Annotated in this window: 42 protein-coding genes, 1 tRNA gene, 2 rRNA genes, 1 other RNA gene and 1 riboswitch (2 of these 47 cut by a window edge); of the genes, 11 read left to right on the top strand and 35 right to left on the bottom strand. The window is 45.9% G+C overall.

The window, feature by feature from the left end:
• The 9 genes from dnaX to rpoE form a co-directional block, all read right to left on the bottom strand.
• Window positions 1-1560, bottom strand: the 5' portion of a protein-coding gene (gene dnaX, locus PUW25_RS00610) for a DNA polymerase III subunit gamma/tau (RefSeq protein ID WP_047914324.1). Its footprint begins 186 nt before the window's first position; 1560 of the gene's 1746 nt are visible here — the first part of the coding sequence; its start codon is at window positions 1558-1560; its stop codon lies off the left edge, out of view.
• Window positions 1561-1857: 297 nt separating this feature from the next.
• An RNA gene (ffs, locus tag PUW25_RS00605) (signal recognition particle sRNA large type) lies at window positions 1858-2124 on the bottom strand.
• 153 nt (window positions 2125-2277) lie between these two features.
• Window positions 2278-2475, bottom strand: coding sequence for a 50S ribosomal protein L31 (rpmE, locus tag PUW25_RS00600; protein WP_047914325.1), 198 nt, complete (start codon window positions 2473-2475; stop codon window positions 2278-2280).
• A gap of 194 nt (window positions 2476-2669) precedes the next feature.
• Window positions 2670-4019 carry a transcription termination factor Rho gene (gene rho / locus PUW25_RS00595; protein ID WP_047914326.1) on the bottom strand — a complete coding sequence of 450 codons (1350 nt, stop codon included), beginning with the start codon at window positions 4017-4019 and terminating at the stop codon, window positions 2670-2672.
• Window positions 4020-4322: 303 nt separating this feature from the next.
• Window positions 4323-5576, bottom strand: a complete 1254-nt coding sequence (locus tag PUW25_RS00590; RefSeq protein WP_047914327.1) for a UDP-N-acetylglucosamine 1-carboxyvinyltransferase — start codon at window positions 5574-5576, stop codon at window positions 4323-4325.
• A 190-nt stretch (window positions 5577-5766) separates the two neighbouring features.
• Complete coding sequence (gene fba, locus PUW25_RS00585; RefSeq protein WP_047914328.1) at window positions 5767-6621, bottom strand: class II fructose-1,6-bisphosphate aldolase; 855 nt, start codon at window positions 6619-6621, stop codon at window positions 5767-5769.
• A 234-nt stretch (window positions 6622-6855) separates the two neighbouring features.
• Window positions 6856-7236 (bottom strand): response regulator, encoded by a 381-nt coding sequence (locus PUW25_RS00580; RefSeq protein WP_047914329.1) that lies wholly within the window; start codon window positions 7234-7236, stop codon window positions 6856-6858.
• 204 nt (window positions 7237-7440) lie between these two features.
• Window positions 7441-9051: a CTP synthase gene (locus PUW25_RS00575; protein WP_047914330.1), complete on the bottom strand. Its 1611-nt coding sequence runs from the start codon at window positions 9049-9051 to the stop codon at window positions 7441-7443.
• Window positions 9052-9384: 333 nt separating this feature from the next.
• On the bottom strand, window positions 9385-9927 hold the full coding sequence (rpoE, locus tag PUW25_RS00570; protein WP_274337883.1) for a DNA-directed RNA polymerase subunit delta: 543 nt from the start codon (window positions 9925-9927) through the stop codon (window positions 9385-9387).
• A gap of 538 nt (window positions 9928-10465) precedes the next feature.
• On the opposite strand from rpoE, the gene PUW25_RS00565 reads away from it, so the two are divergent.
• Window positions 10466-11629: a S8 family peptidase gene (locus PUW25_RS00565; protein WP_274337882.1), complete on the top strand. Its 1164-nt coding sequence runs from the start codon at window positions 10466-10468 to the stop codon at window positions 11627-11629.
• A gap of 150 nt (window positions 11630-11779) precedes the next feature.
• On the opposite strand, the gene argS is transcribed toward PUW25_RS00565, so the two are convergent.
• The 10 genes from argS to PUW25_RS00515 all read right to left on the bottom strand — a co-directional run bounded on the left by argS (window position 11780) and on the right by PUW25_RS00515 (window position 21951).
• Window positions 11780-13459, bottom strand: a complete 1680-nt coding sequence (gene argS / locus PUW25_RS00560) for an arginine--tRNA ligase (RefSeq protein WP_274337881.1) — start codon at window positions 13457-13459, stop codon at window positions 11780-11782.
• Between the two features lie 3 nt (window positions 13460-13462).
• Entirely contained in the window at window positions 13463-13882 is a 420-nt protein-coding gene (locus tag PUW25_RS00555; protein WP_076315732.1) for a YwiB family protein, read from the bottom strand.
• 233 nt (window positions 13883-14115) lie between these two features.
• Window positions 14116-14985: an agmatinase gene (gene speB, locus PUW25_RS00550; RefSeq protein WP_274337880.1), complete on the bottom strand. Its 870-nt coding sequence runs from the start codon at window positions 14983-14985 to the stop codon at window positions 14116-14118.
• Between the two features lie 16 nt (window positions 14986-15001).
• Complete coding sequence (speE, locus tag PUW25_RS00545) at window positions 15002-15829, bottom strand: polyamine aminopropyltransferase (protein ID WP_274337879.1); 828 nt, start codon at window positions 15827-15829, stop codon at window positions 15002-15004.
• A 211-nt stretch (window positions 15830-16040) separates the two neighbouring features.
• Window positions 16041-16469 carry a monovalent cation/H(+) antiporter subunit G gene (gene mnhG / locus PUW25_RS00540; protein WP_274337878.1) on the bottom strand — a complete coding sequence of 143 codons (429 nt, stop codon included), beginning with the start codon at window positions 16467-16469 and terminating at the stop codon, window positions 16041-16043.
• Window positions 16453-16737 (bottom strand): Na(+)/H(+) antiporter subunit F1, encoded by a 285-nt coding sequence (locus PUW25_RS00535; RefSeq protein ID WP_274337877.1) that lies wholly within the window; start codon window positions 16735-16737, stop codon window positions 16453-16455. Before PUW25_RS00535 ends, mnhG begins: the two co-directional genes overlap by 17 nt.
• Window positions 16737-17213, bottom strand: coding sequence for a Na+/H+ antiporter subunit E (locus PUW25_RS00530; protein WP_274337876.1), 477 nt, complete (start codon window positions 17211-17213; stop codon window positions 16737-16739). Before PUW25_RS00530 ends, PUW25_RS00535 begins: the two co-directional genes overlap by 1 nt.
• Before the next feature lie 4 nt (window positions 17214-17217).
• On the bottom strand, window positions 17218-18702 hold the full coding sequence (locus PUW25_RS00525; RefSeq protein ID WP_274337875.1) for a Na+/H+ antiporter subunit D: 1485 nt from the start codon (window positions 18700-18702) through the stop codon (window positions 17218-17220).
• Complete coding sequence (locus PUW25_RS00520) at window positions 18695-19033, bottom strand: Na(+)/H(+) antiporter subunit C (protein WP_047914341.1); 339 nt, start codon at window positions 19031-19033, stop codon at window positions 18695-18697. The genes PUW25_RS00525 and PUW25_RS00520 overlap by 8 nt, the downstream gene beginning before the upstream one ends.
• A 2-nt stretch (window positions 19034-19035) precedes the next feature.
• Window positions 19036-21951 (bottom strand): Na+/H+ antiporter subunit A, encoded by a 2916-nt coding sequence (locus PUW25_RS00515; RefSeq protein ID WP_274337874.1) that lies wholly within the window; start codon window positions 21949-21951, stop codon window positions 19036-19038.
• Between the two features lie 151 nt (window positions 21952-22102).
• Between PUW25_RS00515 and PUW25_RS00510 the strand changes: the two genes are divergently transcribed.
• Window positions 22103-24160 (top strand): transglycosylase domain-containing protein, encoded by a 2058-nt coding sequence (locus PUW25_RS00510; RefSeq protein WP_420799964.1) that lies wholly within the window; start codon window positions 22103-22105, stop codon window positions 24158-24160.
• A gap of 127 nt (window positions 24161-24287) precedes the next feature.
• Here PUW25_RS00510 and PUW25_RS00505 read toward each other — a convergent pair whose 3' ends face one another.
• Window positions 24288-24794, bottom strand: a complete 507-nt coding sequence (locus tag PUW25_RS00505) for a YwhD family protein (RefSeq protein WP_274337873.1) — start codon at window positions 24792-24794, stop codon at window positions 24288-24290.
• Between the two features lie 103 nt (window positions 24795-24897).
• On the opposite strand from PUW25_RS00505, the gene PUW25_RS00500 reads away from it, so the two are divergent.
• The 5 genes from PUW25_RS00500 (at window position 24898) to PUW25_RS00480 (ending at window position 29711) form a co-directional block, all read left to right on the top strand.
• On the top strand, window positions 24898-26880 hold the full coding sequence (locus tag PUW25_RS00500; protein ID WP_274337872.1) for a M1 family metallopeptidase: 1983 nt from the start codon (window positions 24898-24900) through the stop codon (window positions 26878-26880).
• A 12-nt stretch (window positions 26881-26892) separates the two neighbouring features.
• On the top strand, window positions 26893-27714 hold the full coding sequence (locus PUW25_RS00495; RefSeq protein WP_274337871.1) for a hypothetical protein: 822 nt from the start codon (window positions 26893-26895) through the stop codon (window positions 27712-27714).
• A gap of 283 nt (window positions 27715-27997) precedes the next feature.
• A riboswitch (cyclic di-AMP (ydaO/yuaA leader) is annotated at window positions 27998-28139 on the top strand.
• Between the two features lie 6 nt (window positions 28140-28145).
• Window positions 28146-28613 (top strand): C40 family peptidase, encoded by a 468-nt coding sequence (locus PUW25_RS00490; RefSeq protein ID WP_274337870.1) that lies wholly within the window; start codon window positions 28146-28148, stop codon window positions 28611-28613.
• Window positions 28614-28737: 124 nt separating this feature from the next.
• Window positions 28738-29235 carry a GNAT family N-acetyltransferase gene (locus tag PUW25_RS00485; protein WP_274337869.1) on the top strand — a complete coding sequence of 166 codons (498 nt, stop codon included), beginning with the start codon at window positions 28738-28740 and terminating at the stop codon, window positions 29233-29235.
• A gap of 113 nt (window positions 29236-29348) precedes the next feature.
• On the top strand, window positions 29349-29711 hold the full coding sequence (locus PUW25_RS00480; RefSeq protein WP_047914349.1) for a c-type cytochrome: 363 nt from the start codon (window positions 29349-29351) through the stop codon (window positions 29709-29711).
• 94 nt (window positions 29712-29805) lie between these two features.
• On the opposite strand, the gene PUW25_RS00475 is transcribed toward PUW25_RS00480, so the two are convergent.
• Together PUW25_RS00475 and PUW25_RS00470 are read right to left on the bottom strand one after the other, a co-directional pair.
• A complete protein-coding gene (locus PUW25_RS00475; RefSeq protein ID WP_047914350.1) occupies window positions 29806-30102 on the bottom strand; it encodes a 4a-hydroxytetrahydrobiopterin dehydratase in 297 nt (98 codons plus the stop codon).
• Window positions 30103-30343: 241 nt separating this feature from the next.
• Entirely contained in the window at window positions 30344-30637 is a 294-nt protein-coding gene (locus PUW25_RS00470) for a hypothetical protein (RefSeq protein WP_047914351.1), read from the bottom strand.
• 147 nt (window positions 30638-30784) lie between these two features.
• Between PUW25_RS00470 and motA the strand changes: the two genes are divergently transcribed.
• Window positions 30785-31585, top strand: coding sequence for a flagellar motor stator protein MotA (motA, locus tag PUW25_RS00465; protein WP_047914352.1), 801 nt, complete (start codon window positions 30785-30787; stop codon window positions 31583-31585).
• Window positions 31572-32366: a flagellar motor protein MotB gene (gene motB / locus PUW25_RS00460; protein ID WP_047914353.1), complete on the top strand. Its 795-nt coding sequence runs from the start codon at window positions 31572-31574 to the stop codon at window positions 32364-32366. The genes motA and motB overlap by 14 nt, the downstream gene beginning before the upstream one ends.
• Before the next feature lie 111 nt (window positions 32367-32477).
• On the opposite strand, the gene PUW25_RS00455 is transcribed toward motB, so the two are convergent.
• Together PUW25_RS00455 and PUW25_RS00450 are read right to left on the bottom strand one after the other, a co-directional pair.
• On the bottom strand, window positions 32478-33179 hold the full coding sequence (locus tag PUW25_RS00455) for a pseudouridine synthase (RefSeq protein WP_274337868.1): 702 nt from the start codon (window positions 33177-33179) through the stop codon (window positions 32478-32480).
• A 35-nt stretch (window positions 33180-33214) separates the two neighbouring features.
• Window positions 33215-35521: a PAS domain S-box protein gene (locus PUW25_RS00450; protein ID WP_274337867.1), complete on the bottom strand. Its 2307-nt coding sequence runs from the start codon at window positions 35519-35521 to the stop codon at window positions 33215-33217.
• A 387-nt stretch (window positions 35522-35908) separates the two neighbouring features.
• Between PUW25_RS00450 and tadA the strand changes: the two genes are divergently transcribed.
• Window positions 35909-36424, top strand: coding sequence for a tRNA adenosine(34) deaminase TadA (gene tadA / locus PUW25_RS00445; protein WP_274337866.1), 516 nt, complete (start codon window positions 35909-35911; stop codon window positions 36422-36424).
• Window positions 36425-36427: 3 nt separating this feature from the next.
• Entirely contained in the window at window positions 36428-36991 is a 564-nt protein-coding gene (locus PUW25_RS00440) for a GNAT family N-acetyltransferase (protein WP_274337865.1), read from the top strand.
• Between the two features lie 192 nt (window positions 36992-37183).
• Here the strand turns inward: PUW25_RS00440 and PUW25_RS00435 are convergent, their stop codons facing one another.
• From PUW25_RS00435 to PUW25_RS00385, 11 genes are all read right to left on the bottom strand, one after another.
• Window positions 37184-38266: a hypothetical protein gene (locus PUW25_RS00435; RefSeq protein ID WP_274337864.1), complete on the bottom strand. Its 1083-nt coding sequence runs from the start codon at window positions 38264-38266 to the stop codon at window positions 37184-37186.
• A 306-nt stretch (window positions 38267-38572) separates the two neighbouring features.
• Entirely contained in the window at window positions 38573-38725 is a 153-nt protein-coding gene (locus PUW25_RS00430; protein ID WP_205055247.1) for a small acid-soluble spore protein P, read from the bottom strand.
• Window positions 38726-38738: 13 nt separating this feature from the next.
• Window positions 38739-39080 carry a hypothetical protein gene (locus PUW25_RS00425; protein ID WP_205055248.1) on the bottom strand — a complete coding sequence of 114 codons (342 nt, stop codon included), beginning with the start codon at window positions 39078-39080 and terminating at the stop codon, window positions 38739-38741.
• A gap of 130 nt (window positions 39081-39210) precedes the next feature.
• Window positions 39211-39299, bottom strand: a tRNA-Ser gene (locus PUW25_RS00420).
• Window positions 39300-39429: 130 nt separating this feature from the next.
• Window positions 39430-40713, bottom strand: coding sequence for a serine--tRNA ligase (gene serS / locus PUW25_RS00415; protein WP_205055249.1), 1284 nt, complete (start codon window positions 40711-40713; stop codon window positions 39430-39432).
• Window positions 40714-40850: 137 nt separating this feature from the next.
• Entirely contained in the window at window positions 40851-41423 is a 573-nt protein-coding gene (pdxT, locus tag PUW25_RS00410) for a pyridoxal 5'-phosphate synthase glutaminase subunit PdxT (protein ID WP_274337863.1), read from the bottom strand.
• A gap of 17 nt (window positions 41424-41440) precedes the next feature.
• Window positions 41441-42322 (bottom strand): pyridoxal 5'-phosphate synthase lyase subunit PdxS, encoded by an 882-nt coding sequence (gene pdxS / locus PUW25_RS00405; RefSeq protein ID WP_047914362.1) that lies wholly within the window; start codon window positions 42320-42322, stop codon window positions 41441-41443.
• Between the two features lie 309 nt (window positions 42323-42631).
• Complete coding sequence (locus tag PUW25_RS00400; RefSeq protein WP_274338616.1) at window positions 42632-44002, bottom strand: D-alanyl-D-alanine carboxypeptidase family protein; 1371 nt, start codon at window positions 44000-44002, stop codon at window positions 42632-42634.
• Window positions 44003-44404: 402 nt separating this feature from the next.
• Window positions 44405-45868 carry an IMP dehydrogenase gene (gene guaB, locus PUW25_RS00395; RefSeq protein WP_047914363.1) on the bottom strand — a complete coding sequence of 488 codons (1464 nt, stop codon included), beginning with the start codon at window positions 45866-45868 and terminating at the stop codon, window positions 44405-44407.
• Between the two features lie 348 nt (window positions 45869-46216).
• Window positions 46217-46333 (bottom strand): 5S ribosomal RNA (rrf, locus tag PUW25_RS00390).
• Between the two features lie 95 nt (window positions 46334-46428).
• A 23S ribosomal RNA gene (locus PUW25_RS00385) occupies window positions 46429-47500 on the bottom strand; it runs 1861 nt beyond the window's last position.

Raw genomic sequence — 47500 nt, 5'->3', positions numbered from 1 at the left:
CAGCTGCTGCTCTAGCACACCTTCAATTACTTCCCTATTCGCCGGCTTCTCTGTTGTTTCTCGGTGAATACTGTTCTTAAAGGCGACAAGCACAGCATCTTCTAAGGCAGAAACAGGTTCTCCATCAACAAACCAGGCATGTACCGTTACTTTCTCTTCCTTGACGCGCTGAAGGATCTGCCCCCATTTGCTCGCAATATCGGTGAATTCCTTGCCGCCTCTCTGGGCAACATATTGCTCCATGTTAGGAGGCAGCTTGGCAGGCCCTGATATTCTTGGCGCAGCTGTTCGCTGATTTGAGCGAGCAGTACCGCCACCTGCGCCCTGAGCTCCACTCGCAGCTCCTACGCCGCCACTCTTCATCGCCTTCTCCAGCTTCTTCTCAAGCTCAGCAATTTGACGTTTCATCGCGGCGATCTCAGAGGAGTCGACGCTGGATCCTTGCCCCTCGGAAGCTATTGCAGCAGTACCGCCCTGAGGAAGACTGCACAATTTGAGCAATGCGACTTCGAACAAGGTTTGGGGCTGAGCCGCATATTTCATTTCACTTTGATATCGATTGAGCGTATCAATTACGTAAAACAACTGCTCTTTGGAAAAGGCATCTGCAATCGGCTTAAATGACGCAGGATCAAGGACCCGATCCGTCATCCGATCTGCATTCGGCACCATCTTGATCAGAAGCAGATCACGGAAATAATATAGAAGGTTCTCCATACTCTTATCCGCGCTCTTGCCTTCCTGCATAAATTCTTCAACCGTCTGCAGGACCTCGCCCACGTCTCCTTTCAGAAGGAATCCAGCCAGCTTGCCAAACTTCTCTGATGGAAGTCCACCTGTCATATCCAATGTCTGCTGATAGGAGACATGTCCTCCTGTAAAGGAAGAGACTTGATCAAGAATGCTCAGCGCATCCCGCATCCCCCCATCAGACAAACGCGCAATATATTGAAGAGCCTCATCTTCTGCTGTAATACCTTCTTCTTTACAAATCGCTGCAAGCCGTCCTGTCTGCTCTTCCAGGGATACCCTGCGAAAATCAAAACGCTGACAGCGAGAAATAATCGTAGCAGGAAGCCGATGCGGCTCTGTTGTTGCGAGTATAAACATCACGTGCGGCGGCGGTTCTTCCAGTGTCTTCAGCAAGGCGTTAAACGCTTCTGTCGTCAGCATGTGTACTTCATCAATGATGTACACTTTATGACGGACCTCGGTAGGAGCATACTTCACTTTTTCGCGTAAATCACGAATCTCCTCTACCCCTCGATTGGATGCAGCATCAATCTCCTGGACATCCATTACCGAACCCGACGTTATACGCCGACATGCTTCACACTCGTTGCAAGGCTCTACCTGAGGACCCCGTTCACAGTTGACAGCCTTCGCAAGTATCTTGGCAGCGCTTGTCTTCCCTGTTCCACGCGGACCACTAAACAGATACGCATGCGAAATCCGCTCTTCACGTATGGCATTCTGCAAAGTCTGAATGATATGCTGTTGCCCAACCATGTCTTGAAACGACTGAGGCCGCCAAGCACGGTACAACGCAATATGTTCCACTGTGCTTTACCCTCTTTCCACATGTCTCATGACCTTTGTTTGTGGCTTCATTATACTATATTCCCTCTTGAATCAAAACTTTAAAAGTACATGAGCCGTATTTTCATTATTATTTATTACTTGTATTCAATATTGTGAGGTCAAAAGAAATACCCAGTTGAATTGAGCTATTTCTATTTAGATATAACCATGAATTATTGCATTTAAATTCACTAAAAACCTCTCATAAATACAAAAAAATCTTTGCATTCCTAATGCAAAGATATCTGTCATACCATCTATTTATTTAGATAAGAACCGTGCACCTGTTATTGATAATTGCGATCCAAGCGGCACCCCTGCATAACAACTCGGGTTAGGCCACCCTCCGGCACAAGAGTGATCTTGCTTATGGCTGCTTCCTTCCGGACCTGACCAGATTCACAAGTACTCATTGCGGAGGACCCAACCGTCAACATTGCATGCAGGGACCAGCCTCACATCGACAAAACCTCTAACAGGAATTCAACCTCGCTATAGCGGATTGCGAGTTACAGGGCACCGCTACCTCCCCATCTAGCACGGTGAAAATAAGTATATCGCATGCAGTATTAAAATGCAACCGGACTGCAACACTTTCCAGCTCCACCCGTCCTGCAAAAAAATAAAACCTTCTGCCACTCCGGCAGAAGGTCAAAAACAAATGAAGCTGACGCAAGCTCGTCAGCTTCATATAAATTACATTCCGTATTTTTTCTTAAATCTATCAACACGGCCACCAGCATCCAAGAATTTCTGTTTACCAGTGAAGAACGGGTGACATGCAGAGCATACCTCTACACGCAGAGATTCTTTAATAGAACCCGTTTCGAACGTGTTACCACATGCGCAAGTCGCTGTAGTTACGTGATATTTTGGTTGAATCGCTTCATTCATGACTTTCACCTCTTCTTGCCCTGAGCCGGCTAATGGACCCAGAGTTATTAAGAACACAAAGTTGATTATAACACGCTCTTCTGCTCTACGCAATGCCTATGCAAATAAATGGTATTTGCAGAAATGAGAAGGCTTGTTTTATTCAAAAAGTCTGCTTTTTTACACATTGGATACCTATTCACTACGTGCTGTGATTAGGTTGTCGTAGCGGATGCCGCCGAAGTTCTATTCGTTCGTCTTGCAGGCGCAGAGCTTGTGCCCGAACCAGAAGAGCTGCCGGATTGTGTCTGACCCGTATTACCTGCCATATCGAGCGAAGCCAGGAACTCCGCATTCGTCTTGGTATTGCGCAGCTTCTTAAGGAAGCCTTCCACAAAGTCATGACTTTCATTCATATTCTTACGCACAGCCCATATCGCATCCAGCTCATCCTTCGTAAGCAGTACTTCCTCACGACGTGTACCGGAACGGCGAATATCGATTGCCGGGAAGATCCGGCGTTCAGCAAGCTTGCGATCCAGATGCAATTCCATATTACCTGTTCCCTTGAACTCCTCGTATATGATGTCATCCATACGTGAGCCCGTGTCAATAAGTGCAGTAGCTAGAATCGTTAAGCTGCCTCCCTCTTCCACATTCCGAGCCGAGCCGAAGAAACGCTTCGGACGATGAAATGCAGCCGGGTCAATACCACCGCTGAGTGTCCGGCCAGATGGCGGAATTACCAGGTTATATGCACGCGCAAGACGCGTAATGCTGTCCAGCAAAATAACAACATCCTTCTTCGCCTCCACTAGACGAAGCGCACGCTCAAGAACAAGCTCAGCTACTTTAATGTGATTTTCCGGAAGCTCATCAAATGTTGAGGCAACAACTTCCCCTTTAACAGAACGCTGCATATCCGTCACTTCCTCAGGACGTTCGTCAATCAGCAGTACAAACAATTCAATCTCCGGATTGTTGGTTGAAATGCTATTTGCTATCTCTTTCAGAAGGAGTGTCTTGCCCGCCTTGGGAGGTGCAACAATGAGTCCGCGCTGTCCCAATCCTACGGGAGCAAGCACATCCATAATACGGGTTGATAAATGCGTTGGGGATGTTTCAAGTACTAGCTTTTTCTGTGGGTATAGAGGAGTTAAGGCTGGAAAATGGAGTCTTTCAGCTGCCATCTCAGGGCTTTGTCCATTAACGGCATTAACCTGAAGCAGTCCGAAATATCTTTCATTCTCTTTAGGAGTACGGCACTTGCCGGATACGAGATCCCCAGTCCTTAAATCAAACTTACGAATTTGTGAGGAAGATATATAAATATCTTCTTTGCTCGGCAAATAGTTGATGGGGCGGAGAAAACCATAACCCTCTGGGAGGATTTCAAGTACGCCTTCCATGAACATAAGGCCGCTTTGTTCTGCCTGTGCTCGAAGAATAGCAAAGATCAGTTCTTTCTTCTTCAGCTGGCCGTAATAAGGGATCTGGTACTTCTTCGCTAACTTGTATAAGTCAGTCAGCTTCATTTCTTCCAGATCGGAAATTTGTAGATCCATGCAATAACCACCTATTCAATTAATAAGTCCGTAAAAATGGGAAGACTGACGGTCCAGTCGTATGTGTGCAAACTAAGTAATGATTATCTTCAATAACACTGCTTAGCATCCATTGTACGGAATTTACCTGTCTGAATGCAAATATGCAGATTATTGGCGGTATGATTGCCATTGTTATGCAAGAAATCAGTATTAGAATAGGTTTACCCATTTTTCGAAGAGATATTCATATAAAATATAGATCGGATAAAAAGAACTATTCTTGAATATGTTTATCTCTTCGAATATAAAACAATGACTTCTCTACAGTGTTTGACGCCAAACATCGGCACCCAGCTCACGCAGATTGGTGACTAAGTTGTCGTATCCACGATCAATAAACTCTACACCGCCAACCTCAGTGACCCCTTCTTCCACCGTTAATCCAGCGATGACAAGAGCTGCGCCTGCTCGCAGGTCGGCCGCCTTTACCTTGGCCGCATTCAGCGAATGTCCCTCGATAATCGCCGATCTTCCTTCTACCCGAATCTTAGCACCCATTCGGATAAGTTCAGGCACATGCTTAAAGCGGTTGCTATACACAAAATCGCTTAGTACACTCACTCCTTGTGCCTGGGTCAGCAAGCTGGTCATTGGAGACTGCAGGTCGGTGGCAAAGCCCGGATATACCAATGCTTTGACATCGACATGTTCATAGCTTGGTTTGCCGATCACTCGAATGCTCTCATCAAGCTCCTCAATACCAACACCCATTTCAATCAGCTTAGCTGTCAACGCCTCTAAATGCTTAGGGATGACATTATCAATGAGTACATTGCCACGAGTTGCAGCAGCTGCAATCATATATGTACCTGCTTGAATACGATCAGGAATAATGGAATGCCGGCAGCCATGAAGCTCCGATTTGCCCTCGATACGAATCGTTTCGGTTCCTGCACCTTTAATCGATGCTCCCATGGAATTCAAAAGTGTTGCTACATCTATAATCTCAGGCTCTTTGGCCGCATTTTCAATAATTGTAGAGCCCTTGGCTCTTGTCGCTGCCAGCATAATGTTTATGGTTGCTCCTACACTGACAACATCGAGATAAATTTTGGCGCCCTTAAGCTCTTTGGCATGAAGATGGATCGCACCATGCTCATTCGTCACCGTTGCTCCCAGAGCTTCAAAACCCTTGATATGCTGATCAATAGGTCGAGGTTCAAAGTTGCAGCCCCCTGGCAGTCCTATGGTCGCTTCTTTGAAGCGCCCTAGCAAAGCACCCATCATATAATAAGACGCGCGAAGCTTCTTCACCGGTCCGTTAGGCATAGGCAGTGAAATAATATGAGAAGGGTCAATCTTCATCGAATTTCCATCCCAAGATACCGTAGCTCCAAGCTCCTCTAGAATTTCGGAATAAACAGCAACATCACTGAGTAAAGGTAGATTATCAAGAATAACTTCCGACTCGGCAAGGATTGCCGCCGGAATGAGCGCTATGGCACTGTTCTTAGCTCCGCTAATGGTAACCGTGCCTTGGAGTGGCCTTCCACCACTGATCATTAATTTTTCCATAAGGTAAGAGGTCCTCCTAGAAATCACTTCTAGCCGAATTGAATAATTCTTATGGCATTGCGACACTGCGGATTATTATCATTTTAATACATTAAACTTTTAAGAAAATACTGATTATGAAATGGAAAAACACCGACTAAGCGGTGTGATTCCCATTTCATCTATTCAATTGAATTGTATGTCAAAGAACTTACGCTTGGTTGCTGGAACCAAACTCACGGATTTTGCCGATAACTGTTGCTTTGATCGCGTCACGACCTGGAACGATATATTTACGTGGATCGTATTCATTTGGTTTAGCTGCAAGCACTTCACGAACAGTCTTCGTGAACGAGATTTGGTTCTCTGTATTCACGTTGATCTTGGAAGTACCCAAAGAGATTGCTTTCTTGATGTCATGAGTCGGGATACCTGTACCGCCATGAAGAACAAGTGGAAGTGTCGTCGCGTTACGAATCTCTTCCATTTCTGCAAAACCAAGGTTAGGCTCGCCTTTGTAAGGACCATGAACAGAACCAAGAGCTGGAGCAAGTGTATCAATACCTGTTTCGTTAACGATACGAACACAGTCGTCAAGCTTAGCGTACATTACTTCACCGACAACATCATCCTCTTGTCCGCCTACGATACCAACTTCAGCTTCAACGGAAACGCCTTTGGAATGTGCATACTCAACCACTTTTTTAGTGATTTCGATATTCTCGTCGATTGCATGGTGGGAACCGTCGATCATAACGGAAGTGAAGCCTGCATCAATTGCTTCTTTACATTTATCAAAGCTGGAACCATGATCAAGATGGATGGCTACAGGCACGGTAATTTTCATATCGTGGATGAGGCCTTCAACCATTTTTACTACAGTGTAGAAGCCGCCCATGTGACGAGCTGCGCCTTCGGATACTCCAAGAATGACTGGAGATTTCTCTTCTTCTGCTGCAGCAAGAATAGCTTGAGTCCACTCAAGGTTGTTGATGTTGAATTGACCAACTGCATATTGACCTTTAAGCGCTTTGTTTAACATGTCTGTCATTGATACTAATGGCATGGTTTAAATCCTCCTAGTGTCTTTGTTTGTCTATGGTTATTAGCCGACATCACATACAGCCATTATTATACCACATCCGATGTTAAATACTAAACAAGGGTTTGAAAAATAAAATAAGCTGTGCTGACGTCCTGCCATTTCGAATTCTAGCAGAAGACAGGGCACTGGCAAAGTGATGTCATTTACAAAAAGGCTACAAAAAATCCTGCCCGTTAAGACAGGACCCTATACATCCTATATTTCGTTCTTTACCCCGCCAAGCTGCATATTAACCGCGATCCGCATCTCATCAATGTCAAAAGGTTTGGTGAAGTGCATTAGCGCTCCTAGCTCGGTAGCTTCTTTAATCATGTCAAGCTCACCATATGCGGTCATCATAATGACCTTGATTTCAGGGTTCATCTCTTTGATATGCTTCAGTATTTCCAGACCATCCATTCCTGGAATCTTCATATCCAGCAGGACAAGGTCAGGGGAATGCTTCTGAACAATTTCCAGTGCAATTTTGCCGTTAGCCGCCTGGTATGTTGTATACCCTTCACTGCTAAACACTTCCATAAGCAAAATACGTATTCCATTCTGATCATCAACTATAAGTACTTTTTTGTTATTCAAAGTCTTACCTCCCGCAAATCAATCTACGCAAGCCGCACATGATTGTACCTAATCCAGCGATTTTAGGTTGTTAGATATAAGATTCTACCTCGCTCAGTTAAATCCTGCTTACTTGAACTATATTGCATATAAATGGAACGGCATCCAATACCATGATAAAAAAGATCCCGAAAAACGGGATCTTTGGTTTATATCCATTCGTTATTACATGTTCTCTGAATGCGTAAGGGACGCCTTCACAAATTCACGGAACAATGGCTGCGGACGGTTCGGACGAGAAATGAATTCCGGATGGAACTGAACAGACAAGAACCAAGGATGTCCTGGAAGCTCAACAATTTCCACCAAACGTCCATCTGGAGACGTACCCGAGATAAGCAGACCTGCCTTCTCAATCACTTCACGGTACTCATTGTTAAATTCATACCGGTGGCGATGTCTCTCGTAGACCAATTCATCCTGATAGCAGGCAGCTGCAAGAGAGCCTTCCTGCAATTTACAAGGATACAGCCCGAGACGCATCGTACCGCCGAGATCCTCGATATCCTTTTGCTCTGGAAGCAGATCAATGACCGGATATTCAGTAGAAGGGTTAATCTCCGAGCTGTTAGCACCTGTGAGACCAACGACAGAACGAGCATACTCAATAACAGATACCTGCATACCCAAGCAAATGCCGAAGAACGGAATGTTCTTCTCACGCGCATAGCGAATAGCCGACACTTTACCTTCAATACCGCGATCGCCAAATCCGCCAGGTACCAGAATCCCGCCAATTCCGTGCAGCAACTCATCTACGTTCTCATCCGTAATCTCTTCCGCATTTACCCAGCGGAGCTTCACTTCTGCATTGGCAGCAAAGCCTGCATGAGACAGTGATTCAACCACACTAAGGTAAGCATCGTGAAGCGCAACATATTTACCAACAATGGCAATTTCCACTGTTCTCTCCAGCTTGCTGATCCGATCAACAAGACCCTCCCACTCGGTCATGTCCGGTGCAGGCGTTGTCAGCTTCAAATGATTTACTACAATCTCATCCAAGCCTTCATCACGAAGATTCAACGGGACCTCATACAGTGTGCTTGCATCACGGCATTCTACGACAGCATGCGGATCAATGTCGCAGAACAACGCCAGCTTAGCCTTCATATCCGCGGAGAGCTCCTGCTCTGTACGGCACACGATCACATTCGGCTGGATACCAATTCCGCGTAGTTCCTTAACACTGTGCTGCGTCGGCTTCGTTTTCACTTCACCCGCTGCTTTGATGTAAGGAATCAACGTAACGTGAATGTACATCACATTATCCCGGCCTACATCACTCTTGATCTGACGAATCGCTTCAAGATATGGCAGGCTCTCGATATCACCTACCGTACCACCAATCTCCGTAATAACAACATCAGACCCTGTTTCACGACCCGCACGGAATACGCGTTCTTTGATCTCGTTCGTAATATGAGGAATAACCTGAACCGTACCGCCCAGATATTCTCCGCGGCGCTCTTTGCTAATCACTGTAGAGTACACTTTACCCGTGGTCACATTACTGTTCTTGGAAAGATTTATATCAATAAAACGCTCATAATGCCCAAGGTCAAGGTCTGTTTCCGCTCCGTCATCTGTTACAAACACTTCACCATGCTGGTAAGGACTCATAGTTCCTGGATCCACGTTAATGTATGGATCGAATTTCTGAATCGTCACCTTAAGCCCTCTGTTCTTCAGCAGTCTTCCCAGAGATGCAGCCGTAATCCCTTTGCCCAGGGAAGACACAACCCCGCCCGTCACGAAAATATACTTTGTTGTCACTTTATAATACCCTCCTACATAAAAGTCCGTAAAATTCAGGCGACATTATGATGTTATCCTAACCCATTTTTCAGGTTATCATCGTCCAAAAAGGGAATAAGCAAAATTTGCTTGTCAAAAAAAACATCCCGCCTCACAGATCAAGGCGGTACATGTTATTTCTATCTATAGTTCCCTATAAAAAAGAAAAAAGCACACCCGAAAAAACGGGGCACTTTTTTATATAAAACACGTGTAATATTCATCGCTCAATCATAAGCCCAAGCAATAGTTTACCTGCTTGCATGATCTTTTGTCAAGGATGTTCAACGACTTTATCCAACCAGATTTGGACTAGTTTTCCTCGTCCTCATCTTCGTTGTCTGACTCATCATCATCGTCGTCTTCTGCGTCTTCTTCCTCATCGAGCTCTTCATCGCCAATAATCTCATCATCGACATCATCATCGTCATCATCCGAGTCATCATCGAAGAGATCGTCGTCTTCATCCTCATCACCAGAATGATCGAAATCTTCATCCTCGTGTTCTTCCTCAATGTACTCTTCATCCTCATCATCGTCGTCGTTGATGATTCTTGGACGCTTCGTACCCGTAACAGCATCTTCTGCTTTATCGATCGGATACCAGCGCTTGAGTCCCCACAGATTGGTTCCTACATAAGCAAACCGGCCGTCGATATTAATTTCAGTATATAGCTGTGCAATGACATCATTAATCTCTTCGTCGCCGAGGCCACGCAGCTTCGCTACTTCATTCATCAGGTCGCGATAGTAATAAGGCGTGTTGGCAACTTTAAGCACCATAAAAGCCAAATCGACCATCGGCATTTCGCGGATCCTTTCTGGATCCAATTTTAAATTGAGTGAGGTACTCACTAACGGACACTTCCTCTCACACATTAATTCGCATAACGGTTTATAGAATGATCTAAATACTCAGCTCCAGCTCAATCTATATAACGCTTTAACTATAACTAACATATCCATTAACAAACCTAAGTAAAACCTATTTAGCCTCAAAATGCAAGTTTTATGTGCATAAGTAACGAGATTTAAATCAAGCAGAAAAATTCCAATCTCTATCTATATAACTCACGATGATGTTCTCTTCAATATGTATATCCTCTTCGGCTATAACTCTTCAGTAGTGACTTCACTTACATCCAGCTGAAAAAATTTAAAAAAGACGGGGGTCCCTCCCCCGCCTTCTGACTGTATCCGCCCTGAAGGATTGCTCCTTCGATGGGTCCCCGCAAGAGCCATGGAGCTCTCTATGTATATTATGAATTTCCACACCATTTGACACGATTTATCGGGCCTATTTGCAATAAAAAAGGGCTGGTTTCTCATGCCGTATCACCTGCACGTACATACAATACCTCAAGCATGGCATCCAGAGGGGGACTGCCCAAAAATGGATTACTCCGTATTCTTATCCCTGCTGAATGATGAGATGAATCAAGCTTCCCAGACATCCAGCGGACACCAGATCATTCGTTTCGCAAAACCACAGCAGTATCATGAGTGTTTGCTTGCACTTGCCAAGCTCAAGCCAACCTTAAAAAATCTCCGGCATGTCAGAGCATCCCGCCTGATCAGGGCACTGATCGTTCCTCTAACTCCATCCGCCAGACTTCACAGTTTGAGTAGTCCATCCTTAACCATTGAGAACGACAGTAAAATAAAGGTTCACTCCACGATAAAAAACATCAAAACGCCCCCTTCAGGAGGCGGTCACGGCATCCCATGGGGGGTGAGAAAGATTCGTGCTCATAAGGCTTGGTCCAATTCTACAGGACATCGAATCAAAATTGCTGTCATTGACACAGGCGCCGATTATCAGCACCCCGACCTCCGTCATTCCCTCGCCAGAGGCATTAATCTTCTCAACCGAAACATGCTTCCCTTCGATGATAATGGTCATGGCACCCATATTGCAGGCACCATTGCCGCTGCAAACAGCACAGAAGGCATTATTGGCGTTGCCCCTAGATCCATCATATACCCTGTAAAAGCATTCGATCATCAAGGATCAGCCTATGTCTCAGATATCATCCTCGGCATTGACTGGTGTGTCCGGAACCGGGTTGATATCATCAACATGAGCTTCGGCATGCGCACCAAGAGTAAGGCTCTTCTTGATGTCGTCAATAAAGCAAGCAGGGAAGGCATCGTCATCGTCGCCTCATCAGGAAATGACGGCAAGCGGCGCAGCATTGATTTTCCGGCCAGATACGCACAGACCATCTCTGTGGGGGCAACCGACGAGAACAGACGCATCGCCGAGTTCAGCAATCGCGGCCCTTATGTAGATGTGTATGCTCCAGGCAAAAATATATACTCCTGCTGGACTCATGGGAAATATCATGAGATGAGCGGTACCTCTATGGCTACCTCTCATGTCAGTGGTGCGATTGCATTATTGCTGTCAGAACGCCCCGGTTTATCCCCTGAGGAGATCAAGACGCTAATCAAGAAAAGTGCAACCCCCCTTCGTTCCGGAAAGTCAGCCCGTTCCAGTGATCAAGGTGGGGAGCTCCATGCACAACGATTGCTTCAGGAGGGAACCAAGTCTTAGTTAAGCGTGTGGTGGTCTCTCTAGTCTCGAAAGATGTAGACCTTATTTGTTTTTCGGATCTTATCTGAGTAAAGAAGCCTCCCGAGATTATCTTGGGAGGCTTCTGCATTATTTAAGGACAGCCGATTATTCGGCAGCTGCTATGACAAATCACATTTTTTCGGGTGCACTCACGCCGACAAGTCTGAGGCTGGTAGCAATGACTGTGCGAACCGCGCCAAGCAGAGCCAGTCTCGCTTGAGTCTGCTCCGCATCATCAGTAATGACACGCTCAGCCTTATAGTAGCTGTGGAACAATGCCGACAGCTCATACACATAACGGATAATACGGTGCGGTGCGTATCCATTCGCTGAGGCTGCAACCTCTTCAGGGAACTCACCCAGCTTGCGCAGAATGTCATATTCATGCTCTGCTGTCAGCTTAGACAGGTTCACATCACGTACAGGATAGATGACAATCCCTTGCTCTTCTGCCTGACGGTATACACTGCATACCCGGGCATGTGCATACTGTACGTAGAACACCGGGTTCTCGTTGCTTGTAGAAATGGCAAGATCCATATCAAAATCAAGATGAGAATCCATGCTGCGCATCGTGAAGAAGTATCGAATCGCGTCTACGCCAACTTCGTCCATCAGATCTTCCATCGTAATGGCTTTGCCTGTACGCTTGGACATCTTCACCTTCTCGCCGTTCTGGAACAAGCTTACCATTTGGGCAATGAGAACAACCAGCTTGTCAGGATCGTTGCCGAGTGCTTCCATAGCAGCCTTCATTCTTGGAATGTAGCCATGGTGGTCTGCACCCCAAATATTGATCATCGTATCGTAGCCGCGGGCATACTTGTCGCGATGATATGCAATATCCGGTGTCAGATAGGTGTATGTGCCGTCATTTTTAATGAGAACACGGTCCTTATCGTCACCATATTTGGAAGTATGCAGCCAAGTCGCCCCGTCCTTCTCGAAGATCTCGTTTCTTTCCCGCAGCTCGTCAAGCGCGTTCAGAACCGCTCCGTTGTCATACAGTGAGGTTTCACTGAACCAATTATCGAATTCAACACGGAAGCGTCCAAGGTCACGTTTGATCTTATCAAGCTCTTTCTCAAGACCGTAATCTCTAAAAAAGGCTGCACGGTCACCCGGATTCAGCTCAAGCAGGGAGTTCCCCTTCTCAGCAACCAGTTCTCTGGCAAAGCCGCGGATATCCTCGCCATGATAGCCATCCTCCGGCATGTCTACTTCCTGTCCCAGCTCCTGAAGATAACGTGCCTCAATGGATTTGCTCAGGTTAAACACTTGATTGCCGGCATCATTAATATAGTACTCACGCGTCACTTCATACCCTGCAAAATCAAGCACGTTGCATAATGCATCGCCAACAGCTGCTCCACGGGCATGTCCAAGATGAAGGCTTCCGGTCGGGTTCGCACTGACAAACTCCATCTGGATTTTGCGTCCCTCACCCATATTCACACGTCCGTAGTCCTCACCCTGCTCGTGAATGAGTTCAATTACGGGGTACAGATAGCTCTTACTCAGACGGAAATTAATAAAGCCTGGGCCTGCGATCTCAGCGGACTCAATTCCAGCCTTCGATAAATCGAGATGTTCAATCATTTGTTCAGCGATCATGCGCGGATTCTTCTTAGCAATCCGAGTCAGCTGCATCGCAGCATTCGTCGCGAGATCCCCGTGACTCTTATCCTTCGGTACTTCTAGCACGATTGCCGGTATCTCTTCCTCAGCCACAATACCTGCTGATATTACAGCTTCTTTAATTGCTGCAGTAACTTGCTCATTAATAAGCTCTAATGGATTGCGTGTCATGAATTAATGTTCCTCCTGTATTTCCATACTGATATCAAAACGTCCTGATTTCTCTTCAAACATATATAGATCATAGCGAAAAGCAAGCTTGGCCGACATTCCTGCGGTGCTGATCTCAAGCTTCTTCGTGTCCGTAGACAAAGCAAACGAAGTGTAGGGTGATTTATAGAATCCGGGCAGCCGTTGGCCCAGCTCAAAATTCTGCTCTGATTCCACTCCGCCATGACGGATCAGCTTCAAGCTGTGCTCTGTGACCTTAATGGTATTTCGAATCCTGCTCCCCCCGGGAACCTGCTCTTCTTCTTCATATCGTACATAGAGGGCGCTGCCTTTCCTGATCGCCTCTCCGGTAAATGTCTGTATAACCTTCTCGCCGTCAGCCATACTGTAAATATGAACCTTGACGGGATTCCATCCTGACATGATTCTATCGTCCCCTATCTACCTTAAAAAAGCGTTCCTTTCGCTTCTTTCCTTAGTTCATTCTATAGATTTTGGTTCTATTGTTCAAATCAAAATCCTGCCTGTCTATCTAAATGATGCCGTAAAACGGCAGCTCGCATACAAAAGCACCCCAACAGCCCTGATCATATCTTCTTCAATCAGGGGATGAAAGGGTGCTTCACAAACCATAAGCTGTGTAATATTGTACAAATCTACTTGACGAAGCCAAGCAGCATTTCACGGATCAGCTTGGATGCAACGATTGGCGTCTGCTGCGTTGGGTCATAGATCGGCGCCACTTCAACGACGTCAAATCCCACGACATTCACACTCGATCTTGCAATCGCATGAACAGCCTCAAGCAATTCCTTGGATGTAATTCCGCCGGCTTCTGCAGTTCCTGTGCCTGGAGCTGCGGAAGGGTCAAGCACGTCGATATCAATCGTCACATAAACCGGACGACTGCCCATGGACGGCAATGCTTCCTTCATGGGAGCTGCCACTTCAAATGGATAGAAGTTAATGTTCTCACGTGCATAGGCGAACTCTTCTCTCGAACCGGAACGGATACCGAATTGATAGATGTTCTTGCCTCCCATCAATTCTGCCGCTTTGCGAATTGGAGTCGAGTGGGACAGAGGCTCACCTTCATACTGCTCACGAAGATCGGCATGGGCATCAATATGAATAATCGCAAGATCAGGATATTTCTTGTACATTGCTTCAAGTACTGGCCAAGTGACCAGATGCTCTCCGCCAAGACCAACCGGAATCTTACCGTCAGCCAAGAGACCTTCCACATACTCCCGGATGATATCCAGGCTGCGGCTTGCATTACCAAATGGAAGCAGCAAATCACCTGCATCGAAATACTTCAGATCTACGATGCTTCTATCCAGGTAAGGACTGTACTCTTCAAGTCCTACAGAAGCCTGGCGAATGTGTGCCGGACCAAAACGCGAGCCCGGGCGGAAGCTGACGGTGTAATCCATCGGCATGCCGTAGATCACGGCTTTGGAATTCTCATAATCCTCGGAACTGCAAATAAACACATTTCCAGAGTATGCTTGATCAATTTTCATATTAAGCTAATTCTCCTTATTTAATCAGATCTTCCACGAACTTTGGCAGCACAAACGCTGCTTTGTGAAGACGCGGAGTATAATATTTAGTATCGATTTCTGGGATCGCTGTCTCGTCAACTTCGAGCGGATCATACTTCTTGCTTCCCATGGTAAACGTCCACAGACCGCTTGGGTAGGTTGGAATATTCGCTCCATATACACGAACGATCGGGAACACTTCCTTCACGTCTTTGTTCACACTCTGAATCAGATCTGCCTTAAACCAAGGGTTGTCCGTTTGAGCAACAAAAATGCCGTCTTCTCTTAATGCTTCGTAAATCCCTTGGTAGAAGCCGCGTGTGAACAGATTGGCTGCAGGGCCTACCGGCTCAGTGGAATCTACCATGATGACATCATAAGCAGCCTTGTGATCATGAATGTGCATAAAGCCGTCACCTACGAGCACTTCGACACGAGCATCCTCCAGCTTGCCTGCTATGCTTGGCAAATATTTTTTGGAATACTCGATTACCTTGCCGTCGATATCAACCAGAACCGCCTTTTTCACTTGAGGGTGCTTGAGCACTTCACGGATGACTCCGCCGTCACCGCCTCCAACCACAAGTACATGCTCAGGATTAGGATGCGTATATAGTACCGGATGCGCAACCATCTCATGGTATACGAATTCGTCTTTTTCTGTCGTCATTACCATACCATCAAGGAGCAGCATATTGCCGAACTCCTCGGTTTTGACCATAGCCAGATCTTGAAATTCCGTCTGTTCATTCACATAAGTTTCGTGAATCTTCATTGTAATGCCGAAATTTTCGGTTTGTTTCTCCGTAAACCACAATTCCATCGTTATTACCTTCTCTCGATTAGAATAAGTGTTCAGCCGGCAGCTTTCACCTGGATTTCTATCTAAACAGCATATACAAGCGAAGAGGAGCTTCAGATTTTCCGTCTATATTGTACTAAACCCATGGCACAAATTGACGCACTTTTGCATTATACGTTAAATCTGAAATCGCTGTAAAGATACTGTTCCATTGCGTTATTTTCAGGAGAGCTTACTCATGCTTGGTTTGATTTCTGTTCGGCTCCGGCTCAAGTGAATCTACAGAAATTTCCTCGTTCTCGAGGAGCTGTCGTTTCTTCCCTTTAAGAGCCTTTGCCAGCTCATCAAGCGCACTTCCCTTCCATAAGGGAACATCGGTACGATAGGCGGCACGACCATTCAAATGCCCTGCAACAGGAGCGGTCAAAAAAACAAACAGAATACCCAGCAGCAGCCTTGCACTCACATAGCCGTCATACACGATAAAAAACAAAAAACTGCCGGACAGGATACATAAAATGCCAAGCGTATTACTCTTTGTTGCTGCGTGCGCTCGGAGGTATACATCCGGAAGCCGGATGAGTCCGTAGGCACTCAGCACACTCAGAATCGCACCAAACAAGACAAGGAGCCCAACGATTACACTAAAGATCATCGTCATTTTCGAGTACGAGCCCCCTTTCAATGAATCTGGCAAAGGCAACTGTACTGATAAACGCCAAGATGCCAATTAAGAGGATGATATCCACATAAGCCTGAGTATGAAGCAGCATAGACAATACAGCTACACTTCCAATCAAGTGAATACCAATCGTATCGAGTGCCGTGATGCGGTCAGCCATGGAAGGCCCCTTCAGGACCCGATACAGACACCCGAGAATGGCGACACCCAGCAGCAACAGCGAAATGCTAAGAACAATGGTCAGCATTATCTCGTCACCTCCATAATCGCTTTCTCAAATGTATTCTTGATACCCTCTGCAATCTTCCCTTCGTCCGGGATATGGAACGCGTGAATGTATATGGTTCTCTTGTTTCTGGAAATCTCAAGCGGCATCGTGCCTGGCGTCAGTGAGATGAACAGAAACAGCAGCATAATCTCGAATTCGGAGCGAAGATCCGTCTCATATTTAAAAATTCCGGGCGAAATGTCGAGCTTCGGCTTCACAATATGGGAAATAACTTCAAACGAGGAACGAAAGAGCTCTATAATAAGCAGCTTGATCAGCTTTAAGGTGGCCCATAGCTTTTTTAAATAGAAGGGCTCAGGGAAGAACCTACGGAATGCAAAAATGATCAGTAACCCAAGGGTGTACCCTACAAAGAAGCTGGCTCCGCTCCATGAATGATTGAGCATCATCCAAAGAAAAGTGATGAGTAGATTGAGAATAATCTGCCTGGACATTCAATCACCACCCCTTTAATACCTTATTTACATATAGGCTAGGATCAATCAGTACATGTGCCGCCGTTGAAAAGGAAGGATACAGCACCTCTGCAAACAGCCCCATACCGATCACAATAACAAACAGCCCCCCTGCCGGAATGAGCATCCGGTTAATGGAGTAATGAGCCTCATCCGAATGGATGGTCTGCCCCTTTCCCCAGAAAGCATAAATGAAGATTCGCAGAAGCGAGTACAGCATCAGGAAGCTGGCAATTACCGCAATTGTGGTCAGCCCGTATAGCCCTGCGGCGATGCCCCCTTCAAAAAGCATCAGCTTACCCGGAAATCCGCTTAGCGGAGGAACACCTGCCAGAGCAAGTGCAGCTACGAAGAACATCCAGCCGAGCAGCGGGTAGCTGCGGATAAGACCGCCCATATTGTTAAGACTTGCGGTCCCGGCAGCGGCAATTAATGCTCCGCCTAGCAAGAACAAGAGTGTTTTGATAATCATGTCGTGCAATAGATAGAACATAAGGCCTTCAAGCGCGAGCTTGTTATCTGCTGCCATCCCAAAGGCCACAAAGCCTACCCCTGCCACAACGTTGTACACCAAAATCTTATTTACGTTCTTATAGGCAATAGCACCGATTACCCCTAGTATCATGGTAGCCCCTGCCATCCAGCCAATGATCTGACGAGTAAATTCTGGATCGTGATAGAACACAAGTGTGAACATCCGCAAAATGGCGTATAAACCCACCTTCGTCAGAAGACCGGCAAACAGTGCGGTTACGATGGCCGGCGGAGCAGCATAAGAACCGGATAGCCAGAAGAACAAGAACAGTCCGGCTTTTATGCTGAAGAAAAGCAGGAAGAGGACCGAGATGACTCCCAGAATACCATCCTGCCCTACTTCAGCCACCCTCACCGATAAGTGAGCTAGGTTGACGGTTCCTACAACGGAATACAGGTAACCTATGCCAACGACAAAGAAGGAGGAAGATACCATATTGATAAGCACATATTTTAACGACTCCATCAGCTGTCTTTCCGTATTCCCCAGCACAAGCAGCGCATAAGAAGAAATCAGCATCAGCTCAAAGCAAACGAATAGATTGAACAGATCTCCGGTTAGGAAGGAGCCGTTGACGCCAGCTATCAGAAACTGAAAGAACACGTAAAAGTGGTATTTCTCTCTCTCCTCTGTGAGACTTCTAAATGCATAGAAGATACAAGCCACCGCAATAATGGAGGCTACGAGTACAAGCAGAGACGCAAGAGTATCCGCTACAAACACGATGCCATAAGGTGCTGCCCATCCTCCCATATTGAGCAGCTGGAGGCCCGAAACGGATACTTGTGCGAACAACAGGATCGCAATGCCAAGAGCAATAACAGTACCAATTCCGCTGATCCAGCGCTGTATTCTGACCGACTTCATAAACAGAATAAGAAGAATCCCTGTGAGAACAGGGATGAAGATCGGCAGAACAACAAGGTTATTCATATTTCGGCCCCCTTACTTCCTCCATATCGTCGGTCTTCAGTTTGAGATACGAACGATAGGCAAGCACGAAGAAGAAGGACAGCAGTCCAAAGTTAATTACAATCGATGTCAGGATCAGTGCTTGTGGAAGAGGGTCCACATATTGCTCGGCGTTCTCTCCCAGCAGCGGAGGTGCTCCTGTCTTCAGACGAGCCATTGTCATAAGCAATAGATGCACTCCGTGTGACAGGATGGATATCCCCAGCACAAGCCGAAGCAAGCTTCGAGACAGTATCAGGTACACACCTACGGCAAATAGAATACCCACGGTAACACTCATTATAATTTCCATCGTCATCGATCCTCCCCAATTTGCAAAATGATGGTCATCGTGACACCGACCACGGCCATGAACACGCCTGCTTCAAAGATGAGGGCAGTCGTCAATTCAACCTCGCCCAATATCGGAATATTGAAATAATCAAATGTCTGGCTCATAAACGGAACCCCAAACAGGAAAGATCCCGCAGCGGTTGCTAGTGATATAAGAAGGCCCCATGCAATGACATAACGGTAGTCAACCGGAAGTATTCGGCGCAGCGTATCCGTATTGAATGCGATCGCCATAAGAACGAGCGAGGCAGAGGTTACGAGACCGCTGATAAATCCGCCCCCCGGCTGATGATGTCCGGCGAAGAAGAGATACAGAGCAAAGATTAAGATAATAAACACAATGATCTTTGTACTCATCTGTAAGAAGACATCGTTACTTCGCAATGGAACGGTGTTCCAATTATCCGGCTTGACCATTCGGCTTGTATCCTTTGCTTGATCCTCCTCTTCCTTCTTCGGCAAAGCTTGATGCTTCGAGCCAAGATCTCTGCCCGTCAAATTGAGATTGATCATCGAATAGATCGCCAGGGCAGCAACACCAAGCACCATAATTTCAAGCAGCGTATCAAATCCGCGGAAGTCAACCAGAAGCACGTTGACAATGTTCTTGCCCCCTGCCAGGTTATAGCTCTCCCTTGTAAAGAACTCGGAAACGGAAGAGAGCTGAGGTGTCCCGCTTGCCGCCAGGGCAATCAAGGTAACCATGACACCTACCCCGATAGCAATAACCAGGTTCAGAGCCTGATATTTCCTGCTTGATTTGGGCGTCAGCTCGGGAAGGTGATAGAAGCAGAGCAGGAAAAGTGCGACCGATACCGTTTCAACCACCATTTGAGTCAAGGCCAAATCTGGCGCTCTGAAGAGCACAAAGAACAAGGTAACAAGATAACCCACAGCCCCTGTTAGGATGACAGCAGACAATCTGTGTTTGGCTAAAGGAATGCACAATGCCGTAATAATTAAGCCCGCGAGCAAAATATTTTCATAAGCCATGAACGATTCATAGCCGCTGAAATCCCACTGTATATCGCTGGCACGCCAGAATGCATAGAAGATCAGGATCAGCATAAAGCCGAAGATGTAAATTAAATAGTTGCGCAGCGATCCGTTCATGTAGGTCTGAGTCCATCGCTTCGCAAACCGGTGCAGCCCTCTAAATGCCGTTGAATAGAAACGGTTGATGGTATATCTGGGGATGTAACCCTCATATTGAGTCTTCCATCTAGGCAGGAATTTGTAGATGACTCCACCGAGAACAACAACGCCTAAGGTCATCCACAGCTCGGGTGTGATTCCATGCCATAGATACAGATGCACATCGAAACGTTCTCCTTCAGCTAGAAGGGGGGACAGAACAGAGGCCATCGCCGGCTCAATCAGCCCGCTAGATAACAGATCCGGATATACTCCTGTGACCAGCACCATCAGCGCCAGAATAGATGGCGGAATTAACATTCCTATAGGTGCTTCATGAAGCTTATGTATAGGAATCTCAGTCTTGTTCGTTCCAAGAAATGTCCGAAATACGATAACCATGGAATAAATAAAAGTCATTACACTCGCAATCCAGGCCAAGATGGGAAATAGCATACCCCAGGCTTCGAGATTGAATATGCCCAGTTCCGTAATTTCAAGCGTTGCCTTGAAGAACATCTCCTTACTAACGAATCCGTTGAATGGCGGCAGACCTGCCATGGAGAACGTGCCAATGAGAGCAATCGAGAAGGTTATCGGCATGACGGCTATTAGTCCGCCAAGCTTTCTAATATCCCGCGTGCCAGTCTCGTGGTCTACAATCCCTGCCATCATAAATAGTGATCCCTTGAACAGCGCATGATTAAACAAATGTAATATGCCTGCCGTTGTTGCTGTTGTATATAATAAGGATTCCGACCCATATCCAAAATAAAGTGCAGCCGAGCCTAACCCGAACAGTGACATGATGAGCCCAAGCTGAGATATAGTTGAATACGCCAGAATGGCTTTGAGATCCGTCTTCTTAATGGCAATAAGTGAACCGTAAGCCATCGTTATGATCCCTACAAGCGAGACAAGCCAGAACCATACGGCTTCACCACCAAAGACGGGTGTATAACGGGCTACAATATAAATGCCGGCTTTGACCATTGTGGCTGAATGCAAATATGCACTTACTGGCGTCGGTGCTTCCATCGCATCGGGCAGCCAAATATGAAACGGGAACTGTGCGGATTTGGTAAAGGCCCCGATCAGAATGAGAATAAGCGCAGGGATGAACAGCGAATGATCGTCTATATTAGAGATAGACTCGATCGTTTCTCTTATGCTGTATGAGCCGCTGATCAAATACAACATGATGAACCCTGTCAGCATCGCGAATCCGCCGAAGACCGTGATAAGAAATGACTTTTGTGCACCGCGGATCGACTCTTCCTTATTATGATGAAAAGCAATCAACAGGAAAGAAGCGATACTCGTCAGCTCCCAAAAGCCGTATAGCACCATCATGTTGTCTGAGAGTACAACGCCAAGCATCGCTCCCATAAACAGGAGCAGATACAAGTAGAACTGATGCAATGCCTGACCACGTTCCATATAGTAAACAGAGTATAGAACAACCAGAGTGCCTATCCCTGTAATCAGCAGCGAGATTAGTAAGCTTAATCCGTCTAAGTAGACTGTAAAATAAATGCCAAGCGATGGAATCCACGGAATGGATTCGTAGAATACAGCGTAGTCCCGCACATCAGGAATGAGGCTCAGAAAATAGGCAAACAGAATCAGCGGTACGAACAGAACCGCCCATCCCAGGTGAAAACGGTGTGACAAACCTTTCATAAATGCAATCCCAATTCCTGCTGCAATGGGAAGAAGAATAGAAATATGAAGCAGATACACAAGTACACCCCCTAGTAGCACGAATTAGAGTTTATGTTAACCTTTACCCGTATCTGCTATGCACAGAATCTTCGATTGCTATGAATAATGAATAGGACCTAGTCCCATACTGGTACATGAGGTTATTTTTGGAATGAAGGGAGGGCTCCATTTGTCAGAAACTGAAGAATCCACGAAAAAGAAAACAAGCCGCACCATGAAGGTTCTGAAAGTACTAGGCATTCTGGCGCTCACGGGCATTGTGCTAACTACAGTGCTTGTCATCTATCTATATGCTACGAGCCTCCCTCTCGCAGATAATGACCGAAATTCAAGGCTGTTTGATATCAACGGTGAGGTCATCGCTACATTTTCCTCCAGTGGGAAGGATTCGACTCCTGTGAAGCTGGATCAGATTGCTCCTGAGTTAAAAGAGGCTACCATTGCCGTCGAGGACCGAAAATTTTATGAGCATTATGGCTTTGATATTGTAGGCGTGGGACGAGCTATTCTCGTGAACATCAAGGAAATGAGCATGGCACAAGGTGCAAGTACATTGACACAGCAGCTTGCCAGAAATCTGTATTTAACCCATGAGAAGACATGGTCACGAAAAATAAAAGAGGCGGTCTATACAGCCCAGCTTGAAATGAATTTTACAAAAGACGAAATTCTACAAATGTATCTAAACGAAATCTACTATGGTCACGGAGCCTATGGAATTGAAGCGGCATCTCAGCTCTATTTCGGCAAGTCGGCGGCAGATCTTACGCTTGCGGAGAGCTCACTTCTCGCCGGTGTCCCCAAGGGTCCTACTTACTACTCGCCGTACAATAATATGAAGAAAGCAAAGGATCGGCAGAAGATTGTTCTCAGCGCTATGGTCGATACAGGTGATATTACACAGAGTGAGGCTGACACCGCATACAATGAAATGCTGGATATCAAGCCGCAAAGTGAACGGAAAACAAATGAAGAGGCTCCGTATTTCCGTGATTATATCCGTAATGTGGTCGTTAATGAGCTGGGCATTGATTCTTCACGTCTGGATCATGGAGGACTTAATATTTACTCGACCATTGATATGCAGATGCAACAAGCTGCTGAAGACACAGTGGCCCGCATAATGGACCCGAAGAGTCAGCTTCAAGTCGGCCTGGTCTCCATTGACCCGCGCGATGGATATGTAAAAGCAATGGTGGGCGGCACAAATTATCTGACGAGTCAGTATAATCATGCACTGGCCAGTAATCGCCAGCCGGCCTCCTCCTTCAAGCCGATCATGTATCTAACGGCCATTGAATCCAAGCAGCTCACCAGTGTTTCTCTATTCGAGAGCAAACCGACGGTATTCCATTACGATAATGACCGGAAGACCTATGAGCCCAGCAATTTTGGCGAGAAATATCTTGGCTGGATTGATATGCGCAAGGCGATTGCCGTTTCGGATAATATTTATGCAGTCACTACACTGATGCAAATCGGATATGAGCCGGTTATTGCCATGGCCCACAAATTAGGGATAACCAGCTCGCTCAGCGGAGTGCCTTCGCTTGCCCTCGGCACCTCCCCTGTGAGCGTGTTTGAAATGGCCTCAGCATACAGTGTGCTTGCCAATGAAGGACAGCGAAATGCACCGATTGCCGTGCTAAAGATTACGGATGCGGCTGATCGAATCGTGTATAAAGTTCCGGAGCAGGCACCCGAACAGGTCGTTGACCCGGCCTCAGCGTATGTGATAACCAACCTGATGGAGAGTGTATTTGATACGGGGGGCACAGCTCACCGGGTTGCGGGCAAGCTCGCAAGGCCTGTCGCGGGCAAGACAGGGACCACGAGCTCCGATGCCTGGATGGTGGGATATACACCTGAACTCGCGACCGCTGTGTGGGTTGGCTACGATGAAGGAAAAGAGATTACAACAACGGAGAGCCGCAGGGCTGCTCCGATCTTCGCCGAATACACAGAGAAGGCGCTTGAGAATGTGCCTCCAAAAGTATTTCCTGTGCCTGAAGGCGTGACCAGTGTTTATGTCGATCCAACAACTGGCAAGCTTGCCGGCAATTATTGTGAGAATCGCAGGCTCGAAGTATTCCTTCGCGGTACAGAGCCGGCCGAATATTGTACCGAGCATTATGCTGAGCCGGAACAAGACTCGACGGAGCAGGATATTGAGAGAGAACGAGATGATACTTGGTGGGATCACTTTAAGAATTGGTGGACCAAATAAGCCTGAAACCTGGGTTATACGCACGTGCTTGGCTGACTCCGTGCCCTGGGCAACGACATGATTAAACAGCAAAGAACCGCAGAGCTGAACTTCAGCCCTGCGGTTCTTTTAGATTTGAACAAAACTATCAGCTCTCCAGCGCTTGCTTCAATTCTTCTGGAGAAGCATTCCACCAGTCCTCATTATGAGCTATAAGCAGCTTCTTCAATGCTGCTTTCTCTTCTGCCCCTAGCTCATCCAGCATGATCCGGCGCTTCATTGCATAATCCATCTTGTTCACATGATCGGCGAGAATCTTCCAGCCCCGTCTCGCTTCCGTATCAATCCACATTTCGCATGCAGTGGCTCCTGCATACAGCTGTCCTTCCGGAGTACGGTCCACTGCCACCCATACGAGCCACACCTGGCGGCCGTTTGGCACATCTGCCTTATCCGCAGAGAATTTAATCCCCCGTTCCACTTTGCTCTTCGCATGCATGGCGCCAATATCGATCTTAGCCTCTCCAGCATCAATAATGACAGGAGATAAGTTGTTCAGATCAATGGATCCTGCACCGAATCCTTTATGCTTGCTCTTGCTGCTTACAATATTCAAGGCAATTTGTTTCTTGCCGCTTTGACCGTTTTGTTCCATTGATTATGGCCTCCAAAAGTTGATACCAATATTTTAACTAATATTTGTCCCGTTGCAAACATATACATGCCTTAGATGCTTGTCAACGGGAGGTATATAATGTATGACCCCAGTTCGCGCGAAAGTTATTCTATCTTCTATTATTGCTGTCTGTGTCCTTGGCGGCACACTGCTGCTCAGTCTAAGCGGCTCCCCGGATGCTCTACCTGCTCTCGCACCAAATACGGCCAAGCCTGGGGCTAATCCAGCACCTGCACCGGTACAGGAAAGCGTTCAAACTCCTCGAGCTGAAGTGCTGAGCGACCGCATTGTCGAATATCACATTGACGTGCAGCTGACCGAAGAGAACACCTTAAAAGGTACCTCCATCATGACCTGGACACATCCGGGAACCAAAACCGTAAATGAATTATATTTTCATCTATATCCCAATGCTTTCTCCTCTGATCAGACAACCTTTATGAAGGAGTCCGGCGGAAAGCTTCGAGGTGATGTTATGCCGAAGGACGGCCATGGCTCCATGAAGCTTACCGAGATCAAAACGACAGAAGGATTGTCGCTATTGCATCGAATTCAGTATGTCCAGCCGGACGATGGCAATATGAACGACCGCAGTCTTGTGAAGGTTCGTCTGCCCAAGCCTGTCAAAGGGGGCGAAAGCATTACATTGAACATAGCCTTTGAAGTCGAGCTGCCTAAAATTTTTGCCCGGATGGGTACAGCAGATGAATTTGTCATGGCAGGTCAGTGGTTTCCTAAAATAAGTGTCTACGAGCCTGCAGGCAGACGTAATCGGACAACCGAGGGATGGAACCTTCACCAATATCACGGGAACTCAGAATTCTATTCCGACTTCGGAATTTACAGTGTACGGATAAAAGTACCTGAGGATTATATCGTCGCTGCAACCGGATTCCCGACCAAGCCTTATACGAAGCAGGATGGCCAGAGGATTTACCAGTTCTATGCTGATGATGTCCATGATTTTGCCTGGGCGGCTTCACCGAATTTTATCGTAGCTGAGGAACCGTTCTCCTCGCCGAATGTTCCGGGAGTGCGCATCAAGCTGTATCTTGATCCGGCTCATGCCGATCTGAAGGATCGCTATTTTTACGCAGCTAAGTCTGCGCTCACCAATTATAGTGAATGGTACGGAAGGTACCCTTACTCTACCCTATCCATCGTTGTTCCTCCTATTGAAGCGAACGGTGCGGGAGGAATGGAGTATCCGACACTGATTACTGCCTTTGGCGCAGATGACACCTCCCCCGGTTATGAGCTGGAGAGAACCGTCATTCACGAGATTGGCCATCAATACTTCTATGGCATGATCGCGAGCAATGAATTTGAAGAAGCTTGGCTCGATGAAGCATTCACCTCCTATGCAGAAGACCGCCTAATGGAGCAGGAATATGGACTCACTCCCAACCTCCCGCTGCAATCTGCGTCGATGAGCTCGCCGGCATCACTTACGCAGGAGGCATGGAAGTATGACTCTCATAATCACTATGCAGAGAATGTATACACAAGAGGTAAACTCGTCCTCCTCGGTATAGAACAGCAGGTGGGGACCAAGAAGATGGATCAGATTATGGCTACCTATGCAGCCAAGTATCGATTCAAGCATCCGACGACTGCTCAATTCCAAAAGGTTGTAGAGCAGGTTACCCGCAGATCGTGGGACACTTATTTTGATCAATATATTTACGGCAGCCAAATGGCTGATTTCTCCGTGGATTCCATCGCCATCAAGGAACAGGGAACGCCTGAAGAGCCAAGCTATATTTCCTCGATCCGAGTGGCTAAGAATGCAGGAGATTACTCCGAGATTCCTATCGTCTTTACGTTTGAAGATGGACATATGATCCGCAAGGTATGGGACGGTAAAGGTGGAGAAATCATCTACAACCTGACTTACAAGTCTCCGCTGGAGTGGGCAATGGTTGATCCCGAGTACTCCATCACACTTGAGAACAAGCATATGAACAACTACTTAAAAGCTGAAGGAGATGAAGTGTTGGAGACCCGGTTTAATATCAGTATTACCAAAGTGTTGGAGCTCTTGCTCGGAAGTCTGTCATGGTGAGGTGTATAGTTGATGAAATTTTATCTCTCCGAAGGTTTTAAATTGGTGAAGCGTCATTTTCTAATCGTTATATTCTTGTTTCTGTACCAGCTGCTATGGGGTGTGCTTCTGTACAAGATTGTATCCTCTGCGGTCATTCCCTTGCTTATGCGCTATCCGGATCCCCCTCCTCATGAGCTCAGCCAGATCTTGTTCTGGTTAGAGGGGCAGATCAGCTTGAGCACCAGCTCCACAGTCCATGAATATGTATGGCTGCTTGTCCTCATGTTTATTTTAAGGATGCTCATTACTCCACTGATTCGGGCGGGTCTGTTTCACAGCCTTCATGAAGACGCAAGCACCAAAAGCTTCTCCTTTTTTCGAGGGACACTTAAGCACTGGAAAAAGACATCTCTACTCTATCTCGTTGAGATCATCTTGCTGCTGCTGCCTGCCTACTGGATCCTTCCAAAGGTGCTCCCCATTCTCATGAATGCCGTCTACAACCAGAATCTTCTTCTGCAGGCGGCTCCTTACGTCATCTTATGGATCGTTTATGCCTACATCATCAAGCAGCTGCTCCTATATGTCCAGTTTGGACTGACAGGTAGTCGAAGCAGCCTTGGCGCCGTATGGATCTGCCTCCGTCATGCACTTCCTGTCACTGGAGTTGCCCTGACACTTAGTACGCTTGCTATTCTGCTGTTCAGTGCTTTCACGGCCGTATCTCTCATATGGACAGGACTATTAGCCCTCATTCTCCAGCAGTCTTACCATCTCGTTCGATCACTGATCAATGTATGGAAGATTAGTTCGCAATTCAGCATTTGGCGATCCAACAGCGAAGAGGCCTGAATTTATTGTCTCAAATAATATCGCTCCAGCGCGAATATAACGCTTTCATAGTAGAAATTAAGTCCGACTGCTTAACGTCAAAATAGTTTACAAGTCTCGCTCTTTTCCTAGAGTGAGGCTTGTTTTTTGTAATATTTTATCAAAAAACGATTGCCAAATTTACACAATCTCTGTTACAATAGGCCCAGAACTTCTAGTAACAACTTTGTAATAATTGTTGTAACTTTTACTAACTAACTAAGTACATAGTCTTACAAGAGTGAGCGACTTTCACAGGTGCACATCATTAGAACAGCCAAATTCCTGGCATCTGGGAAGCGGGGGAACCACTTTTATGGGTGAATTGATCTCGCAACGTAAGTGATCATAGGGGAACCTTCTACCGAATCCTTAAGCTAACCTCGCAGGCATTGGAAGGGGATTATTTTTTCTTGAAAAAGTCACTAACTGCTGCAGCACTGAGTCTTGCTATTGCATTCTCCATCGGAACAGGAAGTGCATTCGCCGATTCCAAAATGGACAAGGTCATTGATAACGCTAAGGGAACCGAATATAAATATGGCGGTACGACTTTAAACGGATTTGATTGCTCTGGTTTTACCATGTATGTATTTGATAAACTCGGCATCGATCTGCCTCATCAATCTGGTTCTCAATACAAAATGGGCAAGTCTGTATCCCGTTCTGAGATGAGACCTGGCGACCTTGTATTTTTTAACACAAGCGGAAATGGTGTATCCCATGTCGGCATCTTCGTAGGTGACGGTAAATTTGCACATGCTTCCTCCTCCAAAGGAGTTATTATCAGCAAGCTGGACGAGAGCTACTATGAAAAACGTTACGTTGGTGCAAAACGTATCATGAGTACGGAAGAATACGAAACTGCTGCATTAGATTAAGCAACATTGTGCTGGAACGAACTTTATAGCCCGAAGATTAGATTACTAAATAGTAATCCATCTTCGGGCTTTTTATATTATATTAGGGAGGACTATTTGATGAGGAATCAAAGGAGACGATGACATGACGCAGAAAGGCACGACCTTTCATGCCCTTTCTATGAGTGAAGAGCATGCAGCTGAGATCTGCACTTGGCAGTACGAACCTCCTTATAACATATATGGCTGGCTGCCCTGGGAGCAAATGAAGGCACTTGAGATTGAATTCGGCGACCCTAAGCTCCGAGGCACACAATATTTATCCATTGTAAATGATACCGGTGAGCTATACGGGTTCGCACAATTATTTCCTCTAGCCGGTGTGACCCGGCTTGGTCTCGGTCTGAGACCTGATCTGTGCGGGCAGGGGCTCGGAGCCCCCTTCGTAAGCTCCATTGTACAAGAAGCTGCTGCCCGGCAGCCGCAGAATGAGATTGATCTTGAAGTTCTCACCTGGAATAAAAGAGCGATCCGCACTTATGAGAAAGCGGGATTTGCTATTCATGATACCTATGAGCGTCTTACGCCAGAGGGTCCTAAGCTGTTCTTCTGTATGGTGTATACCGGAACAAAGCTCAAATAGACATGATTGTCTCTCCTAACTTTTGTTTAAATATTTACCATAAAATACTATGAAGCAGGTTCATGATCCTTTATAATAAATGAAGGATTGTACATAGTAGGAGGACACAACGAATGAAGAAATGGATCATGAGTGGGTTATTTTTCTTCGCTTGCGCTTTTGCCCTCGTGTTAATGTTTACGGTTCCAGGAAGAGAACATGTGGCTGAAGAGGAACAGCCTCCGGCAATGCCTGAGGTAACACTAGACGCTGCTGCTGCTGAGGAGAAGGCGAAGGCAAGCTGTATTACTTGTCACGGTAATCAACTGGAAGGCGGTATGGGGCCGTCATTGCAAACCATTGGTGCAGAACATGATGCCAATAAGCTGTACCAGATTATTAGTGAAGGCACAAGCGGCGGGATGCCGGCGTTTGAAGGTCAACTCACGGAAGAAGAGATTGCCAACCTTGCTTTGTGGCTGGCCGAGAAGAAGTAGAATCGTATAACTTAAATAAAACACGCCTGCAAGAGTCTGTATCTGTCGTCAGAACATACTCCTGCAGGCGTGTTTTGTTAATTCCTATTGCAGCTTAATTTTGCATCATTCTATCGTAAGCTTCATTATATTGTTGTGCTTCTTTAATATCGATCGCTGTTATTCCTCCATCATCCCATGAAGTGAGCCGCAGTGTGACCACTTTATGATCGATGGTGATAAAAGGGTGATGATTGAATGCCTCGGATATTAATCCGACTTCATCAACAAAGGCAATCCCCTTCATGAAGCTGGTAAACGTGAATTTACGGACAATCCAGCGCCCCTCTTCGTATTCCCAGCCCTCAAGTTTATCTAGATGAGCTTCTACTTCCTCTTGTGTAAAGACCATCGCTTCAATCTAACCTCCTTGATAAGACGTACTTACATTCAGCAGACCCGGTGCCTCACGTAAATACAGGCACTGCATTAAATGCAGTAAAAGAATGCTAAGCATATCAGCAAGCTTAGGTGCAATTCTATCTCTATATTTACTGATATCTTACAATAAGGAACCGTTTGCTATCTGGTAAACGGCTTATCGTGTTCCATCTTATCATGTAAGCGATCCTAATTCCAGCGCCCCATTAGCCCTAAATCAGGGCTACGAAATCCAGTTCATCCTCGCCTATTAATATATTCAGACGATGATTTTCCTTGTCATGAATCACGACTCCACTTCCCACCGTAATCATGGATTCGCCTCCCAGGGCGTAGAACAAATCTTCTGCAAGCGCTTCATCCACCTCGCGCCGGTCTGCAGCTCCAAGCCGCTCCCAGTCCTCTTCTTCCATCTCGAAGAACGTATATCGATCTGGAATTTTTCCAATGGCCTTAATCAAATCTTCTAATATGTCACTATACTCGCGTCCATGTTTTACGCCCATACGTGTGTTCACTCCATTTTTAGTATCGTGTTTCTATTATACCGGAAAATTAACCCTTCACAAAAATGAATAACGTGTCGATAAATATTATAAATCAAAGGGATATCTTGAAAGGATTCAGATTAAATCTCATGGATGAGGTGTATGATGGAAATTTCAACAATTATTGGACTGATACTAGGGTTAGTGTCCCTAGTTGTAGGTATGATCTTTAAGGGTGCACCACTTATTAATTTGGTGAACAACCCTGCAGCTTACCTGATTATTTTTGGTGGTACGGCGGCTACCATTTTTATGGCATTCCCCATGTCAGAGGTCAAAAAAATACCCAAGCTGTTTAAGATTGTCTTCATGAAGCAGAAGATGATTGATAAGGTATCACTGATCAGCATGTTCTCCGAGTGGGCATCCATTACGCGTCGCGAAGGACTCCTCGCACTCGAGGCAAAAGTAGACGAAATCGACGATAACTTCCTGCGCAGCGGGATGCGTATGATTATAGACGGCAATGATCAGGAATTTGTCAGTGACGTCTTGATGGAGGACATCCACGCGACAGAGGAACGACACAAGACAGGCGCATTGATCTTCTCTCAAATGGGTATGTATGCTCCTACGCTTGGTGTTCTTGGCGCGGTTGTCGGTCTTATCGCCGCCCTTGGCGATCTCAGTGATATGGACAAGCTGGCTCACGCCATCGCAGCTGCCTTTATTGCGACCCTGTTAGGTATATTTACAGGATATGTGCTCTGGCATCCAATTGCGAATAAGCTCAAGCGTATTTCCAAAAAAGAAGCCGAGCTTAAATTAATGATGGTCGAAGGTCTGTTGTCCATTCAATCTGGTGTATCCACCATTGCGATCAATCAGAAGTTGTCCGTATTCCTGACCCCGAGCGAACGCGCAGAGCTAGCAAGCAAGGAGGGAAGCACAGGTGAAAAAGACTAAGAAAAGACATGAAGAGCATGAAGAGCATGTAGACGAGAGCTGGCTGCTTCCGTATTCTGACCTGATGACCTTGCTTCTGGCCTTATTCATCACTTTGTTCTCCATGAGCTCTATTGATGCTCAGAAGTTTGAACAAATGGCGAGTGCTCTAAGCAGTGCGCTTAATGGCGGTACGGGTGTATTGGATAACAAGTCTGCCTTTCCCACCGATCCCAGCATGGACTTAGGCAACGAAACGACTCCGCCCAAAAATCCGGAGACTTCTCAAGAGGCTCAGCTCGCGAAGCAAGAGCAGGAAGAGCTGGAGAAGCTGAAGAAGCAGCTCGATCAATATATTAGCGAGAACGGGCTCACCGAACAGCTGGATACCAAGCTCAATCAATCACAGCTTATGATTACCATCGCAGACAATGCTGTCTTTGCTTCAGGGCAAGCGACAGTGAAGACCGAGGCAAGAGTTCTAGCTAAGAATATATCCCGCATGCTGCAGCAATTTCCTGACTATGATGTCATTGTTACCGGTCACACGGATAATATGCCTATCAACAATGCACAATATAATGACAACTGGGATCTGAGCAGCGACCGGGCTTTGAATTTCTTGAAAATTATGCTGCTGAACACGAATCTGGATCCTTCGAAATTTACACCTAGCGGCTATGGGGAATATCACCCTGTCGCGTCTAATGATACGCCAGAAGGTCGCGCCCAGAATCGACGCGTCGAAATTTCAATTATTCGAAAATACACTGGAAGCTCTAACACGATGAGTGTGGAGTAATTAAACAGCTGAATAGCGAATAGGACAAGTGAATGGATCCATTTGCACGGAAATAAACAAAGCCTCCAATCCTGTTGGAGGCTTTGTTATATGGTCATTGCTCGTGCTTGCTTAGATCAGCTTGTAATTCAGGAGATTCCCTAATTCCGATTTCTCCTGCTCACTTAATTCTCGCCAAGTACCGATCGTTTGGGAACCGAGATGAATGTTCATGATCCGAATTCGCTTCAGTTTGCGCACTTCATATCCAAACGCACTGCACATCCGCCGAATCTGCCGATTCTTCCCTTCCGTCAGAATGATGCGAAAGGTCTTGTCGGAGATGCGAGTCACCGTACAAGGCAGTGTTCTCTCACCTAGTATCTTCACACCGCTGGACATTCCTCTCAGGAAAGACTCTGTCACCGGCCTGTTCACAGTCACAATATATTCCTTCTCATGCTTTCCTTCGGCCCGGAGGATTTTGTTAACGATATCTCCATCATTCGTCATTAAGATCAGACCCTCTGAATCCTTGTCCAACCGGCCAATCGGAAAAATACGTTCTTGGTGACCCACAAAATCTACGATGTTTCCTTCAATGTGCTGCTCTGTCGTACTGGTAATGCCGACAGGCTTGTTTAATGCAATATATACGGTGTTGCCTTTGGCACGAAGCGGCTTCCCATCAACCAGCACTTCGTCCCCTTCCTCCGCCTGACTGCCAAGGACAGCCACAACTCCGTTGATTGTTACTTTTCCGCTGTCTACCAGCTTGTCCGCCTCTCTTCGGGAACAATAGCCTGTTTCACTAATAAATTTATTAATTCGCATTCATTCACTCACCTAACATTAAAAAATCTGGATGCTTAAACTGCTTCAACATCAGAAGGGTCGGTGTCACCATCTAGGACCTCGGGTAAAAGAATGGTTACCGTCGTTCCTTTACCCTTCTCACTTTCAATTTCCATCGTGCCTTTATGAGCCTGAATTAGTCGCTGACAGACCATAAGTCCAAGCCCAGTTCCCGTTTCCTTATTCGTAAAGAACGGCTCACCAAGCTTATGCATGATATCCTCCGGAATACCAATGCCTTGATCCTTTATTCGGATTCTAATCTGCTCATCGGGAGTCTTAGAGATCGCAATACGGATCGTTCCTCCATCCGGCATTGCTTCCATCCCATTTTTTAAAATATTGATAAACACCTGCTTCAATTGATTCTCTCCGCAATGCACAATCGATGGTCCCTCGGCCTCAATATCGAATTCGATACCGTGCATATGAGCTTGGCTGTCGAGCAGAGAAATGACATCACCCATAATAAACCGGATGTCCTTCTGCTGGAAATTAACCGCCTGAGGCTTAGCCAATATGAGGAACTCGCCGACAATCAAATTAATCCGGTCCAGCTCTGACAGCATAAGGTCGATATGCCTCGGATTCAGCTTCTTGGTCTGCTGCTGCAGCTGAATGAAGCCCCGAAGTGTTGTCAGAGGATTACGTATTTCATGGGCTACACCTGCTGCCAGCTGTCCAACGGTCGTCAGCTTCTCTGACCTGCGGAGCATTTCCTCCATCCGCTTGCGGCCCGTAATGTCTCTAGAAATACTAATAAACCCCGTGATCTTGCCTTCGTTGTCCCTGATAGGTGCTGTGCTCACACTGACCTCAATTCTACTGCCATCCTTGGCTAAACGGTAAGATTCGATATAAGGAACGGTCAAGCCCTCATGAAGCTTCTGCGTCCGCTCTTTTTCTTCGTCGATTAATTCATCCGGTACATTGGTCAGCGGTTTGCCGACAATCTCCTGACTGGTCCATCCATATAATTGTTCAAAAGCCCGGTTTACCTGAATTACATTACTGTTCTCATCTGTAATATGAATGGCATCCGCTGTCTGGTTTATCACCGACTCAAGATGCTCCTTCACTGCTCGATTTTCCTCATACATCTGCTTGAGGCGATTCGTGTAATGACCGAGATTGCGGATCATCGCATTAATTCCGTTAGACAGCTGACCAAGCTCATCATGACGCTTCAGCTGCAATCCAATATTGAAATGTCCATCTGCCACCTCATTTACCTTAGAGAGCACAATTTGGATAGGCTTTGTATATGCAGAAGCCAATAAATAGCTGCCAAATATGACAATCTCCAATAAAACAAGTGATACGGCAATATGACTAACCAGCTGCTCGGTTATAACGCCCTGGATCTCCTGATAATCGGTTATAATGCTTATGATGTAGGAGCCGCCTTCCGGGTTCGGAATCGGAATCATATTCTTCAATACTTTTTTATTATCCACATTCGTTACATAAGACACATTATTACCGGTTTCAATCGCTTTATGAATTGCTGTGCCATCTTCCTTGATCTGCCCATACTCATACGTGCCGAACATAATCGGCCGGGTCCCAAATTTATAGTTGAGCTCATCCGTTCCATCGGGTGCCATAGACGGCTGTCCAAATGTGGACGGATTAATCCCTGCAATGGATAGAATGGATGGATTCACATCCTTTACCTTCTCAATCATTCCATCTGGACTTGAGAACACGACATAGTCTTCCACCTCAGACGCATTCAGAAAAGGATTAATGATGTAATTGCGTTCTCCATCGTGATAATATCCCCAAATATTGATGTTATCCGGGTCTGAAGTGGCATATTCAAATCCATCGGACCAGTAGTGATCATAGGTAATTCCCTGAGGTATTGTTACTTGATTGAAGGCAAACAGCTGTTTAAAAGCCTCGTACCAATAGGTCATTTTCTTGGTGGATAAGCCAATCTCATTTGGGTCAGAGGATTTACTCACAATGATATCGTCCTCTGTTTGAATCATGAGTGAAATATCGGTAACTCCGGTTTCTTCACTTAACTGTTCTAACTGCTCGATCGTGACGTTCTTGATATCGGGATCTAATTGATTGGCTGCTATAATGGAAGCCAGCCATATGTTCTTGGATATCTGCTTCTTAATGGACTCCGTGCTATTCTGATTCTGCTCCACTGCAAGTGCGATCTGCTTGGCAGCCGAAACGGCCCGCTTCTCACTGTCCTGCTGTAAATTCTCCTGGGTCGTATAATAGCTTAATGCAATGTTGAGCCCGAGTATAATGAGTACCGAGAATGACATTACTAAAGATAATTTTATTTTAATGGACAAGACTTCAGCTCACCTCTTGGCTCATATCCTGGCGAAATGTGACTTTATTTACTACTTCTTAGGACTTTATGTATTTATAAAACCATCATACCTTTAAGTGGTCTATTTGAAAAGGAATCTGATTCGTAACTATGCAGTAATTTATAGGAATTTTCTATTTATTGATTTGATATATCCTGAGGTTAAATCTACAATTAATTAAATAGGCTCGAAACGCGATATGAAAAATAATACACATATTTGTGCACAAATCCACAGGCCTTTGGATAATATGTGTACAAACTTGTTAGCAACTACAAGGTTATCCACAGAGTTATGCACAACATGTTAACAATCGAATATTTGTTCGTTGGATAATTGGAATAAGGAAAGGCAGGAACTGCATAAATGAACGAATTTCAGTCCCAAATCGGTAAAAACGAGGATTTTTTATTCACAGATGAGTATTGGATGAGAGAAGCCATAAGTGAGGCAATAAAGGCAGAGGCATTAGGTGAAGTGCCTATTGGAGCGATTGTAGTTAAAGACAATGAGATCATTGGCCGGGGATACAATCTTAGAGAGCTTCAATATGATGCGACAGCACATGCCGAGATCATTGCTATTAAACAAGCAAGCGAGCATTTGAAAGCATGGAGATTGCTCGACTGTAAGCTGTATGTCACGCTCGAACCCTGCCCGATGTGTGCGGGTGCCATCGTACAATCTAGAATTCCTCATGTTGTGTATGGAACAACAGATCCGAAGGCCGGCTGCGCCGGTACGCTCATGAATTTGCTTCAGGAATCTCGATTTAATCATCAGACCGAGATTACAAGTGGCGTGTTACAGGAGGAATGTGCTGCGCTGCTTACGTCCTTCTTTAGAAAGCTTCGCCGAAAGCCACGTACGGAGGGTGAATAACAGGTGGATACAATTCTTCGGGATACACAACACGGAATCTATATCAGGCCTTATGCAATAGAAGATACGGAAGCGTTACAAGCTATGTATATGGCTAGCAGAGAGCATCACGCCCCCTTTGAACCCATTAGAGGAGATGAATTTTACACTCTGGAATCCTTGAGAAACAGAATCCGATCCAGGCAGCAGGAAGCGGAGCAGGACCAGGGCTACTATTTTGGAGTTTTCGAGGAAAATACCGATAAGCTGATTGGACAGGTCAGTCTCACCAATATCGCACGTGGAGTGGCTCAGTATGCAGATTTAGGTTATTTTACGCATATAGATTACATGGGTAAAGGCTATATGAGCGCCGCGGTTAAGCTGATCCTCTTATTTGCCTTCCGTTCACTTGAGCTTCACCGGATACAGGCATCCATTCTTCTTCACAATGAGGCGTCCCGCCGTGTCCTCGAGAAGAACGGCTTCATCCCAGAGGGCATTGCCCGGGGATATTTGCTGATTGCTGGCCGCTGGCAGGATCACCAGATCTATTCTTTGTTAAATCCCAATGATAGACATGACTAATGCCTTCAATGAACTGCATGATCACCTGAGCTAGTGAGCGGTCATGTGTTACGCAAGTTACACGTACTTAGCTACTATAAGACATAATAAAAAAACCCGTCGAGCTGACGGGTTTTCTTGTGTATAAAACTGATGTATCTCCATCGAATTATCATTATATAATGGCAATCTCATTTATAACACCAATCGGAATTAATAGCTGTAGTAATACTCGTTCAATACTTCTTCAAACTCTTCCATAGTTACTACATCATCTCCCGCAGGAATACCAATGACGAATTCAGGCTTTTCGTTAATTTTGGAATAATGATTCGTACCTGTCAGCGCAAGGTTAATAACCTCTTCCGTGTCTGGATCGTTGATCACGATATCCACAATCGCTTCTTGGTACGCAGGGATGTTATCCTTGTTAATCGCTGTATTGATGTTGAATGTGTTGATCGTCAAATAATTCTTCAGCTCTTCCAGATCTGCTGCCATCTGGCTTTGATCTGTCGCTGTAAGTGCTTCCTTCGCTTCTGCAATATCCTCATCTGTCAGCTGGAGCATCTCTTTGTATTCATCCTTGCTGATGATATCGAGTACTTTAGGCAGTGCGTTGTTTACCAAGACGGTAATGGCTTCCTTCACATTGTCATTGGTAATTGCAAATTGTACGATCTGTTTAGCCTCTACATCCTCTGGAAGTGTAACTGCATCTGTCTCTAGGTTTTTGAAGTACGTATCCTGATCGTATTCTGCAAGAACTGCCTCGCTAATTTCATTCGTCAGCTCTTGGGATTTAGCAACATCCATCGCTGCTGGATTCCACTCTACGCCTTCTTCCTCAGCAAGCTTCTTCATATCCAGCTCAATGTATTTATCAATAAGGGTTTCAGGCATTGGAAGCATAGGTATGTTCGGTACCTTAACGTATACCTTCTCCGTAGTCACCACCATTGGGATGTTATACGTCATCTCCATATCGCCCTTGATTGCGATGCCCAGCGTAAACTCTGCCTGCATCGGATCATTTTGGAACACGCCGTCAACCGTAAGCTCAGCATCCTTCAGCATGGACATAAACATAGCCATGTCCTCGGAATTTTCAGCAGAGCTAAAGCTTAAGTTGTCGATTTTTACTTTACTCGTCATTGCATAAGAGGTCATTTCTGCAGCTTGTGTTGCTGCCGTTTGTACCGCCTCTTTCGGCTCTTGCTTGGCTCCGCAGCCTGCCAGAATTAACACCATCGACAGCATTAATGCAAACAAGCCTTTCGTGAATCCCTTTTTCATTTGTTGTTTTTCCCCTTTCCAAAGCACCATTTCCATAAATCACACCATAACATAATAAACCATTAGCTCATAAGTATAAACACTTTTGGTCAATTTTGGTGCTATAGATTTATAAAAATCTAATTTAGTTAATTTCGTCTTTTTTCGACACCGTTTTATAAGCGTTTTCATTTAGAGGTTTGCGAGGGTTTTTCTTGTCACGTTGCGGATTTTCATAAATACGAAAAATAAAAAAGCCTCTGCTTTAAAAGCATGGCCTTTTCACAAAAATGCATTATCACTCACGTACAAATAAATAATCAATAACTATCCTTCCGGATTGTTATGGTCCACATGATTGCGGTTCTTCACCTTTTTGGAGCCTGACAACGGCGCGGGACCCGAAGCATGATCACGCTTCTCTTTACCCCCTTGTGAAGCCTGTGCTTCAGGGACAGGAACTGCTCTTGGCTTACCCATTCGTGAATCCCTCCTAAGGATTGGTTAACTGCTGCACCGCTTGGGCACATTCATGGATATGACGTGTGTAATCCTGCGTCATCTGCTGTATTGCATCGGTGCGTTCATCCATATGAAGCCCGTCTTTTTCTACATCAATGAGATCTACCTTCACTTCACGGTTGTCCACATACGCACAGCGAAAATCAAATGAGTACAATTGACGTCCTGCCGCATCAATATGAATACGGATTGCTTGCTGATCCGCCTCATCGGCATGCACCTGAGCTTGATCTCCCTGATTTAGTATTACAGGCAGTCTTTCTTGCCAGGCATGAACAAGCTGATTCTGATCGATATCAAAATTTTGGCTCATTTATATTAGCACCTCCACACCTTATAAAGTGCGAAATACGGTCGCTTTTTATGCATCGGCCCTTGTCATGAACTGATATAAAACAAAAAAGCCATCTCTATAATAGAGAATGGCTTGATTATGCTATGTATGGCGGAGAGGATGGGATTCGAACCCATGTGGAGTTGCCCCCTAACGGTTTTCAAGACCGCCCCGTTATGACCGCTTCGGTACCTCTCCAGGATAAAATAATGCTTTATTTGGCGCTAAATTTATATAACGCGTAACAAAAATTATTTTATCACAGCTAGTACACAATTGCAAGTTATTTTTAATTTTTATCCTATCCGCAATATAGAAGACATCTCTACTACTTCTTAGATGTGATTTTTTCTACTCCGCCCATATATGGAACGAGTACTTTTGGAATAATGACACTTCCATCTTCCTGCTGATAATTCTCCAGAATAGCCGCTACCGTTCTGCCTACCGCTAGACCAGATCCATTCAGCGTATGCAAAAATTCAGGCTTGGCCTTCGCTTCTCTGCGGAAACGAATGTTTGCCCGTCTAGCCTGAAAATCCTCACAGTTAGAGCAAGAGGAGATCTCGCGGTACATCCCGCTCTCAGGCAGCCATACTTCAAGGTCATACGTCTTCGCTGATGTAAAGCCCATATCTGCTGTACACAGCGCCATAACGCGGTAAGGCAGCTCCAGAAGCTGCAGAACACGTTCTGCATTGAGGGTCATCTCTTCCAGTTCTTCATAAGAATTCTCAGGCAGCGAGAACTTCAGCATCTCTACTTTGTTGAATTGGTGCTGTCTGATCAGACCTCTTGTATCACGCCCTGCCGATCCGGCTTCAGAACGGAAGCAAGAGCTGTAAGCGACAAATTTCTGAGGCAGCTCTTCTGCAGGGATAATCTCCTCACGGTGATAGTTCGTTACCGGTACTTCTGCCGTTGGAATCAAGTAATACTCGGTATCCTTGATCTTGAACAGGTCCTCTTCGAATTTAGGCAGCTGTCCTGTACCATACAGACTGTCCTGATTAACAATCATCGGCGGCAGAATCTCTTCATAACCATGATGATTACTATGAAGGTCCATCATGAAGTTAATCAATGCCCGCTCAAGACGTGCACCTAGACCTTTATAGAAAGTAAATCTAGAGCCAGTTACCTTAGCAGCAGCTTCAAAATCAAGTATTCCCAGCTCCCCAGCTACATCCCAGTGCGCTTTTGGTGCGAAGCTGAACTCTCTTGCTTCAGACCAGCGGCGAACCTCTACATTCTCATCCTCAGAAGCTCCCACCGGAACACTCTCATGCGGCAGGTTAGGAATCGCCATCGTCAAATCATTGATCTCGGATTCAAGCGTACGAATTTCTTCATCCATCTGCTTAATACGATCGGATACCTCACGCATCTCCAGAATCAGCTCTTCTGCATCCTCTTTGTTCTTCTTGCGTTTGGCCACTTCACCGGATACTGTATTCCGGCGATTCTTTAGTAGCTCTACCTCTTGCAGCAATTCCCGTCGACGCATATCCAGCTTGGGGAATTCCGCAATAAGCTCCACTGATTTGCCTCGGTTCTTTAGTGCTTGCTCTACTCGACCGAAGTCATTTCTCAATATTTTAACATCTAACACGAATAATCCCTCCTACGAAAACAACCTTGCCTGAAAAATAGGAAAAGCTCCTCCCGCAAAGCTTATACAAGCCTGTGGGAGAAGTTTTTCGTGCCTTACCCGGGCAAGATCGTTTAAAAGTACAATTATCTCAAACCTTACAGGCTGCTCTCTACCATCTGCACAAAATACTGATGTAATCGATAATCATCCGTGAGCTCCGGATGGAAGGAGCATGCGAGCAAATGCCCTTGACGGGCTGTCACGATTTCGTCTTGATACATAGATAGAACCGTAACCTCGTCTCCAATAGATTGAATGAGCGGAGCACGAATAAACACTGCGCGTACCGTCTCTTCGATGCCAACCATCTGCAAGTCGGTCTCAAAGCTCTCACGCTGACGGCCAAAAGCATTTCTTGAAACCGTCATGTTCATCAATCCTAGATGTGGTTCTTCACCGCCGGCAATTCGCTCAGCTAGCACAATCAAACCAGCACAAGTGCCGAATATTGGCTTGCCAGCCGCGGAAAATTGCCGAATTGCATCAATGAAGTTATACTTTCTCATCAGCTTACCAATCGTTGTACTCTCTCCGCCAGGAATAATTAAACCGTCTATATCGTTTAATTGCTCCACCTTCTTAATAGAGAAGCCTACACCACCAGCTAGCTCTACACTTCGAATATGCTCAGCTACTGCACCTTGTAGCGCCAATACACCAATCTTCAACTCGGTTCCCTTCTCTCTTACCAACCGCGATCGGACATGCGTTCTGCTGCAGTCAATTTGGATATTTCAATCCCTTTCATAGGGGCTCCTAAGTTCTTGGAAACTTCGGCAATCAGTTTGTAGTCGGTATAATGAGTTGTCGCTTCCACGATTGCACGAGCAAATTTCTCAGGGTTGTCCGATTTGAAAATACCTGATCCTACGAATACACCATCTGCGCCCAAGTGCATCATGAGCGCTGCATCTGCTGGAGTCGCTACACCGCCTGCTGCAAAGTTAACGACAGGTAGCTTTCCATTCTCATGGACTTCACGCAGAAGCTCATAAGTCACGCCCAGATTTTTCGCTTCTGCATACAATTCATCCTTGGACATGTTCTGTACTTTGCGAATTTGGCTGTTAATGAAACGCATATGACGAACGGCCTCAACGATGTTACCTGTTCCCGGCTCGCCTTTTGTACGAATCATGGATGCCCCTTCACCAATCCGTCTTAGCGCCTCTCCTAAATCCTTCGCGCCACATACAAATGGTACAGTGAACTCATGCTTATCGATATGGAACACTTCATCCGCAGGCGTAAGCACTTCGCTCTCATCAAGATAGTCAACACCTAGTGATTCCAGTACTTTCGCTTCAACGTAATGACCGATACGCGCCTTAGCCATAACCGGAATAGATACAACCTTCATAACCTCTTCAACGATGGTTGGATCAGCCATACGCGCCACACCACCGGCCGCACGAATGTCAGAAGGTACCCGCTCAAGAGCCATAACCGCAGTTGCACCTGATGCTTCTGCAATTTTTGCCTGCTCCGCGTTCATGACGTCCATGATGACGCCGCCTTTTTGCATTTCTGCCATGCCTCTTTTAACACGAGATGTTCCTGTTTCCATATCCTTTTACGCCCCCCATAATATGCAGCAGTTCTTCCACTTAGGTCCCTATAAATAAGGTGTGTATACTTAGAAAAACATATTATATTTATCGACCATAAAATAGAATTCTAACTTGATATTTTACCTTATACATCCTTATTATACAACAATTTTACTGGATTTGACGTTCTATCCGAAGATCACCTGGACAGCGAAAATGAACCTAGGGCAGATCGTGCTTATATGACCTGTCTAGTTGTCATTATCTCCGCTATGGACAATTTTATTTGATTTAAAATATTTGGTTTAAGAAACTGACTTCATAGCTTAAAACAAATTTTTGATACTGTCGAACATATCCCCGAAGAAGTCCCCAATTGCACGGAACATCAGGCTGAACCAGCCGGCTTTTTCTACAGGCTCTGAGGTCACAAGGTTCACGGTCTGTACCTGTTCACTTGCCATTCCTTCAATTTTGTAAGTGTACGTAATAGTGCCTGCTTTGGCTCCAGCTTCTACAGGTGCAGTTAGTCCTTCTCCTTCAAAGCTTGTCTCAAAAGTTGGAGTTGCATTCTCTGTTCCTTTAGGTACGAGGAAGTTCACTGCCTGTTCCGTTACAACTGGTGCTTCTTTCTCCTTACCTTTTAACACTGGAGCTGTTTCTGCACCTGGAACAACGCTCTTGGCAGCTACGACCTGCTTCACTTCAAAATTCTCGAAGCCGTAATCAAGCACTTTCTTCGTTTCTGTAAACCGGCTAGCTTGTGAATCAGCACCCATAACGACACTAATCAGTCGCATGCCATCTCGTTCAGCCGTACCCGTAAAATTGTTGCCTGCTCTTGCCGTATGTCCTGTCTTCAATCCATCCAGGCCTTCGTAAGCAAACTGTTTGAAGTTCGTAATGTCTTTGTTCGCTTCAAGCATCCAGTTCCAGTTCACCATCGGCTCTTGATCCGTTTCGCGGAATTTCAAGGATGGAATCGCTGTGTATTTGGCAAAATCCGGATGGTCAGTAATGATATACTTAGCCAATATTGCTGCATCCATTGCAGACATCGTAATTTCCTCATCTTCCGCAGGACGGAATTCCTCAGGCATATCTGCACGGTCAAGGCCAGTCGAATTGATGAAATGGGTTTTCGTCATTCCCATCCGCTTGGCTTCTTCATTCATCAGCTTAACAAACTCTTGCTCTGAACCAGCAACATATTCTGCAAGTGCTACAGTTGCGTCATTGGCTGAGCCTACAGCCATCGCTATGTATAGCTCTTCTACCGTATGTGTGTCACCTTCTGCTAGGAAGATTCGTGAGCCCTCACTGCTAGCTGCATTTTTCTTGACGGTAACTTCGGTATCCCACGAAAGCTCCCCTTGTTTGACCTTCTCAGCTACGATATACTCCGTCATCATCTTGGTCATACTCGCAGGCGCCAAAGCCTCGTCCGCATTAACAGATAGAAGCACCTCACCCGTGGTTGGCTCCAGCAATATTGCTGCCTTTACGTTAAGATTAACCGAGTCTGGAGACGGGACCTTAGCTGTTGCTGCAATTGTTGCCGCAGTCGTTTCAGCTGTCGTATCTGTATTTGTTGTTGTGGCCGTTGCTACAGGAACGGAAGCTCCAAACACAGCTGCTGGAAGCACCGCCATGGAGAGCATATTCACAACCATAACCGTAGCAATCCTCTTCTTCATTTTCGCCTTCTTTCCCTTAGTGGAATGCTCTAATAATTCACTGTATTTCTTCAATGGAATAAATCCTCCTCTAATTTCTCAATCAATGATGTGCAAAACCCAATTCGTTCGTAATTACTTCGTATGCATGAATTCAATCGTGCCGAGATATTAAGAATCTATATTCTATACCACGATCCTAAACCACAGGATACGCAGCGAATTGCAGGCAGATTTATCTCACTGCTAAAACGAGCTTAAAATAAATGTCTCAACAGCGATTCATTTAGCGGAACAAGCACTGTTTCATTTTAACACACGATATTGTGCAAAAAAAGACAGGTCAGGTTAATTTCAACCTGCCTGTCTATAATCATGAGACTCTATATTGATGAAGGAATCATCAGTATAGAAAATTATATTCTACAAAGCGTAGTTAGGTGCTTCCTTCGTAATCTGTACATCATGCGGATGGCTCTCACGTAAGCCAGCATTTGTGATACGAATAAATTGAGTGTCGTTACGAAGCTGATCGAGAGTTTCTGTTCCACAGTAACCCATACCTGCACGAAGACCACCCATAAGCTGATGAACTGTGTCGCTTAGTGGACCTTTATAAGCTACACGTCCCTCAATTCCTTCCGGTACAAGCTTCTTGCTCTGATCATTATCTTGGAAGTAACGGTCTGCACTACCTTTTTTCATAGCGCTGATCGAGCCCATACCCCGATATCCTTTGAAACGGCGGCCTTGATAAATTTCAAACTCACCAGGGCTTTCTTCCGTACCTGCAAACAAGCTTCCCATCATAACAGCATGGGCTCCAGCAGCAAGTGCCTTCGTAATTTCTCCGGAGTATTTAATACCTCCATCTGCAATGATAGGAACGTTATATTCTCTTGCAACAGAAGCACAATCATAAATCGCAGTAATTTGAGGTACACCGATACCTGCTACGACACGAGTCGTACAGATTGAACCTGGACCAATACCGACCTTAACTACAGATGCGCCGGCTTCGATAAGCTCGCGAGTCGCTTCGCCTGTTGCCACGTTACCTGCAATGATTGTCAGTTCCGGGTATAGACCACGTAGTTTGCGAACTGCATCAATAATGTTTTTGCTGTGTCCATGTGCTGAGTCGATGGAGATCAAGTCAACACCGGCTTTAACCAGAGCTTCTGTACGCTCGTATAGATCTTGAGAGATACCAACCGCTGCACCCACCACAAGACGTCCTTGTGCATCTTTGGCTGCGTGAGGGAATTGGATTGCTTTTTCAATATCTTTAATCGTAATAAGTCCTTTGAGTGTGTTCGTTTCGTCAACCAAAGGAAGTTTCTCAATCTTATGCTTTTGCAGGATCTCTTCAGCTTGATCCAAAGTTGTACCCACCGGTGCAGTAACCAGGTTCTCGCTTGTCATTACTTCGGAGATTTTGATGTTGTAATCATGGATGAAACGCAAATCGCGGTTAGTAAGAATACCAACAAGCTTCTGCTGATCATCGACGATAGGCACACCAGAAATACGGAATTTAGCCATAACACCTTCAGCATCCGATACCAAATGATCTCTGGTCAAAGAAAAAGGGTTCGTAATGACGCCACTCTCGGAACGCTTAACACGATCTACTTCCTCTGCTTGCTGCTCAGCTGTCATATTCTTATGAATAATACCAATACCGCCTTCTCTTGCGATGGCAATAGCCAAAGGCGCTTCTGTAACAGTATCCATTGCAGCACTAATGAGTGGAATGTTAAGCTTGATATTCTCGCTCAAACGAACCGATACATCAACTTGTTTAGGCAAAACCTCAGATTTACGAGGTACTAACAATACATCATCAAACGTTAAACCTTCTTTACCGAACTTATCTTCCCACACCAGGATGTTCCTCCTTTATTTATATAGCCTTAAAGATCCGAAAATCAGCCCCATTTGAGAACTTTCGACCGTTTTCTGAAAATATATTATTGCCATCTTAGCAAAGGCCCATTTGCACTGTCAAGGAAAAGTAACCTGCTATGAAAGAGAGTATTGCACTAGAAAAACAAGTGTATCTGAGATGCGGACAAAACCTAATTTAATCGAATAATGGCACTCCTGTTTCGTAGAATTGTAATTCGATGAACTTACACCATCTATGACATAGAATGCATCTTTTTCATGTAATTTATCGCTGAAAATAAAAAAAACAACCCACTTCCTATTAGAGGAAATGGGTTATCTTTAGCTTGGCGGCGTCCTACTCTCCCAGGACCCTGCGGTCCAAGTACCATCGGCGCTGGAGGGCTTAACGGTCGTGTTCGGGATGGGTACGTGTGGAACCCCTCCGCTATCGCCACCAAACATGATTTTTCGAAGCTTTCGCTTCTTGAAAAATCGTTATAACAAGGATTTACTCCCTGAAAACTAGATACGAAACAATTCACGATTTATGTTTTTTGGATAAGCCCTCGACCGATTAGTACTGGTCAGCTCCATGCATTGCTGCACTTCCACCCCCAGCCTATCTACCTCGTCGTCTTCAAGGGGTCTTACTAATTGGGAAATCTCATCTTGAGGGGGGCTTCACGCTTAGATGCTTTCAGCGCTTATCCCGTCCGTACATAGCTACCCAGCGGTGCTCCTGGCGGAACAACTGGTACACCAGCGGTACGTCCATCCCGGTCCTCTCGTACTAAGGACAGCTCCTCTCAAATTTCCTACGCCCACGACAGATAGGGACCGAACTGTCTCACGACGTTCTGAACCCAGCTCGCGTACCGCTTTAATGGGCGAACAGCCCAACCCTTGGGACCTACTTCAGCCCCAGGATGCGATGAGCCGACATCGAGGTGCCAAACCTCCCCGTCGATGTGGACTCTTGGGGGAGATAAGCCTGTTATCCCCAGGGTAGCTTTTATCCGTTGAGCGATGGCCCTTCCATGCGGTACCACCGGATCACTAAGCCCGACTTTCGTCCCTGCTCGACTTGTAGGTCTCGCAGTCAAGCTCCCTTGTGCCTTTACACTCTTCGAATGATTTCCAACCATTCTGAGGGAACCTTTGGGCGCCTCCGTTACTCTTTAGGAGGCGACCGCCCCAGTCAAACTGCCCACCTGACACTGTCCTCGCACCGGATTACGGTACCAAGTTAGAACCTAGATACGATCAGGGTGGTATCCCAACGTTGCCTCCACAGAAGCTGGCGCTCCTGTTTCCTAGGCTCCCACCTATCCTGTACAGATCGTACCCAAATCCAATATCAAGCTGCAGTAAAGCTCCATGGGGTCTTTCCGTCTTGTCGCGGGTAACCTGCATCTTCACAGGTATTAAAATTTCACCGGATCTCTCGTTGAGACAGCGCCCAAGTCGTTACGCCATTCGTGCGGGTCAGAATTTACCTGACAAGGAATTTCGCTACCTTAGGACCGTTATAGTTACGGCCGCCGTTTACTGGGGCTTCGGTTCACAGCTTCGGGTTTAACCCCTAACCGCTCCCCTTAACCTTCCAGCACCGGGCAGGCGTCAGCC

Source organism: Paenibacillus urinalis (genome assembly GCF_028747985.1).
Taxonomy (GTDB): Bacteria; Bacillota; Bacilli; order Paenibacillales; family Paenibacillaceae; genus Paenibacillus; species Paenibacillus urinalis.
This window is presented reverse-complemented; position numbering and strand designations above follow the sequence as displayed.

Coding starts and splice junctions, on each gene's coding strand:
- rho (WP_047914326.1), bottom strand. CDS start 4,019: ATGGATCTACAAATTTCCGATCTGGAAGAAATGAAGCTGACTGACTTA.
- speE (WP_274337879.1), bottom strand. CDS start 15,829: ATGGAATTGTGGTTTACGGAGAAACAAACCGAAAATTTCGGCATTACA.
- PUW25_RS00495 (WP_274337871.1), top strand. CDS start 26,893: ATGAAATTTTATCTCTCCGAAGGTTTTAAATTGGTGAAGCGTCATTTT.
- PUW25_RS00525 (WP_274337875.1), bottom strand. CDS start 18,702: ATGAATAACCTTGTTGTTCTGCCGATCTTCATCCCTGTTCTCACAGGG.
- argS (WP_274337881.1), bottom strand. CDS start 13,459: ATGACACGCAATCCATTAGAGCTTATTAATGAGCAAGTTACTGCAGCA.
- speB (WP_274337880.1), bottom strand. CDS start 14,985: ATGAAAATTGATCAAGCATACTCTGGAAATGTGTTTATTTGCAGTTCC.
- PUW25_RS00435 (WP_274337864.1), bottom strand. CDS start 38,266: ATGAAAAAGGGATTCACGAAAGGCTTGTTTGCATTAATGCTGTCGATG.
- rpmE (WP_047914325.1), bottom strand. CDS start 2,475: ATGAATGAAGCGATTCAACCAAAATATCACGTAACTACAGCGACTTGC.
- PUW25_RS00430 (WP_205055247.1), bottom strand. CDS start 38,725: ATGGGTAAGCCAAGAGCAGTTCCTGTCCCTGAAGCACAGGCTTCACAA.
- motA (WP_047914352.1), top strand. CDS start 30,785: ATGGAAATTTCAACAATTATTGGACTGATACTAGGGTTAGTGTCCCTA.
- PUW25_RS00530 (WP_274337876.1), bottom strand. CDS start 17,213: ATGTCCAGGCAGATTATTCTCAATCTACTCATCACTTTTCTTTGGATG.
- PUW25_RS00565 (WP_274337882.1), top strand. CDS start 10,466: ATGGATTACTCCGTATTCTTATCCCTGCTGAATGATGAGATGAATCAA.
- PUW25_RS00520 (WP_047914341.1), bottom strand. CDS start 19,033: ATGGAAATTATAATGAGTGTTACCGTGGGTATTCTATTTGCCGTAGGT.
- PUW25_RS00500 (WP_274337872.1), top strand. CDS start 24,898: ATGACCCCAGTTCGCGCGAAAGTTATTCTATCTTCTATTATTGCTGTC.
- PUW25_RS00400 (WP_274338616.1), bottom strand. CDS start 44,002: ATGAAGAAGAGGATTGCTACGGTTATGGTTGTGAATATGCTCTCCATG.
- PUW25_RS00470 (WP_047914351.1), bottom strand. CDS start 30,637: ATGGGCGTAAAACATGGACGCGAGTATAGTGACATATTAGAAGATTTG.
- mnhG (WP_274337878.1), bottom strand. CDS start 16,469: ATGACGATGATCTTTAGTGTAATCGTTGGGCTCCTTGTCTTGTTTGGT.
- PUW25_RS00425 (WP_205055248.1), bottom strand. CDS start 39,080: ATGAGCCAAAATTTTGATATCGATCAGAATCAGCTTGTTCATGCCTGG.
- tadA (WP_274337866.1), top strand. CDS start 35,909: ATGAACGAATTTCAGTCCCAAATCGGTAAAAACGAGGATTTTTTATTC.
- PUW25_RS00505 (WP_274337873.1), bottom strand. CDS start 24,794: ATGGAACAAAACGGTCAAAGCGGCAAGAAACAAATTGCCTTGAATATT.
- PUW25_RS00485 (WP_274337869.1), top strand. CDS start 28,738: ATGACGCAGAAAGGCACGACCTTTCATGCCCTTTCTATGAGTGAAGAG.
- PUW25_RS00475 (WP_047914350.1), bottom strand. CDS start 30,102: ATGGTCTTTACACAAGAGGAAGTAGAAGCTCATCTAGATAAACTTGAG.
- fba (WP_047914328.1), bottom strand. CDS start 6,621: ATGCCATTAGTATCAATGACAGACATGTTAAACAAAGCGCTTAAAGGT.
- PUW25_RS00590 (WP_047914327.1), bottom strand. CDS start 5,576: ATGGAAAAATTAATGATCAGTGGTGGAAGGCCACTCCAAGGCACGGTT.
- PUW25_RS00555 (WP_076315732.1), bottom strand. CDS start 13,882: ATGTCAGGATGGAATCCCGTCAAGGTTCATATTTACAGTATGGCTGAC.
- PUW25_RS00455 (WP_274337868.1), bottom strand. CDS start 33,179: ATGCGAATTAATAAATTTATTAGTGAAACAGGCTATTGTTCCCGAAGA.
- pdxS (WP_047914362.1), bottom strand. CDS start 42,322: ATGGAAACAGGAACATCTCGTGTTAAAAGAGGCATGGCAGAAATGCAA.
- PUW25_RS00535 (WP_274337877.1), bottom strand. CDS start 16,737: ATGCTGACCATTGTTCTTAGCATTTCGCTGTTGCTGCTGGGTGTCGCC.
- PUW25_RS00480 (WP_047914349.1), top strand. CDS start 29,349: ATGAAGAAATGGATCATGAGTGGGTTATTTTTCTTCGCTTGCGCTTTT.